Annotated in this window: 34 protein-coding genes; 13 read left to right on the forward strand and 21 right to left on the reverse strand. The window is 45.3% G+C overall.

The window, feature by feature from the left end; translation table 11 throughout:
- From OI18_RS21375 to OI18_RS21385, 3 genes are all read left to right on the forward strand, one after another.
- Positions 1-3,066, forward strand: a 3,066-nt coding sequence (locus OI18_RS21375) for a ligand-binding sensor domain-containing protein (protein WP_039143866.1), incomplete at its 5' end; no start/stop codon positions are given.
- Positions 3,059-3,799: a LytR/AlgR family response regulator transcription factor gene (locus tag OI18_RS21380; RefSeq protein ID WP_039143868.1), complete on the forward strand. Its 741-nt coding sequence runs from the start codon at positions 3,059-3,061 to the stop codon at positions 3,797-3,799. The genes OI18_RS21375 and OI18_RS21380, both read left to right, overlap by 8 nt.
- Before the next feature lie 114 nt (positions 3,800-3,913).
- The gene (locus OI18_RS21385; protein WP_039143870.1) at positions 3,914-4,429 is read left to right on the forward strand and encodes a hypothetical protein; all 516 of its coding nucleotides are present in this window, start codon (positions 3,914-3,916) and stop codon (positions 4,427-4,429) included.
- A 13-nt stretch (positions 4,430-4,442) separates the two neighbouring features.
- Here OI18_RS21385 and OI18_RS21390 read toward each other — a convergent pair whose 3' ends face one another.
- Both OI18_RS21390 and OI18_RS21395 read right to left on the reverse strand, forming a co-directional pair.
- Positions 4,443-4,826: a DUF3037 domain-containing protein gene (locus OI18_RS21390; RefSeq protein WP_039143872.1), complete on the reverse strand. Its 384-nt coding sequence runs from the start codon at positions 4,824-4,826 to the stop codon at positions 4,443-4,445.
- Entirely contained in the window at positions 4,804-5,661 is an 858-nt protein-coding gene (locus OI18_RS21395; protein WP_240312816.1) for a HipA family kinase, read from the reverse strand. Before OI18_RS21395 ends, OI18_RS21390 begins: the two co-directional genes overlap by 23 nt.
- Before the next feature lie 17 nt (positions 5,662-5,678).
- On the opposite strand from OI18_RS21395, the gene OI18_RS21400 reads away from it, so the two are divergent.
- The 3 genes from OI18_RS21400 to OI18_RS21410 all read left to right on the forward strand — a co-directional run bounded on the left by OI18_RS21400 (position 5,679) and on the right by OI18_RS21410 (position 10,571).
- Positions 5,679-6,872: an outer membrane protein assembly factor BamB family protein gene (locus OI18_RS21400; RefSeq protein ID WP_039143875.1), complete on the forward strand. Its 1,194-nt coding sequence runs from the start codon at positions 5,679-5,681 to the stop codon at positions 6,870-6,872.
- Between the two features lie 305 nt (positions 6,873-7,177).
- On the forward strand, positions 7,178-9,529 hold the full coding sequence (locus tag OI18_RS21405; protein WP_039143876.1) for a TonB-dependent receptor: 2,352 nt from the start codon (positions 7,178-7,180) through the stop codon (positions 9,527-9,529).
- Position 9,530: 1 nt separating this feature from the next.
- The gene (locus OI18_RS21410; RefSeq protein WP_039143878.1) at positions 9,531-10,571 is read left to right on the forward strand and encodes a PepSY-associated TM helix domain-containing protein; all 1,041 of its coding nucleotides are present in this window, start codon (positions 9,531-9,533) and stop codon (positions 10,569-10,571) included.
- Here the strand turns inward: OI18_RS21410 and OI18_RS21415 are convergent.
- Positions 10,568-11,062 carry a hypothetical protein gene (locus tag OI18_RS21415; RefSeq protein WP_039143880.1) on the reverse strand — a complete coding sequence of 165 codons (495 nt, stop codon included), beginning with the start codon at positions 11,060-11,062 and terminating at the stop codon, positions 10,568-10,570. The two genes, OI18_RS21410 and OI18_RS21415, sit on opposite strands and share 4 nt — an antisense overlap.
- A gap of 177 nt (positions 11,063-11,239) precedes the next feature.
- On the opposite strand from OI18_RS21415, the gene OI18_RS21420 reads away from it, so the two are divergent.
- On the forward strand, positions 11,240-13,657 hold the full coding sequence (locus tag OI18_RS21420) for an ABC transporter permease (RefSeq protein ID WP_039143882.1): 2,418 nt from the start codon (positions 11,240-11,242) through the stop codon (positions 13,655-13,657).
- 14 nt (positions 13,658-13,671) lie between these two features.
- Here OI18_RS21420 and OI18_RS21425 read toward each other — a convergent pair whose 3' ends face one another.
- On the reverse strand, positions 13,672-14,496 hold the full coding sequence (locus tag OI18_RS21425) for an alpha/beta hydrolase (RefSeq protein WP_039143883.1): 825 nt from the start codon (positions 14,494-14,496) through the stop codon (positions 13,672-13,674).
- A 64-nt stretch (positions 14,497-14,560) separates the two neighbouring features.
- Here OI18_RS21425 and OI18_RS21430 point away from each other — a divergent pair, with 64 nt between their 5' ends.
- On the forward strand, positions 14,561-14,944 hold the full coding sequence (locus OI18_RS21430) for a group I truncated hemoglobin (RefSeq protein ID WP_039143885.1): 384 nt from the start codon (positions 14,561-14,563) through the stop codon (positions 14,942-14,944).
- A 4-nt stretch (positions 14,945-14,948) separates the two neighbouring features.
- On the opposite strand, the gene OI18_RS21435 is transcribed toward OI18_RS21430, so the two are convergent.
- Genes OI18_RS21435 through OI18_RS21445 form a run of 3 tightly spaced genes read right to left on the reverse strand, consistent with a single transcriptional unit; the run spans position 14,949 to position 17,710 of the window.
- A complete protein-coding gene (locus tag OI18_RS21435) occupies positions 14,949-16,343 on the reverse strand; it encodes an FAD-binding oxidoreductase (protein ID WP_039143919.1) in 1,395 nt (464 codons plus the stop codon).
- A gap of 38 nt (positions 16,344-16,381) precedes the next feature.
- On the reverse strand, positions 16,382-17,212 hold the full coding sequence (locus tag OI18_RS21440; RefSeq protein ID WP_039143887.1) for a nickel-binding protein: 831 nt from the start codon (positions 17,210-17,212) through the stop codon (positions 16,382-16,384).
- Positions 17,213-17,263: 51 nt separating this feature from the next.
- Positions 17,264-17,710: a PepSY-like domain-containing protein gene (locus OI18_RS21445; RefSeq protein ID WP_152616915.1), complete on the reverse strand. Its 447-nt coding sequence runs from the start codon at positions 17,708-17,710 to the stop codon at positions 17,264-17,266.
- A 290-nt stretch (positions 17,711-18,000) separates the two neighbouring features.
- Between OI18_RS21445 and OI18_RS21450 the strand changes: the two genes are divergently transcribed.
- The 3 genes from OI18_RS21450 (at position 18,001) to OI18_RS21460 (ending at position 20,345) form a co-directional block, all read left to right on the forward strand.
- The gene (locus tag OI18_RS21450) at positions 18,001-19,089 is read left to right on the forward strand and encodes a Gfo/Idh/MocA family protein (protein WP_039143891.1); all 1,089 of its coding nucleotides are present in this window, start codon (positions 18,001-18,003) and stop codon (positions 19,087-19,089) included.
- A gap of 57 nt (positions 19,090-19,146) precedes the next feature.
- Positions 19,147-19,587, forward strand: coding sequence for a VOC family protein (locus tag OI18_RS21455; protein WP_039143893.1), 441 nt, complete (start codon positions 19,147-19,149; stop codon positions 19,585-19,587).
- Positions 19,588-19,784: 197 nt separating this feature from the next.
- Positions 19,785-20,345 (forward strand): RNA polymerase sigma-70 factor, encoded by a 561-nt coding sequence (locus OI18_RS21460; protein WP_039143894.1) that lies wholly within the window; start codon positions 19,785-19,787, stop codon positions 20,343-20,345.
- On the opposite strand, the gene OI18_RS21465 is transcribed toward OI18_RS21460, so the two are convergent.
- The 9 genes from OI18_RS21465 to OI18_RS21505 all read right to left on the reverse strand — a co-directional run bounded on the left by OI18_RS21465 (position 20,317) and on the right by OI18_RS21505 (position 34,847).
- Entirely contained in the window at positions 20,317-21,360 is a 1,044-nt protein-coding gene (locus OI18_RS21465; RefSeq protein WP_039143896.1) for an SIS domain-containing protein, read from the reverse strand. The genes OI18_RS21460 and OI18_RS21465 overlap by 29 nt on opposite strands.
- 5 nt (positions 21,361-21,365) lie before the next feature.
- The gene (locus tag OI18_RS21470) at positions 21,366-22,826 is read right to left on the reverse strand and encodes an FAD-dependent oxidoreductase (protein ID WP_052273468.1); all 1,461 of its coding nucleotides are present in this window, start codon (positions 22,824-22,826) and stop codon (positions 21,366-21,368) included.
- Complete coding sequence (locus OI18_RS21475; protein WP_039143898.1) at positions 22,823-23,998, reverse strand: aromatic ring-hydroxylating oxygenase subunit alpha; 1,176 nt, start codon at positions 23,996-23,998, stop codon at positions 22,823-22,825. The genes OI18_RS21470 and OI18_RS21475 overlap by 4 nt, the downstream gene beginning before the upstream one ends.
- Positions 23,991-25,205: an MFS transporter gene (locus tag OI18_RS21480; RefSeq protein WP_160290273.1), complete on the reverse strand. Its 1,215-nt coding sequence runs from the start codon at positions 25,203-25,205 to the stop codon at positions 23,991-23,993. The genes OI18_RS21475 and OI18_RS21480 overlap by 8 nt, the downstream gene beginning before the upstream one ends.
- Before the next feature lie 37 nt (positions 25,206-25,242).
- Entirely contained in the window at positions 25,243-26,439 is a 1,197-nt protein-coding gene (locus OI18_RS21485) for a Gfo/Idh/MocA family protein (protein WP_205410090.1), read from the reverse strand.
- Between the two features lie 32 nt (positions 26,440-26,471).
- A complete protein-coding gene (locus OI18_RS21490; protein WP_039143901.1) occupies positions 26,472-28,013 on the reverse strand; it encodes a RagB/SusD family nutrient uptake outer membrane protein in 1,542 nt (513 codons plus the stop codon).
- 18 nt (positions 28,014-28,031) lie between these two features.
- A complete protein-coding gene (locus OI18_RS21495) occupies positions 28,032-31,232 on the reverse strand; it encodes a TonB-dependent receptor (protein WP_052273469.1) in 3,201 nt (1,066 codons plus the stop codon).
- A gap of 26 nt (positions 31,233-31,258) precedes the next feature.
- A complete protein-coding gene (locus OI18_RS21500) occupies positions 31,259-32,401 on the reverse strand; it encodes a FecR family protein (RefSeq protein WP_039143903.1) in 1,143 nt (380 codons plus the stop codon).
- Positions 32,402-32,477: 76 nt separating this feature from the next.
- The gene (locus OI18_RS21505; protein ID WP_039143905.1) at positions 32,478-34,847 is read right to left on the reverse strand and encodes an ABC transporter permease; all 2,370 of its coding nucleotides are present in this window, start codon (positions 34,845-34,847) and stop codon (positions 32,478-32,480) included.
- A gap of 174 nt (positions 34,848-35,021) precedes the next feature.
- Between OI18_RS21505 and OI18_RS21510 the strand changes: the two genes are divergently transcribed.
- Positions 35,022-35,609 (forward strand): PhnA domain-containing protein, encoded by a 588-nt coding sequence (locus tag OI18_RS21510; RefSeq protein ID WP_039143907.1) that lies wholly within the window; start codon positions 35,022-35,024, stop codon positions 35,607-35,609.
- Between the two features lie 47 nt (positions 35,610-35,656).
- A complete protein-coding gene (locus OI18_RS21515) occupies positions 35,657-36,364 on the forward strand; it encodes a hypothetical protein (RefSeq protein ID WP_052273470.1) in 708 nt (235 codons plus the stop codon).
- Between the two features lie 9 nt (positions 36,365-36,373).
- Here the strand turns inward: OI18_RS21515 and OI18_RS21520 are convergent, their stop codons facing one another.
- The 5 genes from OI18_RS21520 to OI18_RS21540 form a co-directional block, all read right to left on the reverse strand.
- A complete protein-coding gene (locus OI18_RS21520) occupies positions 36,374-37,264 on the reverse strand; it encodes a hypothetical protein (protein ID WP_039143909.1) in 891 nt (296 codons plus the stop codon).
- Between the two features lie 23 nt (positions 37,265-37,287).
- Positions 37,288-38,190, reverse strand: a complete 903-nt coding sequence (locus OI18_RS21525) for a hypothetical protein (protein WP_039143910.1) — start codon at positions 38,188-38,190, stop codon at positions 37,288-37,290.
- Between the two features lie 85 nt (positions 38,191-38,275).
- The gene (locus tag OI18_RS21530) at positions 38,276-39,799 is read right to left on the reverse strand and encodes a sulfatase family protein (protein ID WP_039143911.1); all 1,524 of its coding nucleotides are present in this window, start codon (positions 39,797-39,799) and stop codon (positions 38,276-38,278) included.
- A 52-nt stretch (positions 39,800-39,851) separates the two neighbouring features.
- On the reverse strand, positions 39,852-40,874 hold the full coding sequence (locus tag OI18_RS21535) for a PorP/SprF family type IX secretion system membrane protein (protein ID WP_072039060.1): 1,023 nt from the start codon (positions 40,872-40,874) through the stop codon (positions 39,852-39,854).
- A gap of 10 nt (positions 40,875-40,884) precedes the next feature.
- On the reverse strand, positions 40,885-43,679 hold a 2,795-nt coding region (locus OI18_RS21540), incomplete at its 5' end, for a T9SS type B sorting domain-containing protein (RefSeq protein WP_152616916.1).

Here is a 43,679-nt window from a genome sequence, read left to right on the forward strand (position 1 = left end):
GGAGTAGGGGAAATTTCTATCGGTAAGATAACCGGAATTACCCAGGATCCCCAAGGATACATGTGGTTTACAGATCAGGACAAAGGCTGTATTACCCGTTTTGACGGATATAGTATGGTTAGTTTTAAACATGACCCTTCAAATTCAAACAGTCTTGGCGGAACTTATCCTGAATGTATAGTTGCAGAGCCCAGCGGTATTCTCTGGATTGGATTTTTCGGTGGTATGGGACTCGACAGATTTGATCCGTTTTATGGAACGTTTACCCATTTCCGGCATAATCCAACTGATCCGGGAAGCTTGATTAGCGATAGTGTTTGCTCTGTAATTGTCGACCGCGATGGCGATATTTGGGTGGGAACAATGGCCGGTTTGGATTTGCTGGATAAAAAGACAGGCAAGTTCATTCATTTCAGAAATGATCCTAAAAATCCAGCCAGTATCAGCAGTAACCGGGTACGGACTGTTTATGAAGATAGAAAAGGAACAATCTGGGTAGCTTGCGGACCTTTCTGGGAACCTGGTAATGCAGGGGGACTGAACAGGCTGGATAAATCTACGCGCAGTTTTACCCGTTACATGCATGAACCTGGCAATCCAAACTCTCTTGCCGACAATAGGGTAAGGGCGATTCTTGAGGATAGCAAGGGCAATTTCTGGATTGGTACATCAGGTGATGGTTTACATACCCTTGACCGCAGTACCGGTAAGTTCACCCGCCACTCTTATGATCCTGCCAATCCTGCCAAATTAAGCCGTCCAGCTCTGCACAATGAAATCGACCATATCACCTTTATTACTGAAGATGGTACCGGTTGTATCTGGATCGGAACCTTTGAGTCTGGCGTGAGCCGGTATGATCCGGAAAAAAAATCAATTACACGTTTTGGAAATAGCCTGCAATTCGCTGATAATACTGGTTGGTGGGCTTATACTTCCCGTGAAGGTGTGCTTTGGTTTAGTACCCAGGAAGCTAATCTGTACCGCATTGATCCTTTTAATAAACGGTTCTCATTTTGGGAAATGGGAATGGCCATCACAAATTTTTTTGAAGAACCGAATGGTGAACTAATGGTCTGCTTTCCAGAGGGTATTTTTCACGTGAATGCCACAAAAAAAGTTATTGGTAAAGAAATGCTGTTTCCAAGGCCCATCGGAATGGTCAGAACTATCGAAATGAAAATCATTCCTGACAGGAAGGATTTTTTGGTGTCTAATGGCGGACAATTATTCCGTTATAATAAACAAACTGGTTATTCAAAAATTTTGAAAACAGGAATTTCCGGGCGGATCAACACAATCGAGATGTTTATACTGACTATGATTCCCATGGATGAAGAAAAAATCTGGCTGGGCACCGAAATGGGAGTTTATGAAATGGATCTGTTGTCAGAAAAGGTTACCAAAATTCCCATACATGACTCTTTAACCGGAGGCTTCCTACCTGTATCATGTCTCTACAAAGATTCAAAGAATACCATCTGGGCAGGTTCTGGTTTACAATCTGGTCTATTCGCTTACGAAAAATCGATAGGATTCAGGCGTAAACTCTCAAGCCAGTATATCACCACTATATTTGAAGATAGTAATAAGTTTCTTTGGGTAGGAACGACCAATGGACTGTTTAGCAAACACCGTGATGCAGAGGAGTTTTCGCGATTTAAGTTACCCGGATCACCAATAGATAATGCATTAATCTTAGGAATAGTCGAAGACGATCAGAAACATCTGTGGATTAGTTCCAGGTCAGGCCTTTTCAGGCTGGATAATTCCAGGTCAAAAATTACCTGGTATGGGGGGAGCCAGGGATTAAAAAGTACTGCATTTACGCAAGGCATCCTTAAACTAAATAATGGAGATATTCTTGTCGGAACGACTAGTGGTTATTATGCATTTCAGCCGGATAAAATGGCCAGCAATGCTATTCCTCCCCAGATAGTCCTACGGGATTTGAAAGTAAAAGACAGGCTGGTAACACCAGGAAAAAACTCTCCTATCCAACTTCCCCTGGAATTTACATCGGAAGTACGTTTAAAACATAATCAGAATTTTATAAGCATTGGCTTTGCAGGTATACATTTCAATAATCCGGGAGAGAACCAGCACTATTATATGCTGGAAGGTTTTGACAGAAACTGGCGAAGCGCTGTAAGCGAGCGAACTGCATATTACTATAATATTCCACCTGGCAACTATACTTTCCGGGTGAAAGCTTCCAACAATGATGAAGTATGGAATGAAAAATCACTCAGGTTTGTAGTCATTCCTGCCTGGTATTCCACCCCATATTTCCTTGTTCCTGCTGTTGTGATGTTAACATTGAGTTTGTATGCACTTGTCAGGTGGCGAATTCACAATTCATACAAAAAACAACTGGAACATTCCGAGACCGAAAAACAACTTTCAGAACTGAAACACCGATCCGCTATGTTGGAAATGCAGGCACTGCGTTCGCAGATGAACCCACATTTTATTTTCAATTCCCTGAATTCAATCAACCGGTTCATACTGCATAACGACAAGGCAAAAGCCTCAGAATATCTGACAAAATTTTCCCGGCTCATGCGATTGATCCTGCAACATTCAGAACATTCATCTGTATCTCTCGAAAATGAATTGCAGGCACTAAGTCTTTACCTTGAACTGGAGGCGGTACGATTTGACCACCAGTTCGATTACCGGATTATCGTAGATGAGGATATTGATGTTTCTGTTGTTAAAGTACCGCCTCTCATTTTTCAGCCTTATGCGGAAAATGCTATCTGGCATGGATTAATGCACAAGGAAGAAAAAGGCCTGCTCGAAGTTGTGATCAGTCAGGAAAACAACCTGCTAATCTGTAAAATCCGAGATAATGGCATTGGCAGGCAACAGGCGACGGAACTCAACAGCAAATCTGCCTCTCAACATAAATCTATGGGAATGAAGATTACTGCGGGAAGAATTGAAATGATAAAAGCAAACAGTAGTGGACATGCACATGTGACCATTCGTGACCTGGTACTTGCCGATGGTAGCGCCGGAGGGACAGAAGTAATCATTAAAATACCTGTCATTTATGATTAAGGCCATCACCGTAGACGACGAACGGCACTGCCTTGAAACCCTGGCTTTGCTGCTTAAAGAATATTGCCCGGATGTACACCTGGTTGAAGAATGCAGATCCGGAGCTCTTGCATGGGAAGCGATTAGCAAGTACCAACCGGACCTGGTGTTTCTCGACATTGAAATGCCCTCCATGAACGGTTTTCAATTACTGGAACAATTTGAAGACATCCCCTTTGCCGTGATCTTTACAACAAGCTATGACCAATATGCTATCAAAGCAATCAGGTTCAGCGCTCTTGATTACCTACTGAAACCGATTGATCCCAACGAACTTATCCTGGCAATAAACAAATATCGCGAACACCGCCGTGCACCTATCACGGAACAAATCAAACTACTGCTGCAACAGGTGAATGGTAAAGGACAGCAATTCAATAAAGTGGCGGTACCAACAGCCGAAGGATTTGAACTGGTGCCTGCTGACGAACTGATTAGATGTGAAGCGAACGACAATTACACCTTATTATTTCTGCACAACAACAGGAAGATCGTTGCCTGCCGCACCTTAAAAGAGATGGAAGAACAACTTGGTAACTTCCCTAATTTTATCAGGGTTCATCATTCATATATTGTAAACCTGAATGAAGTAATCCGTTATGTCAGGGGTGAAGGCGGTTATCTTGCCATGAGCGATGGCTCTACCGTAAACGTTTCAAGAAGCCGGAAAGAATCACTGCTGAAATGGTTCTGATCTCCGCAGGTTACCATCCAAAACCGCCAACTGCTCGCCCGCACTGGATTTCCGCATGATACAGAGGTAATTTTGAATCGGCATCAAGATACAGTCATTCAAAAAACCTTAATCATGAAAAAGTTAATCTCAACCGCCATCGCAGCCATCTTCATTACTGCAGTTCCTGTCAGCAGCGCATACACGCAACCGAATAATGAGCAAAATTTCGCTTCTGATTTGTATCCGGCAATTGTACGACCATTGGATGCAGAAAAGCTGTATGCTGACAACACAAAGGCCATAAGAAACTTCAGGAAAGAATTTAAAAACACAACAGGTGAAAGCTGGTATGCCCTGCAGGATGGTTACCGGGTTAAGTTCCTTCAGAATGGTGTGTATAACATGGCAGATTACAACGCAAAAGGCAAATGGCTAAGGACCATCCGCTATTATGATGAGCAAGGCCTCCCAAAAGATATCCGTAATGCAGTAAGACACGAATTTCTTGATTTCAACATTTTCCTGGTAATGGAAATGAACCTGCCCCAGTCAATCATTTACCTGGTTAAAATCGAAGACAAAACTTCCTGGAAAACTGTCCGGGTTTCTGGCGACGACATAGATGTAGTTGAAAGTTTTACCAAGTAAGCCTTTCCTTTGATCAAAGTACGAGTTGTTGATGCAGCCGGTCAAGTGTCCCGGCTGCATCTTCGCTTAATCCGGAATGCACTTTCGAAACCTGTACAATGGTACTTCGCGGTGCAGTGAGCCAACGAAAACGGGATGCCATATCCAGTTGACCAATCGGACCACCCTCCTTCCCTCCTTTACTTACTTTATCAAATGCACAGATGTAATCCTTCAACGCTGAAATATCTGTTTGCGGATAAAATGCCAGAAGTCTCATCTCATCAAGTGTATATTTCACGCCTAAAAACTTCTGGTTACGTGAGTACAGGATAACGCCGATATTGAGGAATTCTTCGCGTTCCACCCTCGGCACAACCCGGATAACGGCATATTCAAATAATTGCTTGTCTTGCATGTAACGCTGCTTTTATGAAAACCTCAGATGCTGCCAGCCTGGTATTCAGGAACTGGTAATATACCTCCCGTTGTTCTTCGGGCGTTCCCTGGGCCTCATTACTGAGCCATACATCAGGAATAAGGGAAATGATCGATTTAAGTTTGGAGGCTGTCAGGATTGATTTTCCTGTAATGTCTGCCTGTTCAATTTCCGACGCCTGCGGCAAAAGCACATGATCCTTTATCTGCTCGAACGGACGGGTGGCAAAAGCTTTCCAATTGTCCCAGGTATGATGAAAATACAAGGAAGCTCCATGGTCAATCAGCCAAAGCTCACGGTACCACATTAACATATTTGTATTTCGTGCCGTTCGGTCAACATTGGTCAGCAGGCTGTCGAGCCAGACAATTATAGAAGCTGGCCCTGGTTCAACCACCGTAGTAGTGGGATCAAATGTAATAGACCCGGACAGGTAATGATTTGCAAGGTTAAGCCCAATGCTCGCTTTAAGCAGGTCCTGGATTTCTTCATCGGGTTCAGTCCTGCCATACGACTCATCAAGCCGGGCAAAAACAATTTCGGGCACTTTGAGTCCAAGTGCTCTTGCTATTTCTCCCCCGATCAATTCTGCAATCAACGCTTTCACCCCCTGCCCTGCTCCCCTGAATTTCAGTACATACAGGAAATCATCATCGGCTTCGGTTATTGCCGGCAGTGAGCCTCCTTCCCGCAAGGGAGTAACATACCTTGTGACGTTGACAGTCCTGATCTGCTTATGTTTATCGTTAATGTTATTCATTTTTCCAACCAGCTGGCAAGCTATTAAATCTTTGTTACTTGCAGTATGGCGCATTGTACTATTTTCAACAGATGAAGAAGCTTGTCATCCTGCAGCTTACTATATGCCTGTCGTTATTACTGGCAGCACAGGATCTTAGGTCACTCTGGAAATTTCAGACCAGGGGAATGATTTTCGGCTCCCCGGCTACAGATGGAAATCTTGCATATGTTGGAAGCACTGACAGTACCCTGTATGCCATAGAAATTGCTACCGGCAAAGAGTGTTGGCAATTTTCAACCGGAGGAGCAATTCGTTCTGATGCCCTGGTGAGTGGTCAATCGGTTTATATTTATTCGGGTAACGGGCAGCTTTACAAGCTGGTACTGCAAACCGGAAAGCTTATTTGGAGCTTTAAAAGTGCCAGGGAAAAACAAGTAGACCAGTGGGACTATTATCATTCCTCACCGGTTCTGGCGGGAGACAGGCTCATTTTCGGCAATGGTAACGGCAATATTTATGCGTTAGACACATTGACCGGTCGCAAGCTTTGGAGTTTCCCGACCAGCGGAGCGGTTCATGCAAGTCCTGCTGTTTCCGGCGATACTGTATTTGCAGGCAGTTACGATGGACATCTTTATGCATTGAATGTGAAGACAGGCAAACTGATCTGGAAGTTCAAGACAGTTGGCGACAGGTATTTCCCCGCTGGTGCTATTCAGAAAGCTGTTACCCTTTATAAAGATGCGGTTGTTTTTGGAAGCCGGGATTTCAATATTTATGCAGTGGACAAACAAAAAGGAACCGGCTTCTGGAACTGGAAAGAAAAGGGAAGCTGGATAGTCGCTTCTCCTCATTTGCTGCAGGACAATCTATATTTTGGCACTTCCGACTCCCATCGTTTTTATTGTATCGATGCCGGCTCCGGGGAAATAAAATGGAACATTTCTGTACCAATGAGGGTATATGGCACTGCAGCTTCAGCAGATTCCATCATCTATTTCGGTTGCTTCGATGGTAAGCTATATGGTGTAGATGAAAGAGAAGGTAAAATCTTACGAACCTTTCAAACTGATGGCAGCAAAAGGAATTACGCCACTGTGTTTGACGACAATGGCCATTTCCGCAAAGGATTTGTATTATACGGCCCGGATATGGAGATTACTGAAAAAGCAATCCTTGACCTCGGTTCTGTAACAGGAACACCACTTATTTATAAGCGTCAAATTATTTTCGGCAGCACGGATGGTTTCCTTTACGCCCTCTCTTTGGACGGGCCAAACTGACCTACGCATTGTATCTCAACGACATATGCCTCCAAAGACCGACTCTTTAGAGTTTGTTATCGCTGCCGGGTATACAGTGGATTTATCGTCACCTGAGCGTAGTCTTATCATAAGCGGATTGTAGTCTCGACAAGGTCTCGTAAAGGTCTAGTTAAGGTCTAGTTAAGGTCTAGTAATGGGGTTTGTCCTGGTAGCTGGACTTTTTGTAATAGATAAGTCATTTTTCCCTTTTCGAAACCCTTTTTCCCGATTTCATAAATGCCGGGAAACGACGCTGCCTAGTTTTGCAGCGCGAAAAAAGGCGTATGTTCAGATATATATATTATTTTATTTTACTATCCGTGCTCAGTTTCAATGCTTCCGCACAGGTCATCAATGGTATTATTAAAGACGAACAAAAACAACCTCTGGCTGATATTGCAGTAACTATCAGGGAAGGCTTCAATGGTTCGGTCTCCAATCCTGCAGGCGAATTTTCACTAAAGCTTCCGAAACCTGGTCAATATACTGTACTGGTAAGTGCTGTCGGCTTTGCATTCCAGGAAAAATCGGTAACCGTGAAGGCTGATGAAACGGTTACAATAGAATTCATCCTGTCTAACCAGGCGAGTTCACTCAAAGAAGTAACTGTAACCGCAGGAAGAAAAGCGGAGATCGTCGACCGCACTCCAGCCTCCGTTCAGGTTATTAACAGCAAAGAAATTCAGAACAGGATGCTGGTCTCCCCCAACATTTCCAATATCCTTGCCCAGTCAGTGCCATCGCTTGGTTTTGGAACCAATACAACCAGCAATACCGGGCAAACTTTGCGGGGCCGTACGCCCCTGATTATGATCGACGGCATTCCGCAATCCACACCGTTGCGAAATGGTTCACGAGATGTCCGGACCATTGATCCGGCCGTTATCGATCGGATAGAAGTAGTAAAAGGCGCCACATCTATGTATGGCAACGGTGCAGATGGTGGAATAATCAACTACATTACCAAAAAATCTGAAGGCAACAAAGCATTTAATGCATACAGCAATATTGCTGCTACAGGCATGCCTATAAAAAGCAGCAGTTCACTTGGTGGAAGACTTACACAACAATTCTACGGAAAGATCAATGCGTTTGATTATATCGTCAGCGGCACATTCGAAAACACCGGCGTATTTAAAGATGGTAAAGGAAGAGTGATCAGCCCGGTTTACGGACTCGGAGAAACAGACTCTTACAATGCCTTTGCTAAGCTAGGATATAATATTGCAGCCAATCACCGTCTTGAAGTAATGTACAATTACTTCGGTTCGCAACAGCATACCGATTACGTAGTGAAAACTGGAAAATATGATTCAATTCCGACAATCGGTGTTCCCGGAAAAGTGTTGGGAGAACCTGGCGGCAACAGGTATAATCATAATACCTATTTGCGCTACCAGGCAAAGGAACTTCCATTTCACACCAGCCTCCAGGCAGACCTCTATCTCCAAAGCTTTTACACTGTCTATGGATATGAACCGGTATATTTTGAGAACGGCGGACAATCAACAATCCAATCAGATAAGAAAGGCCTTCGTCTTTCTCTAAATACCCCATATAATATCACAAGCTGGCTAAGTGGCGATATAGTTTACGGATTGGATGTACTGAACGACAAGACCGGTCAGCCATTGGTAGATGGACGTACATGGGTGCCGGATATTGAACTAAAAAATACGGCGCCGTATCTGCAGGCAAATATCCATTTGCACCGTGACTGGATCCTTCGCGCGGGATATCGCTTCGACAATATGAAGATAGATGTACCAACCTTTACCCAGGTGATGGTATTGAACAGTACAACAGGAGATTATATAGGAGGACAGACGATTAATGGCGGCAAGCTTTCGTTTGATGCTTCCAGTTTTAACGCCGGACTTCGTTTTGCACGATGGGAATGGTTCCGTCCCTTTATTAGTTTCAGTCAGGGCTTTTCAATCATTGACATGGGGCGCTATGTGCGTTCCGCGAAAGAGAACGATGTGGCCAAGATGCAAATCCAACCAGTTCGTGTAAATAACTACGAAGCAGGTTTCAGCAGCAACTTTGGCTGGCTGCAATTTACCGGCAGTTACTTTATCAGCACCAACAAGATCGGTGCATCACTGGTACAGGATAGTACAGGATGGTATACGCAACAGAAAGCGCCAGAGAAAACATACGGCTATGAGTTGTCTCTTGACCTGACTCCGATGGAAAATCTGGGATTTGGAGCAGCCTATGCCTATGTAGAAGGAAAGGCTGACAAGGATAACAATAATCACTATAATGACGCTGCTGATATTTACCTGACCAGTTCCAAGATCTCGGCACCGAAAGCATCGGCATACGTTCGATATGCGCTAACCCCCGCCATCAGCATTTATACACAATGGATACATTTTGGTGATCGGGAAAGGTTTAAGCCCCGCGCAAATGGCAGGTATGCTAATGGCGAGGGACCTGTAAATGGTGCCGGCATAGTGAATCTTTCCGGAACGTGGAAAATGAATAGCCGTATTAACCTTCAGCTCGGAATCGAAAACCTTTTCAATAAGACGTATTACAGTCCCATTGCTCAATGGACTGGTTCTGACACAGATTATACCACTGCAAATGGCATGCGTTTCCAGTTGGGGGTTGGAGTGAAGTGGTAAGATGAACAAAAAAAACGTATTTAAATGGCATCACTGGAGTGGGCTGATCGTTGGCCTGTTCCTCCTGTTGATGAGCTTAACTGGTTCAATCCTGGTCTTTTCTGAAGAGATGGAGTCTTCAGCAGATAGTCCATACCTTGCAATCGGCAACACTTCGGGAACTTACTCTTATGATTCATCATACAGCAAGGTCAGTGCCCTTTACCCGGGATGGGAAATAAGGTTGTATGGTAAGCCGTCCGGAAATGAAGCATTGGTCTACGAATTACGGAATAAAGAGCAAAGAAAGAAGGTCTTTACCCATCCTCAAAGTGGTAACATTCTCAGGGTTATTGACGATGGAAATACACAATGGCATCGTCGCCTTCTTTTATTGCACTACACTCTGTTTGCCGGTACAACAGGCAAAGTAGTGGTATTCTTTATTGGGATCTTATTTCTCATTTCACTTGTTACAGGCCTGATTATTTATCGTAAAGCGATCACAAAAACCATTCTCTTTCGGTCACGAATAAGCGTTACAACAAAAAAGAGTTTCTTTTCCAGCTTTCACCGCGTTATTGGTGTCTGGTCAGTCTTCTTCAATTTGCTAATCGTTTTTACCGGGCTCCTTCTAAGTGGCCAGGTTGTTCTGAACGCCCTGAAAACGGCTGAAGTGAAACCGGTTGTTGCTTCCCATGCCTTGTCAATTGACAGGGTAATGAAACACGTAGCTACACAGTACCCCGACTTTGAGGTTCACCTCGTAAGGGTACGCGCCAACAGTAAATCCGTCCAACTAAGCGGCCGTTTCCTTCATGATCCTCCCTGGTACGGCCATTTTTATAGCTACGTGATCATTAACTCCACGTCAATGGAACTTGAAAAACAGCAGGTCATGGCCTCCCTTCCTGCCGGAAAGAAAATGCTGGCCATGGCCGGCCCTCTACACTTTGGCAATTATGGAGGGATCCCACTTAAGATTTTGTATTCGCTGCTTGGAATTACTCCCGGGTTGTTATCCCTGACCGGTTTTTTACTCTGGCGAAAGAGAAACCGCTAACGCTGTTCGCATAACTGCAAAGTCGAAGTGTTTTGTGTACTCATCTGGATCCTGCGTACTTTTCCGCCAGAATAATGTAAAACCATTACTCCATATTGTGTCTGGAATGCGTCCCAGGTATCGTCTTTTAACTGCGGTGTGCCCAGAGTTTTAAATAGTGAACCCCTCGATGCACCTAACAATGGGATGCTAAGTTTTCCTTTGAAGTTGGGGCCGATTTCAATATAATCCCTTTGTGTGTAGAAATACAGGTCTTTGTCTTTAAAGAACACTCCCCCACCGCATTTAGACGAAGGTCCTTCTTCCTCGGCGGTGGTAAAACATGGGAACTTGTCCTTGATCTCTGACAGGGTATAATTGGCTTTCACCCTGTTTACCGTTCCATTTAATACATCCACTACGAAGGGGTCACATTTGGCTTTTACTGTCAACTGGGCATGGGCGTTAGTTAGCAGGAAGCTTAGGGCCAGAAGCACGAAAGTTTGTTTCATATGTACTTGTTTCTTCTGGTTAATATGCAAAATCCTTGCTAATTTTTTGTAGCAGAATCGGACAAGAGCGTATCGAAACCGGACAGCTTGCGGGCTGAGTTGTCATACAATTGATTGATTATAAAAGCTTTATAACTCTGGCACTCGATTGGAAACTATTTGCAAGACTCTACCATTATGTTTTTTAATTCCCTCAAAATAGCCTGGAGAAACCTGTTCCGGAACAGGTTGCATTCGATTATAAATATTGGCGGTTTAATTATTGGATTTACCATCGGGATCCTGATCCTGCTTGTGGTTTATGACCAACTCAGCTATGATAAATTTCACGTCAACCGGGACCGGCTTTATCAGGCATACCAGGTTTTTGGGAGAAAGACGGGCGATGACTATGTAAGCCAGTTTGGATTTGCCGCGGCCCCTGCTTTCAAGGAAGAAGCTCCGGCAATAGCCCGGGCATCCAGGTTTGCATTCGGCGGAGGAAACGTAGTATACAACGATAAAGAACTTGATATAACCGTGATGCTGGTTGATGAGGACTTTCTTCCAATGTTCAGCTTCCCCGTGGTGGCCGGCAACTCGGGAAATCCCTTGCAAAGTCTGTCAGGTGTTGTCATCACCGAAGCCACAGCAAAGAAGATCTTCGGAAACGAAAATGCTGTCGGTAAGACCCTCAAGGTTTCAACAGGCGAGTTGAAGGCAATGACAGTTATGGCAGTAGTAAAGGACTGTCCGCTTAATTCAAGCATCAGGTTTGATATGCTGGCCCGCGTTGAGAACAGAAGTGATTTTGCCCGCGACCGGGCGAATTGGGATCGCCAGCACCATCCTGTCTTCATAGAATTGAAGGAAGGCGCTACGCAGCAACAGGCAGAAAATGAAATCCGCTCCATTACAAGGAAACATCTTGCGGAATGGTACGCCGAGTTGGAGCGCGACGGTGGCAGACCGGATAAAAACGGCGATGTGTATGCCGCCCACCTTATGCCGTTCAGTAAACTGCATTTTGCACCCAGGGTCAATGACAGGGCAATTAACAAAGCTGTCGTTTATACTGTCATGACCGTCGGGATCCTGATTATACTCATTGCATGTTTCAATTTTGTAAATATCAACCTGGCAAAAGCATTTACCCGTAGCAAAGAAATCGGCGTCAGGAAATGCCTCGGCGCTGGAAAAACAAGGTTGTTTTCGCAGCTGTGGACGGAAAGTTTTCTCCTGTGTACAGTAGCGTTCCTGATTTCACTCACTGCTGTGAACCTGCTTCTTCATTCAATTAGCGGTATTCAACGGATTAATGCCAACCTGGCGACAATACTTTGGAAACCGGATTTCCTTTTGCTGGCGGTAGCTGTACTTGTTGCAGTTTCGTTTATCGCCGGCGGCTACCCTTCCTGGTTAATGGCAAGATTCCAGGTAGCCGAGACTTTAAAAGGAAAAGTAACGTTGCGAAGGAAAAGCCTGCTGCGCAGTTCCCTGATTGTAATCCAGTTTGTCATTGCCTGCATAATGATTAGTTGTACGGGTATCATTTATAGACAATTCAAACACTTGCAGAACGGCGACCTGGGATTTAATAAGGAACATGTGATCAGTATTCCACTTAACAAACCGGAAAACGGCCGGCAAACTATTGAAAAACTCAGGACCAGGCTTTCCTCACAGTCGTCGATCCGGTCCATCACCGGCAGCAATATCAATATTGGACGGGGACGTGATGGGTCGACCACCCGGTCTGCAGTGACCTTTGAATACCAGGGAGAATTGATCAAGACACTGATCGCTTCGGTTGATTACAATTACCTGGAAACCTTCGGCCTGAAAACGATAAATGGCCGGGACTTTGATCGTAGTTATGCTTCGGACACCCAGCAAAATGTTATCATATCTGAAAGTATGGCACGCCAATTCAGGGAGAAGGATATTACTGGAAAATCACTCAGTTCTGATACTTCTGCACCCAGGTGGAATATTATTGGCGTTTTCCCCGATTTTCATTTGTATTCCTTGCGGGAACCAATGCAACCATTAACACTCGTCATTAATCCCAGTGATGAGATCAATTATTGCTTCATAAAAACTTCAGGAAGCAACATGGTTGGTACCATTGACCTTGTAAAGAAGGAAATGGAAACCCTTGAACCTGGTAAGGAATTCCGGGGTTCATATCTCGATGAAAATATCAACAACTGGTATGAACAGGAGCGCACCATGTCACTTATGTTCAGCATTGCTGCACTTATATCCGTGATTCTATCCTGCATGGGGCTGTTGGCAATGGTGTTGTTGATGATCCAGCAACGGGTGAAGGAAATCGGCATGCGGAAAGTCCTTGGTGCAAGCGTGCAACAGATTTCATTCCTGATTTCGCGCGATTTCCTGGGTCTTGTTGGCCTGGCTGTCCTGATCGCAACACCTGTCAGCTGGCTTGTCATGAATAAATGGCTGGAGGATTTTGCTTACCGCATTCCCATCCGGTGGTGGATGTTCGGATTAATGGCCATTATCGCCATCATTGTGGCATTACTAACTATCAGTTTCAACACCATCAGGGCTGCACGCCAGAACCCGGTGAAGAGTCTGCGAACAGAATAAACAGGTTACCATGTTTACCCGCCATTGAAAAACCGCTGCATAAACAAGAGCTGGTAGTGAACTGCATTTGACCAGTATTCCCAATTGTGTGCACCCGGGCGGGTAATATAGTCGTGCCTGATATTGCGATACAGTAGTTGTTTGTGAAGTGCCTCGTTAACCGAATAGAAAAAATCTTCTGTGCCACAATCAATAATAAGCGCCAAAGAACCCGGTACAACCAGGTGAAGCATGTTGATCACTGTATTCTTTTCCCACCGCTCGGGAAATTCTGCATATGCGCCGAGCCTGGCTGCCATGTCCCAGTTTTTCGGAAACGGCCTGATATCCACCCCTCCGCTCATACTGCCTGCTGCACCAAATACATCCGGATGCCGGAGCGCCAGGTATAATGCTCCGTGACCACCCATGCTAAGCCCCGTAATCGCCCTGCCCTTTTTACTTTTTATTGTGCGATACTTTGAATCTATCGACGACACCAGTTCAGAAGAAATATAGGTTTCGTATTTCCAGGAAGGGTCTGACGGGCTATCCCAATACCAGCTTCCGATTCCTCCATCCGGACATACAATTAGGCATTGATACCGGTCAGCAGCAGAATCAAGCCCTTTGACTTTGGTTATCCAGTTTGCATAATTGCCTCCATAGCCATGTAAAAGGTATACAACAGGAAATTCTTTGCCGGAGTTATAGCCCGCCGGGATAATCACAACCGACTTTATCGATTTCTTCATTGCGTTACTGTAGGTAGTGATGGTGTCAACATCTGCCGCTTTTGTATTTAGAGTAATGCTTGCGGCCAGCAGAACTGAAAAGGCCGCCTTGATTGCTATATTCATAGAGTCAATTTGCCCGCTAAAATATATCGTAATTTTATATTATTCCACAACTTAAAACTACGCCATGGAACAACAAGCCAACACCACAAAAGAGGTTTCGCTGTATGACAAGCTTGGTGGAGAGGTGGGACTTAGAAAAATCGTTACGGATATACTTGACAGGAACAGTAATAACCCCCAGATATCCCATTATTTCAGGAATGTTGATATGAACATCTTGAATCAACATGTCTTCGAATTCTTTTCAATGGGCATTGGCGGACCTCACCAGTATACTGGGAAGGATATGCTTACTGCGCATACAGGATTGCACATCAACGAAAAGGATTTTGACATTGCAAATGATGATGTAGTTAAGGCGCTCAATGATAACAAAGTGCCTGAGGCCGAGCAGAAGGAGATTATCGGCATCCTGGAATCGCTGAGAGAACAAGTAGTCAATCGCTGAAAATTCAAGCCAGCGCAGCCACCTTACCTGGTATAATGTTTTGGTTGACCCGGAAGAAATTTCCGGGATCATACTTGTTTTTTATCTGAACCAGCCGCTCATAATTTTCACCGTAAGTCGCTTTCACCCTGTCCTCACCCTCGTCCATCATAAAGTTAACATAGGCACCGCCTGCTGAATAGGGATGTAAAGCTTCCCAGTATGCTTTTGTCCAGCTGGTGATTTTTTCCTTGTTTGCAGGATCAGGATCCACGCCCACAATCACCATCGCCCAGTTTGCCTGCCTGTAATTCCAGGCTGTATCCTTATTACCTATAGTAGCTGCTTTACCGTTTACAGGATACAGGTGCATTGTGGAATGTTCGGTTGGCATTTGCCGGGCAAACCTGATGTGCTCCTTTATCGCATCATCGGTGAGATCATTCACAAAGTCCGCGCGCCAATACCACTGTAGCCCTGGTGGATAAATACCATCGAACATACCCTGAAGTGCCGGATGCGGCAATGGCCCTACAAGATCAAGGGCAGGTTTTTTGAACTGTCGAATGGGCGCAAAAACTTCCTCGGCTTTCTCAAGAGGCCCGGTGTATGTCCATACTATGAAAGCCATTTTCTTATGATGTAAATGTTCAGGGAATGGCGCTACTGGTGGAACACAATGGAATGCAAAGAACCCATTCAGGTCGTCTGGTGAATGTGTGATCAGCAGGCGATACCATTTCATTAGTTCTTCCGTATGCTCAGGTTCCCACAACATGGGGCCGGCATATACCGTATCGATCGGATGCAATCGGAACGTAAATGCTGTGACGATACCAAAATTGCCGCCACCTCCCCTTAGCGCCCAGAAAAGGTCTGGGTGGTTGCTCTGGTCAGCATGAACAAAACTTCCATCTGCCAGTATCACATCTGCAGCCAGAAGGTTGTCAATTGTAAGTCCGCATTTCCGGGTAAGGTGACCCAATCCACCCCCGAGGGTAAGTCCGCCAACCCCGGTAGTTGAAATTATACCGCTTGGAGTTGCCATACCGAAAGCATGTGTTGCGTGATCAACATCGCCCCAGGTGCATCCGCCCCCGGCTACAACAGTACCGGCTTCAGGATCAACCCTTGTATATTTGATTGGAGACAAGTCAATGACAAGCGCATCATCCCACACTCCCAACCCACCGGCATTATGTCCCCCACCCCTGACTGCTACCTGCAATCCTGAGGTCCGGGCAAAATTCACGCTCATGATCACATCTGCGACATCAGAACATTGTACGATCATCCGCGGACGTTTGTCTATCATACCGTTATATACCTTTCTTGCAGAATCATAGTTGGCGTCTCCCGGTTGAATCACAGAGCCTCTAATTCCGGAAATTAGATCCAGGATCGTTTCGTTACTTAGCATAAGGTCAAGTTTGAATGTATGGATCCTAACGTTTATAGTCACTTGTAACCGAGCACGGAAAACACTTTTACAGGGTTGGAAAAGCCTTTCAGTTTATGATCACCCAGGTCTTCAAATTCGAAATTGCGACCCAGGCAAAGGCTTTTAACCACGTCCGAAATAAATACCTGGTCGGCACCCGCAATGTCGCAAATTCGTTTGCTTAATTGCACTGCGGCACCAAAGAAGTCCTGTCCCTCCGTAACCGGCTCCCCGGCGTTTATTCCTATGCGTACGAAGAGAGGCGTATCAATATGAACTGACCTGAACTCCTTCAGGTCCTTCTGGATTTCCAATGCACTCCTGACTGCTTTTGACGTTGAAAAGAAACTGGCCATAATCCCATCGCCTGTATGTTTTACTTCCTGGCCATTATTTTTCTGCAAGCTGTCACGTACAATCTCGTTATGTTTCCGAAGTATGTTCATGGACATTATATCACCATAATGTTCTGTGAGGCTTGTTGAATTCACAATATCAGTAAAGAGAAAAGTGCGGACGGCCGAATCAATCTTACCATCCGGATGCACTGCAAACCCGGTTGGTGCAGTATCACCATTGCCAAGAATAGCTGAATAATCCCTGGGATGAACTTCAATAATTTCACAAGGAGTGTTTCCATGCGCCTCACTGTGGCAGGCAGCACATGCCTCTTTACTTGGTCCTTCGATCAGGCAGAAAATTGTTCCTTCTTCTTCGTTTACGTAAAACTTGTGGTATTTCACCCCGTACTTATCCTGCACGGCGAGATCAAGCAAATGTGCTTTTTCCACATCGCAAAGTTTAATTTGCCCTTTAAGGCCCTTATGAAGGTCCATATAAAGCGGCATGCCCGAAGTTTAAGCGAATGATTGTACTAAAGATACTTATTAACTACTGCCTCAGATGGTACTTTTGGACTTAACTTCTTTCCCGTCTTTGTCGAAGAAAATGTATTTTTTCTCTATACCTTTCTTTAACTCATACCTGTACATCTTCTCACCTTTGTTATTTTCCACCAAATCCGCTGAAAGAATTTTCCACTCAGAATAACGACTTTTGGTTAACGCAGATTTTACGTCAGCAGGAAACTTATCCTCCGTTAGAAATGTTTCCGTATAATCCCACACTCCATCCATGTGATAATGCGCTTTATGTTTCAGGTTGTCCTGGTCGAATGAAGCGCTGTAATCAGTCACATTGTTTTTCCAGTTTACATTCGCAGCTTTGGGATACTTTTCAGAAAAATGCTTTTCAGATTTGTTGGGTATATTGATTACCTGGGCTATCAATTGTCCGCAAAATAAAATACAGGCAAGAACTGTTGGAATGAACTTTAGACTTTTCATTGTATGTTGTTTTAGGTTTGTAAAACACTAATCCGGTTGTTCTTCTAAAACATAATCACACATTCCTTCTCCCCCAAATTGAACCTATCATCTCAGCATTGAAGTTTCACAGAGATCAGACCTGCGTTTCTGCGTAGTTGGGTCGTTAGGGATTACCGTTGCCTTAATAATGTTCTCCGGGTACGCTACTTAACGGGTTTGGTTTTCTTTTCTTCATTCTTTTTCATAGCGGGCATTTTAAATTATCATGAAAATATAATGCCAGTTGCCCGGATGAATTACATTTGGTGATGCAGAAAAAAATCTTTCGCGTTTTGGTTGTTGGCTGCGGCAATATGGGGAGCTCGCATGCATTGGCTTACAAATCAATTCCCGGCTTCGAAATATGCGGATTGGTATCCACAGGCAAAAGTAAGCAGGTTCTCGGTGAAAAACTTGGCGGAGATATTCCACTGTTCGACGACCTGGAATCCGCACTACAATCTACTCACCCTGATTGCGTCTGCATTTCAACTTATCATGACACCCATGAAAATTTTGCGATCAGGTCCCTGGAAGCCGGCTGCCATGTTTTTATTGAAAAACCATTGGCAGCGACTGTTGATGGTGCAAAAAGAATGATCGATGCTGCAACACGGACCAACAGGAAAATGGTAGTTGGGTACATCCTCAGGCACCATCCCTCCTGGCAAAGGTTTATTGAATTGGCAGGAACTCTTGGTAAGCCACTGGTTATGCGGATGAATCTGAACCAGCAGAGCCAGGGTAGCGCATGGTTGGTTCACCGCAGACTGCTGGAAGAATTGAGTCCGATAGTTGATTGCGGTGTACATTATATCGACGTCATGTGCCAGATGACGAAGGCGGAGCCTGTACAGGTCAGCGCGATCGGTGCAAGGCTTACAGACGATATGCCCTCAGGCAATTATAATTATGGTCAACTGCAAATCCGCTTTGCCGATGGCTCAATTGGCTGGTACGAAGCCGGCTGGGGACCAATGATGAGTGAAACAGCCTTTTTTGTAAAAGATGTGATTGGTCCCAAAGGCTCAGTTTCCATTACTGCCCGGGATGCAGGTGCTGCCGGCAAGTCTTCGAGTATCGATTCACATACAAAAACGGAATCGCTCCTGTTGCATCATTCAGCTCTGGATGATCAGGGGCATTTCAAAAAGCAGGATGAATGGATCGACATGAGTGATGAACCAGATCACCAGGAACTTTGTAACCGCCAGCAGCGATTTTTCTTTAAAGCCATTACGGAAAATCTTGATCTGGATGCACACCATCGGGATGCCCTGAATAGCCTGCGCGTTGCTTTCGCTTGTGATGAATCTGTTCATACAGGCAAAGCGATAAATCTGGAAGCGATAAATTAATTACATTCGGGAGTCCCCAATAAACCACTTTTAACTAACTGAAAAATCAACCAAATTATGGCACAGGTAAACCCATATCTGAATTTTAAAGGCAATTGCGAAGAGGCCTTTAAATTTTATCAATCAGTGTTCGGAGGAGAATTTCCATATGTTGGACGTTATAAAGACATGCCCCCAACTGAAGGAAAAGATATGAAAGATATTGATGGAGAACTTGTAATGCATATCTCCCTTCCGATCGGTAAAGACTCCGTTCTTATGGGAAGCGACATAGGTGGCGAATGGGCCAAAAATGTAGTTGAAGGAAATAATATCCAATTGTCAATCAATACCGACTCCGAAGAAGAAGCGAGACGCGTATTTAACGGCCTTTCCGCCGGTGGAAAGATCACCATGCCGATGGAGAAAACTTTCTGGGGAGCTTTTTTCGGCATGTTTATCGACAAATTCGGGATCAGCTGGATGGTGAATTACGATTATAACCAACAAAAGCAATAGGGAATTTAATACCTGTTTGTGGGGTAATGGCGAACTGCCGGCATCGGCCGTAAGCGTCATTACCCCACTTCTTTTTTCACGATTTTGCTATTATAATACTAGTTTGATAGTGCAAAATGGTGGTTTTCTTCTGACGGGGCTTTTAGTTTTGGTTAACGACCATTGCTAATTGCGCCATAGGAAAAACGACTGCCTGCATGACTAATATTCAGTACCTGAGCGACTGCCAGCTTGTTACACTTTTGAGGGAAAATGAAAACAGAAAGGCATTTGAGACTCTGTATAACCGCTACTGGAAAAAACTACTGATCCTAGCCCGCTGCAAAACCGGGTCTGAACAGGAGGCCGAAGAAATCGTACAACAGGTGTTTCTTAACATCTGGAAAATGCGAAAAGAACTTCATATCCGGAATACTTTTCATACTTACATAGCCTCTTGTGTCAAATATGAAATTCTAGCGACCTTGTCACGGCAACAAAAATATCAGAACGCAGTGAACACCTTATCCGGTAACCCCACCGCCGACCTCGATAACCAGACCTCTGAATGGCTTGACTATTCCGCTGTTCGCCAGCAACTGGAACAAACTGTACGAAGCCTGCCTGAAAAATGCCAGCTGGTATTCCGGCTTAGCAGGGAAAGTGGTTATTCTGAAAAGCAAATCGCAGACGTGATGAGTATTTCCAGGAAAACGGTACAGGCACATATGAGCAAGGCGCTCAAAGTACTTAAAGGCCGCCTTCTGCTTCCACGATAAAATTGCAGTATAAAAACCCGTCAGGATCCTGCCCGCGTAAACGGGCCAGTTTCTCAGCCGCCAGCTGCATCGGGATAATATTAACAACAGGGGCAAGCATCGAAGGAAAATGCGGGACTTCAATTTTAAATCCTTTCAAAGTTGCAGGAAGGTCATGACCGATTGAAACTATGTTAACGTCTCTCTCTGCAAGGTCATTGACCAGTTGGATATCGTAATCGCGGACAATCCTGTTGTCAAGCCAAAGGGCAATATTAAGACTGTTATTAATGATCTCCTGCGGGCCATGACGGAATGCTCCGGTAGTTAACGAAGTTGCCGGATGTTTCGCAGCTTCTTCCCATAATAACCTGCTCTCGTGGGCCGATGCCAGGTTCGCGCCACGCGCCAGGAAATAAGTGTATGGATTTTTACCTCCCCATCCGGAAGCCTCGGTCATATCCTTCCATTCGGAAATCCTCTGGCGGACCTGTATAATTGATGATGTAAGTTCCTCTACCATTGAATTATCCAGCCTATGATCTGCGATGCACCTGGCGAGAATGTTACCATTCAGGATGATCGATGAATAAGTGCTCACAGAAATACTGTTATCAAAACGGACTCCCATCAGTATGCAGGCGTCAGAGCCCCGGGCAAGAGCACTTTCATTATCGTTGGTAATGCTTACCACCGACGCTTTTGCCGCACGGCATTTTGGTAAAGCATTTACAATCTCAATACTTTTCCCGCTGCGCGACAGGAAGATAACTGCAGAATCCGGCAAAATATGGGTAAAGTGCAGGAAATCAGCAGCATCACACAGTTCAGCCTGTACCCCGGTTTCATTGAGCGCTGCCTGTAGTGCAATACCCGCATTCCAGCTGGCACCGATCGCAGAAATGTAAACATGATCGGCCCTTCGTACAAGCCCTGCTGAAGTTTTCATCTGCGCACTGCCTTCACCGAAATTATAATCTATGGAATTCAGCAACTGGTCAGGCTGATCGAGTATATCCCGAAGGTATTTTGTCATAGTAGTTACATTTTTCCCGCAGCCGCCTGGTCGCCGGTTATTTCGGCAAGCAGGTCTTCGAGCAACGAAGTACAGCTTTCACATCCTGAACCGGCATTAGTGAATTTTTTGACCTCATCCAGTCGTGTTAAGCCATTTTCCTTTATTTCTGTTACTATTGTTCTTTTTGTTATCCCCTCACACAAGCAGATAACGGTATCATCCGGCAGATTCGTGATCTTTTCCGATGCGGTGTCCGGGTTCACCGTTACCAGGTCTTCAGGTGATCCGGAAATTTTTATCCTGTTCCGCACCATGTGGAACAACGATGAATAACCACCGGCTTCGCCTAATAAAATGCCTCCCAATACATATTGCCGGTCAGGGGAAACATTGACACGCTTGTAGATCCCGGAACCCGGGTCTGAATGTACAAGCGGTATGTGATCTTTTTCGCCAAGTGCATCTCCAAACGAAATGACCTTTACTTCCATCACTTTCAATTTTGTCAACAGGTCATTACCGGTAAAGACCTTGTAGATTTTCGCCAGCCGCGCAGCTACAACTTCTGCCATTTCAAAACACGGGGCTGCCAGGCCCCATACTTTACCTGCAGCAAATGCACATTCACCAATAGCAAAAATGTTCTCGTCCTCACTCAGGTTATAGTTGTTTACAGCAATGCCGCCATTTGGACCTGTTTTCAACTCCGAGGAAACAGCCAGTTCATCACGTGGACGGATACCTGCTGACATTACCACCATATCAGCATTCAATTCGGTTCCGTCACTGCAAACCACCAACTTCGTGTTGTCCACTCCAACTATGCGTTCTACTTTTATGCCCGTCAGTATATTTATCCCCAGTGCCTCAATTTGCTTTTGAAGGATGGCAGCACTGTCGGCATCGAGCTGACGCGACATAATGTGCGGTGCAACTTCTATAATAGTTGTCTTCAGCCCTGATTCTGAAAGCGCCCGCGCTGCTTCAAGTCCGAGTATACCTCCACCGATTACAACAGCCTTTTGCCCCGGCCGCATGAAATCATGGATTGCCTGTACATCATTAAGGGTACGATATACAAATACACCCTCCATGTCCATATCTGCAATAGGAGGAACAAAAGGTACTGAACCGGTGGCTAAAATGAGTTTGTCGTATGTTTCTGTCGCGCCACGTTCAGTCCTGATCCATTTTTCCGCGCGGTTGATCTCAACAATCCGTTGTCCAGTCCGTAAGACCATTTTATGCTGAGCGTACCAGTTGGATGATGCAAGTATCAGTTTCTCGGCAACCTTATCGGAAAAGAATTTGGTAAGATTGATCCTGTCATATGCCGGGGTCTTTTCTTCTCCATAAACAACGAGGTCATAATTTTTGCCCAGCCTGTACTTCACGAATTTTTCGCAAAACTTGAATCCCACAGGTCCATTTCCAATCAGTACCAGCTTTGTCTTTTTTACCGGCTCAACTGAAGTCCTTTTCATTCGTTCATTTTTTCCAGGTACCAGGAATGGAAATTCACTACATCAGCTTCTGAAGGTGCCAGCGGTCCCGGCTCATACCGCGTCGAACGAATCCCCTTCTGGTTGTTTTCACAGAGATGCCAATCCTGCTCCCCGGTGATCTTCCAGAATTCAGTAAGCCTTTCCACATCATAATCTATTCCTTCTTCGGCCTTACCGTCGACCAGCCAGGTAAGGTCAACAACAGATCGCGATTCATCCAACGGTGTAATGCGCATCGACCAGAGATAATCACTCACTCCATCCATCCAGAAGTTAGGATAATTGATGAGACCTACCACACCGGCATCGTAATGCTTATGTTCGCCCATGAGAGGTGCTGCAGGTCTTCCATCCAGTGTATAACTTTCCATACCCGGACGCAATGGATAACGCGTAGCATAATGACTTGCGCCATTTTCGTTTTCAATCGTTCCAACAGCCAACCCATTTTGCTGCCAGATAGTCATGCTTTCCTCCACAACAGCTTCCCTGTCTTCAACCAGGTTGGCTCCCACTACAACACTGCAATATTCGATGTGAACCGGTCCGCAGTGATAGCACTCACGGAAATTCTCACCAATGAGTTTCCAGTTGGCATCGAGTTCATATCGGTCGCGGTATGCAACTTTCGCCTTGTCAAGCTGGAATGGTTGCAGGTATGGCGCAAGCCCCTCCGTTTCCCGTGTAAAATCCGGCGCCACATCACTAAGACAAATAAAAATAGCTCCCTCGATCTGCCGGATGTGTACAGGATGTAATCCAAAGTGGCTCTTGTCAAAATCTTCTGGCATTAATCGTGCATTCCGGAGATTTCCTTTTTTATCATACACCCAACTGTGGTATGGACATTTCAGGTTTTCTTCATGCCCACGCTCTTCCAGGCAGATCGCAGATCCGCGATGCCTGCAGGAATTGTGATGGGCATAGATTTTCCCATCATCATTCCTGATGATGATGACAGATTGCTCGAGAATATTATATGTAAAATAATCGCCCGGCTCCGGAATTTCACAGGAGAAACCCGCAAATAGCCATCGCTTCTTCCAGACCTGTTCCACTTCACTGTCGAACACTTCACGACTGGTATAGAAATCGCGTTCAAGACTCCATCCCTTTTTATATTGCTTCAAGAGCATTTGCACTTTATTCATATTGGGGAATTTTATAGCTTTTTGATTTTGCTGATCTGTAGAACAGCAGGAATGAGATTATTCCAACAATAAATACCAACAGGCTGAAAATTCCGAACACCTGGTGCATCGGCATGCTTTCATACATTCTGCCGATAAGAATATTTCCCAGTACAGCCCCTGCGCCGAAATACATTGCCCAGAGCAGCGATTGCCCGGTAGTTCGCCATTGCGGAGGCACTTTTTCGTTCACAAATTCAACAGATGCGATCCATAAGAGTGTCCATGTAACGCCATTCAGTGTTTCGATGCCAATGACTGCATAAGGATTATTGTTAAGGTAATACAACAACAATCTGAGCCCCGTTCCGAAAATGGCAATCACAAGTACTTTTCCGGGCGATATCTTCCGCAACATCCATGCTGCAATGAAATAGAACGGTAATTCACTGAGTGCCTGGATTCCGATTGCCGTTCCCGTTGTAGTAGACGAAGCGCCAATTTCACGCATGTATACGGTAAGAAAAAAAGAACTGCAGGATTGAGCTATCGACACGATTACCAGGATGAACAGGAATCCCAGCAGCACTTTATTGATTAAAGTCTGGCGCAGCCCCCTGAAACTCAGGTCCGCAGCTGAAACTGCAGGTGGCAATACGGTTAATGTTTTTGCCACTAGCCAACCTGATACCAGGAAAATCGCAGCCAGGTAAAAACAGACATCACTTCCGAATTTTGGCATCAGCAGACCCGTCAGTAATGCGCCCAGTCCAAAACCAGGTGCGCCCCAGAATCGTAATGTACTGTATGAAACTGTTGCGTCTGCCGAAGTATGATCAAGCGTAAGGCTGTCCAGTAACGGTAATACAGGTGATTGAAAAACTGCGAATAGGAAAATCATTACAGCTATTAGTGTGGTTCCTGACGCAGAAAATGGGAAAATGGCGAACAGGATTGCAGACAGTAATATGGCGAAACTAAAGCAGCGCATTTTACCGGCTCTATCAGCAAGCAGTCCCCAGAAGGGCTGTACGATCAGCATTACCAGCCACGGAATTGCTGAAAGATAGCCCATCTGGGAGCCACTCATACCTTTATCTTCCAGCCAGATATTCAGGTTGGGCATCCAGGCACCCAGCGAAGCGAAACAAAACAGGAAAACTGCCCGGAAGCGGTTGTTTTCCGTCCCGATTCTCAGCAATCGTCCTGTATTATGAATGTCCGGCACTTTGTTATTGATTTATAAGTTACGAATACTTTTTCCCTTACCCTACCATTGGCCAGGGAAAAGCTGAGTTGAGGTTAATTCGCTGGCCGGTACGTTGTGATTCCCGCGCAGCTTCAATGATTTCAAGCACATGAAGCGAGTGTTCAACGTTGATCAGTGGTTGTTTGCCGGTTGACATGCATTCGCAAATCACAGATGCGCCTTCCTGCCAGACATATGAACCGGTGTCTGTGGCAAATCTCTGGGTTGCGGGATTCTCATGTGTAGCCATATCCACACCGAAAGGCATCCAGTCATAACCGACCATATGCATGTTACCTTTTGAACCGTAAACTGAAATTGTTGGTCGCTCCTGCCCTTTTCCCTGGTGACCGTAAGGATCAAAGTAATTGAACCCGCACTGGATATGACTGATCACACCACTGTGATGCTCGAACAACACTTGGGCATTGTCTTCTGCAACGACCTGGATCGATCCTTTATCTTCAACATTCCTTGTAGGCGTGATCACATTTGTCATGGCAACAACTGATTTGGCTGGACCAAACAGACCGGTAAGCGTTGCAATGTTATATACACCAAGGTCCGGCAGACTGCCCCCATTTTCTTCGTAGAAGAATGCGGACCAGTGCGGACCTTCATGACCATAGTGGCCATGCGCCGCAGCGATCCGGCCCAACTTGCCCTCTGCGATCTGCTTTGCCATAAAAGCGAACTGTGGACTATTCACTACTGCAGGAGCGCCCCAGATCTTTACTCCTTTCGCTTTTGCAAGATCAAGGATCTCACGACCTTCCTTATACGTATTTGCCAGCGGCTTTTCGCACCACACATGTTTACCCGCTGCAATGGCGATTTTATTGAGGCGCCCATGCTCCTGCATATTGGTGGTATTGATCAACAAGTCGAACGGCACCCCGGCCAGCATTTTGTCAATATGCGGATACACAGTTGCACCACTAAACTGCTTCGCCCTTTTCTGGGCACGATCAGGCTTGATGTCACAAAGGCTGACAACCTCTGCAAACTGGCAATTGGCAAGATGGGGAAGATATACACCTGAAACACTACCACAACCAATGAGTCCTACCCTGACTTTCCTGTTCAAGGGCAACTGCGGAACATCCGCAGTACCTTTTTCGGCAGCAGTTGCCAATACAGAAGGAGATAAAACTGCAGCGGCACCCAGCACGCCAAAGTTTGTCAGGAAGTTTTTTCTTGAAATATTTTTCATGTCGTTGATTTTGTTATTGTCAGAAACTGATGTTAATAGCCTGGGTTTTGTTTTAATTTATTATTGGCGTCGATCGCAGCCTGTGGAATAGCGTAGAGCAGGTATTTCGGGTCACTGGCGTAAGGCTTGAACGGAGAACGTGGTTGCAGGAACTTATCAAACCGGATCATGTCCTGGCGGGTAAAGCCTTCCCATGCCAGTTCGAATCTTCTTTCCTTGTAAATATATTCGAGTGTTACTGATCCATACAATTTCGAAGGGTCAGTAAATGCCCTTGCCCTAATAGCATTTACTAAAGAGGTTGCTTCAGTATTGCTGCCGCCATTCCGTACCAGTGCTTCTGCCTTCATCAGGTACACGTCCGCTAGCCGGAAAATATGAAAGTCATTTTCCATACTGTTACTTAATCCCAGTTCGAAAGGCCATTTTTTAATCCTCGCCCCTTCTTCCTGGTTGATCCAGCCCCAACCGTCCGATCCCACTTCATTCATAACCATATCCACTGTGTGGATCAGTGGCCTGCCGTGCGGAGTGAGAATGATTTCACCAGCAGGGTTTCTCATTTCACCAATCAAGAAAGAGGCATCATACCTTGAATCTGCCGGATCAAACTCCTTAACATACGAAGGGGTGGCGGCTATACCGTTCCATGGACTTATATTCAGTCCAAGCGCAATCGGATCAAAATAGTGAAGGGTATTCAGCGCGATGTTGTTCTGCCTGCCGCTTCCGCCGGTTTTGAATACCGCACTAAAGATGGCTTCGCGTGAAATGTTATTGTTTGGAACAAAATTTACATCCCACTTCTCAAGCTGGTATGGCATGGCAAGCACTTCGTTGCAGGCATCGATGCATTCCTGCCATTTAGGTCCGCCTGCAGGATTCCACGACATTGCATTGAGATACATTTTCGCAAGCAATGTATAGGCGGCACCGCGTGTCATCTTTCCGTAGCTCGCAGGGGTTGCGACATCAGTACGCAGTTTGTCCTTTACTTCGTTCAACTCATTGACGATAAAGTTGAAAACTTCCGCCCTGGTCCTCGTTTCCGGTTGTGATTTATCAAGAAAGTCAGTAACGATGGGCACATTACCATAATGGTCAACTAGGATATAATACCAGAAAGCTCTCACCGCCCTGATCTCGGCCAGGATCTGCACTTTCAGTTCCGGAACAATTGCGTTGTTAATATCGATCTGGTAGTAGATCTGGTTGCAAAGGGAAATGTTGGCAGACGGTCCGAAATAGGACTCATTGAAGCCGCTGCTGCTCGCATTCCAGGTATGCCTCATAGTTTCCTTGTACATCGGCTCACTCCAGTCCCCTCCTTTATATCCGGGAATGGCGATCATATCGGATGACAATCCATCCATCGTAATATAGGTGTCCCAGTCTATGCAATGAAGCTTAAGTGTACTGTAGATCGAACCCACCAGGGCATTAATCTGTTCCTGGTTCGTGCCGAAATCGTCTACTGCTACCTGTGAGTACAAAGTCTCGTCCAGTTTCGTGCAGGATGTGGATAGTGCCACAGTAAGTGCCAGCGTGTATAGTGGTAGTTTGATTTTTTTCATGACCAATCTTTTGTTTGGTTAAAAATTCATGTCAATGCCAAAAGAGAATGTCCGTGGTTTTGGAACAAAAACATTTTCCAGCACACCGGGTGCCAACCCGCTCATGTTCACTTCGGGATCCATTCCATTGAAACTGGTGATAACAAAGAGGTTTTGTGCAGTCACATACAAGCGAAGCCCACTAATACCTTTTTCCTTTTTATCAATCAGCTGGTAAGAAAGACTGGCGTTATCAAGACGCAGGAAAGAACCTTTTTCAATGTAGAAGCTGGAAAATTTCGGATCATCGTTAACCCCGTTTGTCAGGGCATCCTTCATTACATTTGAACCTGGCAGCCATTTCACGTTGGCATACTGCAATCTTGGGTTATTGAGAACATCATTCCCATACACACCCCTGAAGAAAATGGAAAGATTGAACTTTTTATATGTCAACGAGTTGTAAATGCTATATGTGAATCGGGGCATCGCATTCCCGATATACGTATAATCGAGGCTGTTGATCTCACCATCCTTGTTCTGGTCAACGAAAACGAATTTTCCGTCTTCATCCAGGCCGGCAGATTTCCAACCATAGAATGTTCCTACTTCCTTGCCCTCCTCGATAATGTGACTGGTAAGGTTGCCTGACCCCCGCAAGTTGATGGAACCGGTTTTAATGCTTTCCGTTTGATACATGTCATTGGAAAGGCTGTTCACCACGTTCTTGTTTGTTGCAAAATTCAACGTACTGGTCCAGCGAAAGTTCTTGTTCCGGATGTTTTCCGTATTGATCAAAAACTCAAATCCGGAGTTGGTCATATCACCAACGTTTGCGAGTGTGGTCGGAAACAGGTTCGGTGGTACGGGGACATTGTATACATAAAGCAGGTCGGTGGTTTTCTTAACATAAAAATCCATTGCACCTGAAACACGGCCGGCAAACAATGAATAATCAATCCCAATATTGCTTGTAGCGGTCTCTTCCCACTTCAGGTCAGGGTTGTTATTCTGGACGTAGCGATAGGTGTTTCTCCACATTCCATTATCATAGTACTCATCGCCCCTTCCATAAAGTGCTATAGAATTATAAGGCCCGATCCCTTCCTGGTTACCCACCTTACCATAACCAATCCTGAGCTTCAGTTCGTCCACAACAGTACTTGAACTCAGGAATGCTTCTTCGGAAATAGTCCATGCCGCAGACGCTGATGGGAAGAGACCCCATTTATTATTCTTGCCGAATTTGGAAGAACCGTCACGGCGTATTGTGGCACTCATAGTGTACTTCCCGTTGTAACTGTAGTTAAGTCTGCCGAAGAAAGAGATCAGCTTACTCAGTTCTTTATTAGAACCAACATCGCCGGGGAAGAGATTTTCTCCTGCAGTTAGATTATTGTATTCAAACTGGTCGGTTATGAACCCCCTGTTCGCAGCACGAACAAACTGCGCATAGTTCTCTTCATATGAATAGCCACCCAGAAGCTTGAAGTCGTGATCCTTAATGCTCCTGTCGTATTCGCCCGTAATCTCCATCAGGTTCTTGTCCCATACATTGTTTTCACGGTATGCATATCCCCGGTCATTTCTTCCAGCCTGGGACGTGATGGAATTATACCTTGCCCCATCCTGCGTCATGCGCTGTTTAAACAGGTTGACCCCAGCCGTGAACCCTTCGAAGAGTTTGACTTTTATATTTCCATTTCCATAAAGCTGGCTTGTTTTGTTGTCATTGCTGTTTTCCTCGATGTTATGCACGGGGTTTCCCTGTTCCCAGTCATATTTTTCAAACCAGGTGCCATCTTCGTTCTTAATGTTATAAACAGGCAGCATCGTGTATGCCAACACCGTATTGTAACCATTTGTCGGCGAAAAATCACTTTGGGTTGCGCCACCCGTTAACGACAGGTTGATCCTGCCGTCAAGCACTTTCTGGTTCACACTGAATAGGGCGTTGAATCGCTTAACGCTGTTATCTTTCATGATCCCCTGCCGGTTAAGGTAGTTGAGCGACGCACGATAGTTGCCTTTATCTGTGCCGCCTGAAACGGAAAGGTTGTTGTTAGTTGAAATACCCGTGCGCATGATTTCATCGAACCAGTCGGTATTGCCACCCATATCGAGACCGGTAACATCCATACCATTGGCCGAAGTGTACTTACGCCATTCATCTGCGGATAGAAGTTCAGGCTTGTTCGCTACTTTATCTACCGCTATATAATTATTGAATTGGATCTTTTGCTGTCCTGACCTGCCCTTCTTTGTTGTGATCAGGATCACACCACTCGCTGACCGCGATCCGTAGATAGCTGTAGCAGCGGCATCTTTCAGTACACTTATTGTTTCAATATCCTGCGGTGCTACTGATGTCATATCCATACCCGGTACTCCATCTATCACGACAAATGGCGCACTGGAACCCGTGAGTGATGATGTTCCGCGAAGGCGGATGGTTGGTTTTGCAGTTACATCACCCGATTCTGTGGTTACTGTCAACCCCGCCACTTTTCCCTGCAGGAGGTCTGCTGCAGTTTGCGTAACACCTTTATTGAAGTCCTTTTCAGAAACAACTGCTATTGACCCAGAAACATCTTTCTTTTTCTGAGTGCCATAGCCGATCACTACGACTTCATTCAGCTTACTTTCCAATAGTTCGAGCTTCACCGTGATCGTCGCATTGTGACTGGCTGCCACCTCCTTAGTTGCATAACCGGTGTAAGTAAACACCAGCGTTCCATTTTCAGGGATAGTGATAGTGAATTTCCCTGAAGCATCAGAAGTTGTTCCAATGGTTGTCCCTTTCAACATGATGCTCACACCATGCAGTGGTGCGCCTGCGTCCGAACTGACTGACCCTGTTATTTCTATCGGTGGAGTTGCAACTTCTGTGGTTACCTGGAAATTTTTATTATTGCGTGGAATTACTACTATAGTATTCTCCACAATCTTATACGTTACCGGCTGTTGGCGGAAACAGAGATCCAAAACATGCTCCAGTGTTGCATTCTTCACGCTGATGCTAACCGTGCTGGTATTTTCGAGTTGCTTGTTGCTGTAAATAAACAGGTAGCCGCTCTGTTTTTTAATTTCATGGAAGACCTTGTCGAGTGATGCATCCTGGAGAGTGATCGTTAATGGTTGCGTAAATGCTTTTGCGCTGACCTGCAGGCCGACAGCAAGCAGCAGAACCAGTACGATCCACCCGCGGGCGGCGACTTTACAGGAAGTGTCAAGTTTCATAAGCTGGCAATTGTTGGTTTTATTTGTTAGTTGGCAATCCTTGTGTTGGCGAGAACGGTTAACGATTTACCATTCTTCTCGAAGCGGACCTCCCTGGTGAGCGATAAAATCTCCAGGACCGCTGCCAGGTCTTTCTTTCGCTCCATCATTCCAGAGAAGCGGACATCATTCAGTCCTGGTCCCATGTTCACGTCAATGTCATACCACCTGGATAGCTGCTCCATTATTGTGGGGACATTTGCATTATTGAGTTTGAACAGACCCGATTTCCAGGCCATTACTGCCTCCAGGTCGGGAGATTTATCAAGATGGATCTTTTTTGAACCGGGAAGAAGCCTGGCCTGCTGACCAGGAGCAAGCAACTGCTCACTGCCGTTACCGGCAAACTTTACTTTGCCTTCGAGCAGGGTAACTACAGGCTGCCCATAAGTGTTGACGTTAAAATGTGTACCCAGTACTTCTGTAGATGAGGTTTGCGTACGCACAACAAATTTCCGCGCAGCATCCGGACTTACTTCAAAATATACTTCACCGGTTATCTCAACTTCCCGTTGTTTTCCGCTGAACGAAACGGGGAAATGCATTGTGCTTTCCATGTTGAGCCAGGCAATGGTACCGTCAGAAAGCCGGATTGACTGGACCTTACTGCCTTTGGGTACACTAATGGTGTTGAAGAGAATTTCCTGGCTTTCGCGGTTTTGATGCAGGTAGGCTAGCTGACCATCAGGCTGTTTGTGAATAATTGCAGAACCCTGGCTTGCAACCGGACCGGTATTTACCATCTCTAAAGGAATCGTGGAACCGTTTGCAAGTGTAAGACTAACGCCTTCAATCTTTTCAGGCGCGATTTTGGTGCGGGCTATTTGAGGTTCACTGTCTTTCCTTTTACCTGAAGTATAAGTGTAAAAAAATAAGCTTGCGCTTCCGATTATTACCAGTACACTGGCAGCAATGGCGAATTTCCTGGTCAACCTGTTGATCCGTGGTTCATCCATGATCTGGCTGAACATCCTTGCCTTAAGCTCGTCTTCCGAATCTGCACTCATCCAGTTGAGGCTTTCTTCAGGATGATCATTGTACCAATGTTCAAACTCCTGTTTTTCTTCCTCGGTAATGGTGCCGTTCAGCCATTTCTCCGCCAATACCCTTATTTTCTCCTGTTGGTTCACGTAAAAAGGTTGTGTTACCTTTTATAGAGAAGAAAATAAGGGACTACCCTTAGTGCACCGGAAAAAAAGTTTCCAGTTATTCCGACCTGAGGCTTTTTACCGGGTTGGCCACAGCAGCTTTTATAGCCTGGAAACTGATAGTCGCGAGGGTTATGGTAATTGCAAGCACTGCAGCGGCAATAAATACGAGCGGACTGATATTAATATGATAATCATATTTCTGCAGCCAGTTATCCATGAAAAGCCACGCAATTGGTGAGGCAATCAGGCAACTGATGACTACAAGCAGCACAAAATCCCTTGAAAGTAGAATCCATAATTGTGGTACTGAGGCCCCGACAACTTTGCGAATGCCGATTTCTTTTGTCCGACGCTCAGCCATAAATGAAGCGAGACCGAATAAGCCCAGGCAGCTGATAAAGATTGCCAGTACGGCAAATATTCCGGCTAACCTGCCCACCTGGTTTTCATTCCTGAATTTACGCGCAAACGCTTCATCAGTGAATTGGTAGTCAAACGGGTATGCCGGGTTATGGCGTTCGAAAACCGGCTGGATTGAAGCCAGCGCTTTCCTTATATCAACATCTTTCTTAAACCGGACAAAGCCCTGCCCGATAAAGTATGGTCTTAGCAACATGATGGCCGGCATAACAGGTTTATATGGATTTTCCATCAGCATATCTTCAGACACCCCGATCACCGTCAGGTTTTCCTGGTCATATTTAACGGTGCTGCCCAGTGGCTTTTTGAACCCCATCAGTTTAGCTGCTGACTCGTTAATGATGACAGAGTTACTATCAGTTGAAAAATCACGCGAAAAAAAACGGCCGTCTTTGAGTTTAATTCCGGAAGTCTTTTCATAGTCATAATCCACCATTATTGTTGAAAACAATGGTTTGCTTTCCCGGTCCATCCCCTCCCAGGTAAAATTATCCCACGAATTGTAAACCCCGGTCATTGGGCTTGATGATTTGCTGACTGCTTCAACATAACCCGTTCCCTGGAGCTCGCGTTTCAAGGCATCATAATTTTTCTCCAGGTCAGCTGAAATATTAAAGCCAATGAGGTTATTGGGATCATATCCAAGAGGCCGATCCTTAGCATGCTGGATCTGCTGGAAAATAACTACAGTTCCGATTATGAGGGCTATACTGAAACTGAATTGCGTAACCACCAGTATCTTACGTGGCAGGTTAGCCGATTTCCCTGGTTGAAATGTTCCTTTCAACACTTTTACCGGGTTAAACCCGGAAAGATAAAATGCCGGGTAGCAACCAGCAAGCAAACCCGTAACAATACATCCGGCCAATGCAGTTCCCAACAAAGCATAGTTGTCAAATTCAAAGCTGATATCCCTGAAACCAATATCTTTTAGTAACGGCAGGGATACTTTTACCAGGAAAAGGGAAATCATGAATGCAATGAATGTAGTTACCAGCGATTCGCCAAGGAACTGGCTGATCAGCTGCTTCCGCTGCGAGCCTACGGCTTTACGGATCCCAACTTCTTTCGCCCTTTTTTCCGAACGTGCTGTACTGAGGTTCATGAAGTTAATGCAGGCGATTAACAACACCAGGATCCCCACGATCGCGAAGAGACGGACATATTCTATAGCGCCACCGGTGTTCACCCATTCTTTAAAATCATCATATAGATGCCAGTTTTCCATCGGGTGCACGAACAGGGTGGCTTCTTTCTTGTCATCCACCTTTTCACGGACAATATTCTCAATGCGTTTCGAGAACGTGCTTGTTGTAACACCATCTTTCAGTTCAACTATTGTCTGCAGGAAATTATTCTGCCACTGCGTCTTGGCATTCCTTACAAAGTCACTTGTCGCAACGTTTAGTTCATACGGCATGAGAAGGTCAAAACTGAGAGTGGAATTTGACGGCACATTCCTGGCAACTCCGGTAACTATGACATTGTGGGCATTGTCGATTTTAATCATTTTCCCCATCGGATCCTCGTTACCAAATAAAGCGGTGGCAAGTCTTTCGGACAGCACTATTGAATATGGTTCATTCAAAGCCTTATCCGCATTTCCTTTTACCAGCGGGAATGAAAACATTCTGAGGAAATCGGGATCAGCAAAATGACCTTCCATCTGCAGACGCTTATTGCCCACAACGAGGCTATGCCCACCACCCCAGTCCAGCCGGGTGATATATTTTACATCCGGATATTTGCTTTTCAGTTCATCATATAACGGCAACATTACACCGGTCTGCACCCGCTTCACATTGTTGAAGTTCGTTTTCTTCATTACGATCGCAATGTTCTTGCGGTGCGTGTGAAATTTGTCAAAACTGAGTTCATACTGCACCCACAGACCAATAAGCATGGCTACAGCCATCCCAACCGACAGGCCGAAGATGTTTATAAAAGAATAACCTTTATTCTTCCACAGGTTGCGGATCGCTGTCTTGAAGTAATTGCTGAACATGATGAAGCAGTTGTGTGCCGGTAATTGTGCCAGTACTATGCCTGAAATATAACTTGCTGTAAATCAAATCCTTGACGAATGTATAAAAATACCAACTGTCCGGTTTTGATACTATCCTGTCCGTTATTGAGCATTTAATTGAGAATCTTACCTTCGCGCGCAGAAAACAAGGATATGAATCTGAAAGCACGTCTTGAACAAAGGGCACAGGGGAAATGTGAACTGTGCGAATCGACTGAAGCAATTAGCATTTACGAGGTTGGGCCGGATTCGGCCACCAAAGAGGAAATAGCGATTTTAGTTTGCAACAAATGCCTTGCACAACTTCAAAAGAAAGAGTCACTCGACAAAAAGCATTGGGCAGACTGCCTGCCCCGATCGATGTGGAGTGAAGTACCTGCGGTGCAGGTTGCCTCATGGCGGATGCTGAACAGGTTGCGGCACGAAAGCTGGGCTATGGAAGCACTCGATATGATGTACCTCGACGACGAAACACTTGAATGGGCAAAAGCTGAAGGTGATCATGTTCATGAAGGTGAAGTTGACCTGCATAAGGATTCAAATGGCAACGTGTTACAGAACGGCGATACCGTTGTATTGGTAAAGTCTCTTGATGTGAAAGGATCAACACTAACAGCCAAACTGGGAACAGTGGTAAAGAATATCCGCCTGGTTGAAAACAATACAGAACAGATCGAAGGTAAGATAGAGGGACAGACGATTGTTATCCTCACGAAATATGTAAGAAAGCAGGGCGCCTGACCCAACCAAATTCTTAAGAAGCAATATCTGTATTCTAAAACAAGGATATGAAAAAGGTATTGATGTTGTGCATTTCAGCATTCGTTTTGCTTACAGGTTGCAGGAAAGATCACTACAAACCCGGCGGCACATATAAACCGGACATATCTCCAGATGAATTTTCTTCTGGCACGGTTATTACCAACCCATATTTCCCGGCCCCGCCAGGAAAAAAGTATACTTATGAAGGCGAAACGGCGGAAGGATCAGAAAAGGTAGTAGAACAAAGGCTGGCTGAAACAAAGGTCATAATGGGCATCACCTGCATTATTGTGAATTTCAAAGCCTTTGTTGATGATGAACTGGTCGAAGAAGCCTGGGATTGGTATGCACAGGATAACGATGGAAATGTCTGGTACTTCGGGGAAGCAGTAGATAACTATGAAGAAGGCGTATTGGTTAACCACGATGGCTCGTGGGAAGCAGGTATAGATGGTGCACAGCCTGGGATCATAATGCCTGCGCACCCTTATGTAGGCCTGCAATACCGGGAAGAATATTATCCTGGTGAAGCCGAAGATGAAGCCGCAGTAATCGCAACAGGCCTTAACGTGACAATTCCGTTTGGGTCATTTGACAATTGTCTCCAGACGAAGAACTGGACTGATCTTGAGCCAGGCATAGTGGAATTCAAGTTTTATGCGCCAGGCGTCGGTCTGGTTAAGGAGTTGAACCAGCAGGAAAACGAGGAGATTGTACTGGTTGAAATTGAATGAGTCTGTTGTTCATCGTTTTCTATTATCAAGCTTAGCTAAAGTTTCTGCGATCAGTTTGTCAGCAGCCAATAGTCGGGCTCTTCTCGATTCAACCTCGGCCAGTTTTACACGCAGTGCATCGGCATCTTTAAGGTCTGTATTCCTTATGGCATCGAGCAGGTCCTCGTTGTTTGCATATGTTCCATCGTCAACTCCAAGCATTTCTTTCAGACGAACCCATTCTTCCGGTGCAGGATCGACAACCTGGTCAATCAGGTCTTTGAATTTATTCAGTTGTTCGATAAACCTTCCGACATTAAAATTTGGCTTGAAGATGTTTTTACTGGTGTAAGCGGCCACCACAAGATCACTCATATACTGAGGTATGGTCACCAGCGTTTCATCCGGGAGAGGGCCGTAATCTCCGCTCTTGTAGGTTCTCCATCTAAGGAACTCAGACCCCGGCAATTCCTCGACATTAATCCGGGCTATAATTTCAACATCGCCGGCAGAAGTATCTATAATGACGGACCCATCACCTGGCCAGGCACCGGCAGGGGTAACGGACTCTATAGGTGAACCCGCTACGACTTCGTCAATATTGGTATCGAAGACAAAAATCTGAGTCTGGGACTGCGGCGGTTTGAATGTCAGCGGGTCAACATACCAGACAGTTGCAATAACATGGTTAAGGTGGAATTCCTGGAGGACAGTAGGAAAATCGTTAAAAGTGGAAGGGTACACTCCAATTATATTTTTAAAAAATTTATTGTATAACTTGTATTCGCCGGGGGAAGATTCAGCAGTTACTGTCATTTTGGGGATGAAAGAATACCCGGGATCAATATTGTCCAGGTAAAATCCTCCCGGAAGTTCCTCACCGGTTGGAAAAACCCGGTTACGTTGTGTAAAGCTGGGCATATACGTTTGATTAGATGTGAATGCTACATTTTGTCTTCCAATGTGTCGATTGCTTTCCTTAGCAATACCGAAGCTGATTCGAGCCGCTTTATACTCCTTCCAACCTTAGCCTGCATTTTATTCAACTCCGCTTTATTTTTTTCATCGGCATCAGCCAGAAAATCCGAAAGTTCATCCCGCTCTTTTCTTTTTATGATTTCCATTTCCTTGATAGCTTGCAGAAACGCATTCCAGTCCTGGTGACCTGGTAAGGATAAACTCTTTATAATTGATTTGATCTTCCTTGCCTTAAGATAGAATTCATCCAGGTCCATTCCGGATGCAATATTCGGGTTGGGATCCATCGCATTATCCTTGTAAACAGCAATGGCCATATTGCAGACAAATTGACCCTGGGAAAATTGATACCCGTCGCCAACTGTCCCAAATGCAAGTCGCCATGGTATCACAAAATGACTATTCACAAATGGAATTTCCAGTTGCTTCGCATGAACCCAGATGGCTTCAGAATCCAGGTAGTCTATTGCCGTAGAGGCTACCGTTGATTGTCCGCCTGCCCATGCGGAGTCCGGTGCAGTATCTTCAATACAGGTAAGATCTGGATAAACCTGGTCCGTATCCACATGATACACATATGTCTGAATTGTTGATGGTGGCGGCTGGAATTCGGCAAGGGAAAAATACCAGGCATTGGCAAATTTATCCTCAGTCATATTTATATTCCTGTAAATGGATTGTGCCATTGTTTCCCCGTTTGTGTTCCACATAAAAAAATGGTACAGCATAAATACACCGGGTGAAGATTCAATCGAAATGGTTGGCCAGGCATGCAGAGAATAATTACCAGTTATATCCTGGATCACCATTCCGCCAGGAATTTCTTCCCCTCCGGGAAATACCCGGTTGCGTATAGTCAGGGTTGGCATATTTGCGCATTGAAATGTGAGGGATATGCGCAAAATCGGCATTCTATGAGATTTAAACAACGGGAAAATCCCCCTCCCGTCCTGCTCAATCCATCAACGCTTCAGCTTCGCTGTCGTTGTATTGCCGAATTAATTTTCGAAGGTCCTGTTTGAGCCGGAAGGTAACTTTTGAATATTCTTTCTTCCCATAGAGGTTGTTCATCTCATGCGGATCCTGGTCAAGGTCGTATAATTCCCAGCCATTCACCCGGTTGTAGAAGCGGATCAGCTTGTACCTGTTTGTCCGGATCCCAAAATGAGGGGATACCGCATGTTCACCGTTTTCATAATAATGATAGAAGATAGCATTCCGGCTTTTTGCAGAAGATTGTTTCTCAGACGTGATAAGCGAAAGAAAAGACTGGCCCTGTAAGTCTGCCGGCCTGGCAATTCCTGCAGCCTCCAGAACAGTCGGGGCAATATCGAGGTTCAACACGAGGTCATTGTTTACCGATCCCGGCCTGACTTTTCCTGGATAACGCATCAGCATTGGCGTCCGGAAAGATTCTTCATACATGAAACGTTTATCAAACCACCCATGCTCGCCAAGATAAAAGCCCTGGTCAGACAAGTATATTACAATTGTATTTTGAGCGAGGTTATGCTTATCGAGATAATCCAGCATTTTGCCAATATTCCGGTCAAGCCCTTTTGCAGTCGCCAGGTAATCACGCATATAACGCTCGTATTTCCACCTGGCCAGTTCCTCGCCTGTCAGGTTGCGTGATTTGAAATCCTGGTAGACATTATTATAGTAGGACTCAAATTTTTTGCGCTGGGAAGGGTTCATACGATTGATCATCGGGCTCTTATCCATTTTCCCCGGGTCGTCATACATCTTCAGGTCGTAATCAAGCCGCATTGATTTTTCGATCGACATATCCTGTACGCGTGCAGCTTCCCTCCCTGAATAAGTATCGTTGAAATTGGCGGGAAGATGAAAGTTTTCTTTATCAAAAGCTCCCAGGTCAGTTGTATCCGGAAACCAGGTACGATGTACGGCATTGTGCCCGATCATCAGGCAGAACGGTTTTGAAGTGTCCCTGTTGTCCAACCATTGCTCTGCTGTATTCTGGATAACATTGGCAGCATAGCCTTCCACACGAATGACTGTGCTGTCCATATTGAGGAAGTCGGGATTGTAATAGTGCCCCTGCCCTACCAGGATTTGCCAGAAGTTAAATCCCGTTGGTTTTGTGCCAAGATGCCATTTTCCTACCCAGGCAGTCTCGTAACCGTTCTGTTGCAACAGTTTTGGAAACGTCTGCTGCCTTCCTTCGAACTGAGGAGTAACATTGTCCCTGAAACCATTGACATGACTATACTTGCCTGTAAGGATAACTGCCCTGCTGGGGCCGCAGATGGAATTGGTAACATAAGCTCGATCGAACTTCACTCCTTCCGCTGCGAGCCGGTCGATTGCAGGTGTTTTCATGAGCTTGCTCCCATACGCGCTGATGGACTGGTAAGCATGGTCATCCGAAACAATAATCAGGATATTGGGCTTTTTCTGGGCAATTGAGAGAAAAGAAATGAAAAAGGCAGCAACAAGTAAGTAACCAGTTTTCATAATTGAGACAATACCCAATAATAAAAAAAGAATGGCTGATCGCGAAAATGATTTATTTCCATGGACATGGAATAAACCCTGATGGTCTTCTTTTTCCACGTATGATCAGGGAAAGTTCACATGTTTGAGGCTTCCGGGCCGCCTGGTTGAGTTTTGAGATGGTGGCATCGTAGCTGAATCCGAGCTGGAAGTCATTATAAACAAACCCTATATATGGAATTATCGCATTCTCCGACCAATACCAGATCCCGGCATTAAAAATGGTGTGGTTGTCTTCATCAAGGATATAACCCAATGCACCACCGACGGAAAAATACTGTGCCTCCTGCTGAAACTGATAAATTGCGTTGGTGTTGAGTATTACCCGCTCGTTCAGGAATCTTTCAAAATTGGCATGGGCAACTTTCCGCATAGGCAACCTTTGATTGTCATCCTCAAGGAATGTTTGCCTTGGCTTGTTCAGGTGAAAGACGGAAACTCCGATATCGAAATTGCTTTTTTCATTGCTGAAATTATACAAGCACCCGGCGCTGACGGAGATATATGGCTTCATATTGGAAAGGGCGACCTCCCCTGTAGGCAGGTTGGTATTGAAACCTGATCCTGTAAACTGTTCTTCAAAATCAATCCGGCTGAAATCAACATACCGCCTCCCGTAAATGGCGCCAAAGCCGAGTCCCAGCCTATGCTGGGCATCCTCAATTTCAAGCAGTTTCACATTGTAGGAAAGATTCAGTGATGCATATGTGCTTTTTACAACACCACTCATGGCATTATCGTACATCATCATAGCGCCCAGTCCCAGGTAATTGCCTTCCTCACTAAACTGATCCCTGTTCTGAAGGATCTTGGTGTCAAAGGAAATAGTTCCGGTCATATATGGACTTGCGGGACCAATCCATTGATCCCTAAGGTTTGATATTGCGCGCCAATCTGCATTGATGTTTGCCGTTAATGCAGGGTTAACGTTCAATGGTGATGAAAAGAATTGCGAAAAACTTGGATCCTGCGCCTGCATTTTATTCGCTGCAAGCAGTAGGAAGATAGCCGTCATCAACTTTTTCAATATGCACATAAACCAAATTTTATCGTAGTAAAACTGAGTTACCACTGCGTTTAATAATACTTCCGTCCATGCCAACTGCCTCAACGGTCCATGTATAAGCATCCATAATTTGCGGTTGTCCATTGAAGATGCCGTCCCAGCCCGAGCCGATTACATTTGTTTCAAATAACAGTTTACCCCACCTGTTGAATACCCTGAAGTACTTCAATTCCTTAATACATACTGTTAATGGGTACAGCCTGTCGTTATGTCCATCCGCATTCGGTGACCATGCCTTAGGTACAAAAAGGTCAGATTTACATTCTGTTGGTGTTTGCCTGATTCTAACCATCAGGGTATCGACAATCTGGCATCCTCCGCCTGTTGTGATCCGGATGCGATATTCTGTTGCCTGATTGTACCTGAATATGGGCGTTCTGCTGGATGGTGTATTTAAACCAACTGGAGGCATCCACTGATAAGTCATGTTGTTGCCCAGGTCTCTGGCAGTGAGCTGCAATGGCACATTTGCTTCGGCAAATACTGTTGGATACCGTATAGCCTGCACTTCCTTAATTACTGTAATATCAACTTTTACCGATTTAGTAAATGAACAACCGCTCTGTGATGACGCTTTGATATAATACGTGCCGCTTTCAGAAATTGCAGCAGGGTTCTGCAGCGGAATTGTGTTTGCTGCGTCAGCCCAATAAGTATAAGTCAATCCCGGATCACTGCCGGCAGTGATTGCCGGAGATGTGAGGTCGATCGTAGCCGGTGCGCACACCTGCGCAGGATTGGTAACAACAAATGTTGATGCTGACGTAAGGAATGACACATTAACCGGTTTGATATTAAAGCATCCGTCAACTGTTGTCGCTTTGATGTAATATGTTCCGGCGGTGCCGATGGACTGTGGATTATTTAAAGGATTAGTTGCAGATTGATTTGTCCAATAGGTGAAGGTCAGACCTGCATCACTGCCTGAAGTAACCGAAGGATTTGTCAGATCAACAGTACCTGGAGAGCATACCGCAGGTGGGTTAGAGATTTGCAATGCCGGCGAAGCAACAATAGACACCACCACTGGTTGAATGGAAGAACAACCAGCCGCATTAGTGGCTTTAATATAATATGTTCCGGCTGAAGTAATGAAGTTCGGATTGCTTAACGGAACTGTAGCCGCTTCGTTGGTCCAATATGAGTATTGAAGTCCCGGTTCACTGCCTAATGTAACAGCAGAAGTAGTAAGGTCTGCGACAGTACAGGTAGTTACCGGGTGAGTGATGAGTGATACGTTGTCCTGAGACTGAGATATAGTAAATGAACCGAGTGCAGTACATCCATTAGCATCAGTTACTACGACAGAGTATGTTCCAGCAGGAATATTATTAAGATCTTCCGTGGTCGCATTGAAGCCGGCTGGCCCAGTCCACCTATATTCATAAGGCGCTGAACCGTTACCATTAACTATTAGATCAATTGAACCATTGCTTGTACATGACACATCCTGCGCCCTGTAATTGAGAGTCGTTGTCGTGATAAGGTGACCGACTGTTATTTTGGCCAAGGCGGTACAGCCATTAGCGTCAGTAACGGTTACTGCATAGTCGCCAGCCTCCAGATTGCTTAGGTCTTCGGTGGTTGCAGTGAAGCCACCTGGACCGCTCCACTTATATTGATATGGCGATGTACCGTTTCCATTAACGATGAGGTCGATCGTGCCATTTGAAGTTGTGCAAACAGCATCAACTACTTTTTGATTAATTGTAATAGTAGTGTTTTGCTGGCCGACAGTTACAGACTTGGTGGCGTTACATCCATTTGCGTTTACTACAGTGACTATGTAGTCACCTGGGATCAGTCCCCTGAAAATGTTCTCGTCCTGGAAGTTAATACCATCAATGCTATACCTGATTCCGTTTCCTTGTGCCGGAGATGTAACAACTACGGATCCAGACGCGGCAATGCAGGAGGCGTCGGACACAACAACAGATGGTATAAATTCCGGATACACTCCCAGGATCAGGGTTACAATGGAATCGCAACCTGCTGAACTAGTCAGTTTTACCTGATAAGTGCCAGCCTCGGAAATGCTAGTACCGTTCCAGTTAAAGGGCAGTTGGTTGGAGCAGAACGTCAGGTTAGTTGTGCTGGTCAGTACGGTGTTAACCGTCAGGATAAGTGTGGCGATTGAATCACAACCTGCCGTGCTGGTCAATTTAACTTCATATGTTCCTGCTTCAGAATAAGTATTTCTGTTCCAGCTGTACGGCAACTGGCTGGTACAGATGGTGGCATTGGTAGTACTGGTCAGGGTTTCATTTACCACCAGGTTCAGGGTAGCAATAGAATCGCAACCGGCTGCACTAACAAATGTCCTTTCATAAGTACCGGCAGTGGTATAGGTCTCGCCATTCCAGCTATAGGGCAACTGGCTCGCACAGATGGTGGCATTGGTAATGCTGGTCAGGGTTTCATTTACCACCAGGTTCAGGGTAGCAATAGAATCACAACCCGCTGCACTCACAAAAGTCCTTTCATAAGTACCGGCAGTGGTATAGGTCTCTCCATTCCAGCTGTATGGCAACTGGCTCGCACAGATCACTACGTCTGTAGTGCTGGTCAAGGTCTCGTTAACCACCAGGTTCAACGTAGCAATAGAGTCGCAACCCGCTGCACTAACCAGGGGAACTGTATAGGTTCCTGCAGTTGTATATATCTCACTATTCCAGCTATAGGGTAACTGGCTGGTACAGATGGTGACATTGGCAGTGCTGGTCAAGATCTCGTTAACCACCAGGTTCAACGTTGCAATGGAATCGCAACCCGCTG

It is taken from the genome of Flavihumibacter solisilvae, from assembly GCF_000814475.1.
Lineage (GTDB): Bacteria > Bacteroidota > Bacteroidia > Chitinophagales > Chitinophagaceae > Flavihumibacter > Flavihumibacter solisilvae.

Bases quoted from the DNA above. Each gene is read 5' to 3' on its own strand.
- OI18_RS21380 (WP_039143868.1), top strand. From the start codon at position 3,059: ATGATTAAGGCCATCACCGTAGACGACGAACGGCACTGCCTTGAAACC.
- OI18_RS21385 (WP_039143870.1), top strand. From the start codon at position 3,914: ATGAAAAAGTTAATCTCAACCGCCATCGCAGCCATCTTCATTACTGCA.
- OI18_RS21390 (WP_039143872.1), bottom strand. From the start codon at position 4,826: ATGCAAGACAAGCAATTATTTGAATATGCCGTTATCCGGGTTGTGCCG.
- OI18_RS21395 (WP_240312816.1), bottom strand. From the start codon at position 5,661: ATGCGCCATACTGCAAGTAACAAAGATTTAATAGCTTGCCAGCTGGTT.
- OI18_RS21400 (WP_039143875.1), top strand. From the start codon at position 5,679: ATGAAGAAGCTTGTCATCCTGCAGCTTACTATATGCCTGTCGTTATTA.
- OI18_RS21405 (WP_039143876.1), top strand. From the start codon at position 7,178: ATGTTCAGATATATATATTATTTTATTTTACTATCCGTGCTCAGTTTC.
- OI18_RS21410 (WP_039143878.1), top strand. From the start codon at position 9,531: ATGAACAAAAAAAACGTATTTAAATGGCATCACTGGAGTGGGCTGATC.
- OI18_RS21415 (WP_039143880.1), bottom strand. From the start codon at position 11,062: ATGAAACAAACTTTCGTGCTTCTGGCCCTAAGCTTCCTGCTAACTAAC.
- OI18_RS21420 (WP_039143882.1), top strand. From the start codon at position 11,240: ATGTTTTTTAATTCCCTCAAAATAGCCTGGAGAAACCTGTTCCGGAAC.
- OI18_RS21425 (WP_039143883.1), bottom strand. From the start codon at position 14,496: ATGAATATAGCAATCAAGGCGGCCTTTTCAGTTCTGCTGGCCGCAAGC.
- OI18_RS21430 (WP_039143885.1), top strand. From the start codon at position 14,561: ATGGAACAACAAGCCAACACCACAAAAGAGGTTTCGCTGTATGACAAG.
- OI18_RS21435 (WP_039143919.1), bottom strand. From the start codon at position 16,343: ATGCTAAGTAACGAAACGATCCTGGATCTAATTTCCGGAATTAGAGGC.
- OI18_RS21440 (WP_039143887.1), bottom strand. From the start codon at position 17,212: ATGCCGCTTTATATGGACCTTCATAAGGGCCTTAAAGGGCAAATTAAA.
- OI18_RS21445 (WP_152616915.1), bottom strand. From the start codon at position 17,710: ATGAAAAGTCTAAAGTTCATTCCAACAGTTCTTGCCTGTATTTTATTT.
- OI18_RS21450 (WP_039143891.1), top strand. From the start codon at position 18,001: ATGCAGAAAAAAATCTTTCGCGTTTTGGTTGTTGGCTGCGGCAATATG.
- OI18_RS21455 (WP_039143893.1), top strand. From the start codon at position 19,147: ATGGCACAGGTAAACCCATATCTGAATTTTAAAGGCAATTGCGAAGAG.
- OI18_RS21460 (WP_039143894.1), top strand. From the start codon at position 19,785: ATGACTAATATTCAGTACCTGAGCGACTGCCAGCTTGTTACACTTTTG.
- OI18_RS21465 (WP_039143896.1), bottom strand. From the start codon at position 21,360: ATGACAAAATACCTTCGGGATATACTCGATCAGCCTGACCAGTTGCTG.
- OI18_RS21470 (WP_052273468.1), bottom strand. From the start codon at position 22,826: ATGAAAAGGACTTCAGTTGAGCCGGTAAAAAAGACAAAGCTGGTACTG.
- OI18_RS21475 (WP_039143898.1), bottom strand. From the start codon at position 23,998: ATGAATAAAGTGCAAATGCTCTTGAAGCAATATAAAAAGGGATGGAGT.
- OI18_RS21485 (WP_205410090.1), bottom strand. From the start codon at position 26,439: ATGAAAAATATTTCAAGAAAAAACTTCCTGACAAACTTTGGCGTGCTG.
- OI18_RS21490 (WP_039143901.1), bottom strand. From the start codon at position 28,013: ATGAAAAAAATCAAACTACCACTATACACGCTGGCACTTACTGTGGCA.
- OI18_RS21495 (WP_052273469.1), bottom strand. From the start codon at position 31,232: ATGAAACTTGACACTTCCTGTAAAGTCGCCGCCCGCGGGTGGATCGTA.
- OI18_RS21505 (WP_039143905.1), bottom strand. From the start codon at position 34,847: ATGTTCAGCAATTACTTCAAGACAGCGATCCGCAACCTGTGGAAGAAT.
- OI18_RS21510 (WP_039143907.1), top strand. From the start codon at position 35,022: ATGAATCTGAAAGCACGTCTTGAACAAAGGGCACAGGGGAAATGTGAA.
- OI18_RS21515 (WP_052273470.1), top strand. From the start codon at position 35,657: ATGAAAAAGGTATTGATGTTGTGCATTTCAGCATTCGTTTTGCTTACA.
- OI18_RS21520 (WP_039143909.1), bottom strand. From the start codon at position 37,264: ATGCCCAGCTTTACACAACGTAACCGGGTTTTTCCAACCGGTGAGGAA.
- OI18_RS21525 (WP_039143910.1), bottom strand. From the start codon at position 38,190: ATGCCAACCCTGACTATACGCAACCGGGTATTTCCCGGAGGGGAAGAA.
- OI18_RS21530 (WP_039143911.1), bottom strand. From the start codon at position 39,799: ATGAAAACTGGTTACTTACTTGTTGCTGCCTTTTTCATTTCTTTTCTC.
- OI18_RS21535 (WP_072039060.1), bottom strand. From the start codon at position 40,874: ATGTGCATATTGAAAAAGTTGATGACGGCTATCTTCCTACTGCTTGCA.